Here is a 46180-nt window from a genome sequence, read left to right on the forward strand (position 1 = left end):
CGGTGCGAATGACGGCATCGAACCCATCCTCCACCACGTCCACCAGCCGATCGCTGAAATCCAGGTCGAGCTGCACCTCTGGCCAGGCGCGCATGAACTTTGCCATTACCGGCGTCAGCAGCATGCCGACCAGCGGCAGACTCACGCGCAGCCGCCCTCTCGGCGTCCGATTGGATCGGGCAAGCTCGGCTTCCGCTGCCTCGACCTCCTCGAAGATGCGGCGGCAGCGTTCGAGGAACAACCGCCCTTCTTCGGTGAGCGTCATGTTGCGCGTGTTGCGATGGAACAGGCGCACATCCAGCCGTTGTTCCAGTCGGACCACCGCCTTTCCCACCGCGGAGGCTGAAAGGCCGAGCTTGCGGCCAGCCGCGACGAAGCTGCCTGTTTCAGCCGATTGCACGAAGGCATCGAATGCAGTGAGTTTGTCCATGCCCTGACTATTACGAGAACTTTATTCCGTAGTCACCGGAACGATGGCCTGTTTTTCCGTAACAAGCCGTCCGCTATCCCTTGGCCTTCCGAAACCAAGGAAACGAACATGATCCCCGCCTTCGCTATCCAGCCCACCCCGACGACCTTCATCGTCAACGTGATTCACGTTCACCCCGGCAAACAGGAGGAAGCCTTTCGGCTCATCCAGGATGTCGTCCACTATGTCGCCGAGCGGAAGCCTGGCTTTCTGTGGAGCAACCTTGCCAAGAGCACCGATGGACTGACGGTCGTGAATATCGAGGCGATCTCCGACCCCGGCGACGTCGAGATCTTCTTTTCCGATCCGGTATTCCTCGAAAAGTTCCGCAAGCTCGACACCGTCTCGTCGAGCGAGTTTCACACCTACACCGTTGGCGACCTGGTGATGCCGAAGGTCTCGGCGTGACGGCGCAAGTCGATCGACTGCCGGTGGCGGGACTTTGCGCACTGGCGGTTGCCGGTTTCGTCACCATCCTGACGGAGGCCCTCCCGGCCGGTCTGCTTCCGCAGATCGGGGGGGCGCTGGGGGTGAGCGAGGCCATGGCGGGACAATGGATCAGTATCTATGCGCTGGGATCGCTGCTCGCAGCGATCCCGCTGACGGCAGCAACGCGAAGCTGGCGCAGGCGACCGCTTCTGCTCGGCGCCATCATCGGTTTCGCTATCGCCAATCTGATTACGGCCCTGACGGCGAGTTTTATCGTCGCGATGGCGGCGCGTTTCGTCGGCGGTGTATCGGCCGGCCTGCTATGGGCGTTGCTGGCTGGTTATGCGGTTCGCATGGCACCGTCTCGTCTCGCGGGGCGGGCCATGGCCATCGCGATGGCGGGAACGCCCCTGGCGCTCTCCATCGGCATCCCGGCCGGCACGTTTCTGGGCATCCTCGCGGGGTGGCGACTGACCTTCGGTCTGCTCAGCGTCATCGCACTTCTGCTCGTGGGCTGGATCGTCGCAAAGGTGCCGGATTTTGCCGGCGAACCTGAAACGCAACGCCCGTCATTGGCCCAGGTCTTTGCGGTCCCGGGCGTGCGGCTGGTGCTGGCGGTGACGCTCTGCTTCGTCCTGGCCCATAACCTCCTCTACACCTACATCGCGCCGCTGCTGGTCGGCCATCGCATGACGGGCCAGATCGACAGTGTCCTGCTTGTTTTCGGGGGTTCTGCACTTGTCAGTATCGGTCTGACGGGCGTGTTGATCGACAAATGGCTGCGACCATTGACCTTCACCGGCATCGGCCTGTTTCTTGTGGCCGTCTTGATACTTGCGGTGACGACCGGAGCACCGTTGGCGATCTACGGGGCCGCACTTATCTGGGGACTGGCTTTTGGCGGGTCGGCGACGCTCTTTCAGACCGCATCAGCGCGTGCTGCCGGTCCTGCGGCCGACGTGGCCCAGGCGATGATCGTCACGGCATGGAACATCGCCATTTTTGGCGGAGCCGTCATGGGCGGTGTCATTCTCGAAACCGCAGGAGCAGGCGGGTTGTCGTGGGCAGGTATCGCCCTGCTTGTCGGGGCTGCCGGATCATCGCTGTGCATGGGGCGCCCCGCTGGCGCAGGACGCATGATGTGACAAAGCGCGATGCAAGGTTTGGTCCGGATTGTCGCCTTGTGCGCCGTTAGAGCGCCCATGTGAGCGTAGACATAGTGATCATCTTCGTCCGGGCTTGGCGGTCGCGGGGATGATCTCGACGGTCGCGGTCATGCCCGCCGCGAGTTCGACGCCAGACGGCACCCGATCGATATGGATGCGCACCGGAATGCGCTGGGCAAGACGCACCCAGGAAAATGTCGCCGCCACATTGGGCAGGCCGAGATGACCGGGCGCGTCGTTGCTGTTCTCGATCCCGCGACCGAGGCTTTCGACATGGCCAGAGACTGGCTGATCAAAGCCCATCAGCATGATCAGCACCGGATCGCCAACGCGGATTTGCCGGATATTCGTCTCCTCGAAATAGCCCGTGATCCAGAAGCTGGCGGCGTCAAGGATGGCGACCTTCGTCACGCCGGCCGTCGCATAGTCGCCCGGACGCAGCCTCAGATTGGTGACATAGCCATCGACCGGTGAGCGGACGGTCGAGCGGGCAAGGTTGAGCTTGGCCAGATCGAGCGCCGCCACCGCTGACTGATAGGCGGCGCTGGCGACAGCGGCCGCTCCGCCCGATTGCTGGACGGCTTCCTGGGAGACGACATCCTTGAGCTGGCTGTGCCGCCGCGCCGTCGCCTGACGAACGATCATATCCTGGCGTTTGGCTTCGACCTCAGCCTCAGCCAATGCCAATGCGAGCCGCAGCCGCTCGGGGTCGATCTCGTAAAGAATGTCGCCCCGGCGCACATATTGATTGTCAACCACGGGAACAGCGCTGACCGTGCCGGAGACCTCCGGCGCGATCTGCACGACATCGACGCCAACCCGTCCGTCGCGGGTCCAGGGCGTCCGCTCGTAATGGCTCCACGCCTTCAGCGCGATAAAAGCGGATACGGCGACGAGGCAAAGGGTCAGGGCATAGCGGCCAAGCAGGGATAGAAAAGGCTTCAAGGCAAGAGTCCGATCGATGGCAGGTACTGCACGAGCAGACCGTAGATGATGACGAAGGTGGCGAGCTCGACGAGCGGCCGATAAGCGAACAGGCGATGGAGGCCGGCGGCGGCGAACAGGCGGAGCGTCGCCATTGTGGCGACCAGTGCGATGAACGTGAGCACCACCAGACCGGGGATGAGGACACCCCCGACATTGAGATCAACGATCATGAGTTGTGGCCCTCCCGTCTGCTGGGGAGCTGAGCGCGAACCGCAGGTCAATGAGCAGGTCGACAATCCGCAGGCGGTTCCCGAGCGTGCTGCTCGCCATCGTCTCGATCAAGGTCTGGATGCGCCGATCGAGGTCGAGGAGGTCGGCAGGCGTTGACGACTTCCTGCCACTGAAGCGCCCGGCGATCGCGGATAGAAGTTCGCTCAGTTCGACGCCGGCCTCGCCCTTGATCTGCGGGATCGTCTTGCGAAGCTGTCCGGCAACATGACCGATGCGAAGATGGTGCAGCGTATCGTCGAGTACATTCGAATAGGCTTTTCCGGACACCCGCAACCTTGGCAGCAGCAGGGCTGTCCGATCGATCATCAGGCTCGCCCAGCGCGCTTCGTTGGGCGCAGCGCCGAGCGCGCGCCGGCCGACGTCCCGGCGGCTCAAGCGAAGCAAGCGGTTGATCGCCGCATCGACCGGCACGGTCTGGAACAGGGACATGCTCACCGCCCCGAATCCCACCGCCGCAAAGAGCGCGATCACACTGTTGAGGGAGGCGGCGAAGTCGCCGGTGTAATGGGTGCCCAGACCCGAGAGGATCGGAACGGTCAGCGTGATGCCGAGCGCCATGAAGGTCGTCGGCAGGCGTGCCTGGAGAGACCCGGCGAACAGGAACGCCGGGGCGAGCACCGCAACAAGAACCCGGAAGTCCGCGACCTGGGGCAGGATGACGAAGCTGTAGACGAGGCTGATTACGACCCCGAAGATCGTGCCGACGATATATTTGACGACAAATGGCACAGGCGCATCAAAATTGCCGAATAGGGTGCAGCACACGCCGAGAATGGAGACGGCCATTCCGCCCTCCGGCCAGGCCGACCAGATCCAGAAGGCGCAGCCTATGAGGATGCCGACGACGGCGCCGACCGTGGTGCGAGCCGCCATCCACGGATCGCGGTGATAGACGTAGCCCTTCGCCCACTTCGGCCCATGAAGCGACGCGGTATCTCGCAATCGCCCGGTCGCCGCGATGTGTCGCCCCAGTCTGTCGCAGTCCTGAAGCATACCGATCATCTCGGCCAGGTGACCGGCGAGATTGGCGGCAAGCCTGTCGCCCGGCGTCGCGGCGTCTGAGCCAAAGCGCTTCTGGACTGATCGCGCGCGCGCGATCAGTTGGGCTGCGCCAACCTCCCGTTCTTCCGTCACGACATTTGCGATCCAGGCCCCGACGTCGCCGACCAATGCGATCAGTTCGTCGGGCGCATCGCCGTAGCCTGTGCCAAGGGCCTCAATCCGGTCTTCGATCTCGGCCGCGAGCGGGAGCAAGCGGGCGAGCCGGTCATGAATGAGTTGCAGCGTCTGGCGTCGTGGCGTGGGGGCTGGATCATAGGGCAGATGCGTCGCAAGCCCCTGGATGGCAAGCAGGTCCGCTGCGAGCTGGTGGCGGTCGCGACGGTTTTGTCCTGGTGTTCCATTGAGCGCGTCGCCCGCCAGCCGACGGGCGTCCCGCAGCGTAGCCCACAGCTTGCCGGTGAATTGGCCGGTCATGCGTTTCGGCAGGACGTAACGATGGATCAGGACCGCGCACAGAATTCCGATCGAGATTTCCTGGACGCGCACGGACGCAGTCTCGAAAACCGCGCCCGGATCGAGCACGCTCGGGAACCCGATCAGGCTCGCGGTATAGCCGGCGAGAACGAAGGCATAGGCGCGCGGCGTGCGATCGAGCAGCGAGAAAAACAGGCACAGACCGATCCAGCCCGTAAGCAGCGCGCTGCACACGATCGGGTCGTTCACGAAATTCGGGACGATCGCGACCGTCGCGATCGCGCCGAGAAGCGTCCCGGCAAAGCGATACACGCCACGACTGAGTGACGCTCCGGCGGAGGTCTGCGAGACGATGTAGACGGTGACGATGGCCCAGAACGGCTTGGGAAGCCCTATCCGCAGCGAAATGTAATAGGCCAGCATCGCGGCGGCGAAGCTCTTCGCTGAAAAGAGGATCGCGTCCGCATCCGCCTTCAGGGCCGGCGTGCGAAGGAAGCTCGTTCCAGCTTGCAGCGTGGCTGCGCCAGCCTTGCTCGAGTGGGTGTTGACGGGCTGCGCGGTGTTCATGCCGCCTTGTGACCGATTTGCAAAAGCAAATAAATTAAGTATCCTGACAAAAAATCCCTAAATACGACCATCCTTATCCCCATGCCCCGATCCGCCGTTTCCGTTTCCGATCCCGACCTCACGCCGCTGCCGGCGGTCGCCTATCAGCTCGACTTCGCCGATCATGAGGCGGAAATACCTTTGCATGTGCATCGAAAGGGCCAGTTGATCCTCGCCTTGCGCGGCGCCGTCACCTGCATCGCGGGCAACGAGATCTGGATCGTGCCCCCCAATTGCGGGGTCTGGATTCCCGGTGGCATGCCGCATAGCGCCCGAGCAACCGCGAATGCGCGGCTCAACTATCTGTTCGTGGAACCCGGAGTTGCGAACCTGCCGGAGAACAATTGCACGCTTTCGGTCTCCCCGATGATCCGCGAGATGGTCGATCGGCTTGCTCGCGAGCATGCGAACTATCTTGCCGACAGCCATGCCGCTCGGATCGCGCGGGTGATCCTCGACGAACTTGCGCAGATGCCGCGTGAGCGGTTCAACCTGCCGATCTCCAGCCATCCGAAGATCCGGGCGATGGCTGATGCTCTGACGATCGAACCTTCAGACCGCAGTACACTGAGCGACTGGGCGAAGCGGGTCGCAATGAGCGAGCGGTCGCTGGCGCGACTGTTGACCCGCGAGACGGGACTGACGTTCGGGCGCTGGCGGCAGCAACTCCACCTTGTCGTCGCGCTTCGTGAACTGGCCAGCGGCGAGACGGTGCAAAATGTTGCCGCCGAACTGGGATACGAGTCGGTCAATGCGTTCATCACGATGTTCAAGAAGGCGTTGGGCAGCACGCCGGCACAGTATTTCGCGCAACGCAGGGCGACGCTGCTCACAGCTCCGAACCCGGCGCTTAAAGAATAACTGATTTTTGTATTGTCGGTCGATGCTCCCGGATGGCCGATGATGGGTGCAAAGCGGACGAATATGCGGGCTTTTCCTTCGGCCAAAATACGTCGTTCGGCCGCAAACGATTCGAACTTTCACCGCCGATCACCGCCGTTATTACGCTTTTCGCCTCTCGGCTATTTGACGCTCCTCGCGCGGACATAGTTCTAGCGGCAATGGGGGGCAATTTTCGGTGTTGACGTCTTGGAAATGGCAAATTTGGCGCACCCGACAGGATTCGAACCTGTGACCTTTGGAATCGGAATCCAACACTCTATCCAGCTGAGCTACGGGTGCTAACCGTGCGATGCGATGACTCGCCGCGTCCGATGGCTGGTTCTTAACCCAGGATGACGGCCGCATCAATCGCCAATTTCAAGAGAATGGGTGGAACCGGAAAAGATCACCGGTTCCACCTTGACCCGCCCTTCTGCGGCGGCGGATCGGGAAGGGGAGGCGCTGCAGCGTTTTCAGATCGATCACGCCACTTTCATGGCGCCCGGTCCCGGGCTGGCGCCAGGCGGTACCTTGCCGAGGATGATCATGCCAAGCACTTCGTCCTTGGTGACGTCCCCGGTGCGGGCGTGGCCCACCACCTTGCCGTTCTTCATCACGAAGACGCGGTCGGCGAGATCGAAGACATCGTGGATGTCGTGGCTGATCAGGAAGATGCCGATCCCCTCCCGCTTCAGCTGCTTGATGAGATCGCCTACCTGGGCCGTTTCCTGCGGTCCGAGCGCTGCCGTCGGCTCGTCCATGATCAGGATGCGGGCGTCGAAGAGGATCGCACGGGCAATCGCTACCGATTGCCGCTGGCCGCCCGAGAGCGCCTTCACGGGCTCCTTGAAACGCCGGAAGTTGGGGTTCAGGCGCCCCATTACCTCGCGGGTGCTCGCCTCCATGGCAACGTCGTCGAGCGTGCCCCACTTCGTCCTGAGTTCGCGGCCGAGATAGAGGTTGGCGGCGGCGTCGACGTTATCGGCGACCGCGAGCGTCTGATAGATCGTCTCGATACCGTATTTCTTCGCGTCACGTGGATTGCGGATATCGGCGGGTTCGCCGTTGATCAGGATTTCGCCCTCGTCGCGCCGGTAGGCGCCGGAGAGAATCTTGATCAGCGTCGATTTGCCTGCGCCGTTATGTCCGAGCAGCGCCACGACCTCGCCGGGAAAGAGGTCGACCGAAGCGTTCTCGACCGCATGAATCCCGCCGAAGGAGATGGAAATGTTCTTCATTTCCACGAGCGGAGTGGTTTGTTCCGTCACGATGAAAACTCCTATCTATTTGGCCCGTTACTTGGCTTTGGCGCGGTAGACGGTGTCGAGCCAGACGGCGAGCACGAGCACGGCGCCGACGACGATGCGCTGGAAGGGCGTGTCGATGCCGAGCAGCACCATGCCGGATTGCAGCGACTGCATGAGAAGCGCGCCGAGCATGGCGCCCGCAATCGTGCCGACGCCGCCGGAAAGCGACGTGCCGCCGATCACGGCCGCGGCGATGGTGTAGAGTTCGTCGAGCTCACCTTGAGCGTTGGTCGCGGCGTTGAGACGGGCCGTGGAGATCGCCGCGGCGATGGCGCAGAGAATGCCCATCAGGGCGAAGATCTTGACGGTCACCCAGCGGGTCTTGATGCCGGCGAGTTCGGCCGCTTCCGGATTGCCGCCGATCGCGAAGACATAGCGGCCGAAGCGGAGCCTTGTGGCGATGAACGTCATGACGATGCCGACGGCGATCGCGATCAGCACCGGCACGGCGATGCCGTGGGAGATGAAGAGCCCGCCTTCCGGCCAGGGGATACCGTTTGCTTCCGCATAACGGCGGGCGATGTTGATCGGCCAATAATAGTCGTTGGCGATCGAAACGACGCCGAGCACGATGATGCAACCCAATGCCGCCAGCACGTATTCGGCCCAGATCGGCCGGCGCGGAAAGTGGAAGCGTTTGCGCTGGCGTCGGCCGTTGATGATCGCGGCGACGATCGCCAGACAGGCGAGGATGCCGACGATCCAGCTCCAGGTGGCGCCGATCGAACCGTCCGTGCCGCCGCCCATCAGGCGGAAATTGGCATCCATCGGCGCGACGGTCTGGCCGCTCGTCACGTACCATGTCGCGCCGCGCCAGACGAGCAGACCACCGAGAGTGACGATGAAGGAGGGGACATTGAGAAAGGCAATAATCGCGCCCTGGAAGGCGCCGATCAGGCCGCCGACGATCAGGCCGCCGGCGAGCGCGATCGCCCACGTGGCCGGATGGTTGAAGCCGAGCACCTGGGGCAGGAGCTGCGCCTGCAGGACCCCCATGATCATGCCGGTGAAGCCGAGGATGGAGCCGACGGACAGGTCGATGTTGCGGGTGACGATGACCAGCACCATGCCGGTCGCCATGACGGCGACGGAAGCGGTCTGCACCGAGAGGAACCAGAGGTTCCGGGGCGTCAGGAACAGTCCGCCGGTCATGATGTGAAAGCCCACCCAGATGATCAGCAGTGCGCCGATCATGCCGAGCAGACGCGTGTCGATCTCGGTTGCACGGAAGAAGCGTGCGACGAGGTTGCCCTCGGCCTGTCCTGTTCCTCCCGATGTCGTGGAATTCGTTGTGGAATGTGCCGTGTCGGCCATGTCTTGCCGTTCTCCACCGTTCTTGAGGCCTTTCGGTCTGGACTGACGTCCGACCGAGCCTCCGGATGACGCTCCGCCGCTTCTTTCTCGTCTCGTGCGACTGCGCCATTTTACGCCGAAAACCGGCGCCGCGGCAGGGGGCTGCGGCGCCGGACTATTTTATCGGCCCGAAATAGCCTGCTTAGTTGCAGGCGGCGACTGTGCCGGCCTTGACGCCCTGGCAGGCTTCCGCCTTGCTGATCCAGCCGGCCTCGATGACGACGTTCAGGTTATCCTGAGTGATCGGCAGCGGCTTCAGGAAGACCGACTGCATCGGCTGCTTCTTCGGTCCGCCGTTGAAGGTCTGGACGTTCGGGATCTCGGTCATCTTCTTGCCGGAGGCCAGTGCAAGCGCGATCTCGGCGGCAGTCTTGCCGAGTTCACGCGAGTCTTTCCAGACGGAGACCGTCTGGGTGCCGAGCGCCACGCGGTTCAGCGCTGCCTTGTCGGCGTCCTGGCCGGAGACCGGAACGGAGCCTGCAAGACCCTGGGCGTCGAGTGCTGCGATCGCGCCACCGGCCGTGCCGTCGTTCGAAGCCACGACTGCATCGACCTTGTTGTCGTTCTTGGTCAGGAACTGTTCCATGTTCTTCTGGGCATTTTCCGGTTTCCAGCCGTCAGTATAGGCTTCGCCGACATTCTTGATCTTGCCCGCGTCGATTGCCGGCTTCAGCACTTCCATCTGGCCCGAAAACAGGAAGTCCGCATTCGGATCGGCGGAGTTGCCCTTGATGAAGACGTAGTTGCCTTCCGGCTTCACCTTGAACACGCCCTCGGCCTGCATGCGGCCGACTTCCTTGTTGTCGAAGGTGATATAGAAGGCTTCCGGATTTTCGATCAGGCGGTCGTAACCGACGACCGGGATGCCTTCGGCGGCCGCCTTTTCGATCGCCGGCCCGATCGCATCGCTATCCTGAGCCAGAACGATCAGCGCATTGGCCCCCTGAGAGATCAGCGACTCGACGTCGGTGAGCTGCTTGGAGGCAGAAGACTGGGCGTCGGCGGAAATATACTTTGCCCCGGCCGCTTCGAGCGCCTTCTTGATGGCTGCTTCGTCGGTCTTCCAGCGTTCTTCCTGGAAGTTCGACCAGGATACGCCGACGACGACCTGCTGCGCCATGGCGACGGTGTGCATGGAAACGAGGATGGCCGCGCCGGCCATTAACTTTACAAACGATCTCATCATGTCCTCCCGAGTGACGGCGGATGGGCCTCAAGCCTCCGTGCTCTCCCCCCGCCAGATTACCTGCCGGAAAAACGCCAGCGCTTTTTTCTCGACAGTCGAGAAATCAGATGTCAGAGATTCAAAGGACTGTCAATCGGCACTTGTGGAGGACAAGGCACTGCCGTATCGACAGAATGAGCGAGGAGGAACAGCGGGGTCCATGCTGGCGAAATCGAGCACGGAATTGGTCCGGCAGCAGAACAGTGCGCTTGTGCTGGCTGCGTTGCGTCGCCGTGGCCGGCTGGCCCACACGGAAATCTCCGATGCGACGGGGCTGGCCTCGGCAACCATTTCCGCCATCACCGCCGATCTCGAGCGTGCCCGCATCATCGAGAAGAGCGAGCAGCAGGCAGCGGCCGGTCGGGGCAGGCCGCGCGTGCTCTTCAGCCAGCGGCGCACCTGCGGCTATCTGGTCGTCGTCATCATTTCCTCCGATTCCATCCAATATTCCCTGGTTGATTACGCCGGCACGCTGCTTGACCGGTTTGCCGAACCGCGCGGGCAGGGCGGCACAGACGCTTTCGTAGCTTCCATCTCCGCGGCGCTCGAACGCGTGGTCGCCCGATCGAGCATCGACCGCGACAGCGTGCTGCTCGTCTCGGTCAGCAGCAAGGGATTGGTTCATCCGGGCAAGCCCGTTCTTGTCTGGTCGCCGGTCTTCGGTCTGCAGCCGGTGGATTTTACCGAGGTGCTGGGGCGCGGATGGCCGGCCAGGGTCATCCTCAACAACGAGACCCTGCTGGTGGCAGGTGCGCTGCTTGAGCGTGAGGCGAAGAAGGAGGGCGGCGGCGAGCGGGCGCTTGCTGCACTTTCTCTCGGTCACAGCATCGGGCTCGGTATCGCCCGCCGGAATGCCGCCGGCGTTGCGGAAATTTCCGCGCCGAATTTCGGGCATATGCTGCATATTCCCAATGGCGGGCTCTGTCGTTGCGGCGCGCGCGGCTGCATCGAGGCCTATGCGGGCTTCTATGCGATCCTTCGCATGGCTTTCGAAGTGCCGATGGACACGATCCCGGCGAAATTCGTGCCGATTGCGGAGATCGACAAGATCGCTGCTCAAGCTAGACAGGGCAACCGCATGGCTCAGTTCGCCTTCCGCCAGGCGGGCGTGGCGCTTGGCAACGGGCTTTCACGTCTGCTCAGTCTCCACGGCCATATGCCGGTCTTCATCACCGGACCGGGAACGAGGCATCAGGATCTTCTGCAAGCCGGCATCGAGGAGGGGCTATCCCAGACCCAGGTCGTGCGGCTCGAAGGGATGCCGGCGCTCTCCGTCGTGCCGGATGAACCTTCGCTGGTCTTCGAAGGTCATCTCAACCTTGCGTTCTCCATCATCGACAAGGATATTATTCTCTCGAGGCCCCATATAAGGGCAGCTGGAGAATGATGCCATGATCGATCCGGACCATCCCTTCTACGAGCCGCTCTGGCGACGGTTGCTGATCCCGGTGATCTGCGCCATCTGGGCGGCATTCGAGCTTTATACGGGCGAGCCGTTCTGGGCGATCATCGTTGGGGCCATGGGTCTATATGCGACCTACAAACTGTTCCTGGAAACGCGCAAACCCGGTGCCCGGAAGCCCACGGAGGAACCGAAGGAGTAGGCTCTAGCGCCAGAAGAGCCCTTTGATCGCAGTATCGATCAGCAGGTTCGCCGTTTTCATGCGGATATTGGCGTTATCGCGGAATTCCGGTGCGAATCCATCGGGATGGTTGGTCTTGGCGAACTGCCGCCGCTTTTCGGAGAGTGTCGCTTCGGTGTCGGCCGCGGTGATTGCGAGTTCCTCGGCGATCTCTTTCTCCGTCAGCCGGAGCAGATGAGCGGGAATTTGGGGCGCCGACTTTGATTCTTCCGCTTCCGTGAGGGGCAGGTCGAACTCAGGCAGTTCCGGTAGGAAGGCAAGATAGGCTTCCGTTCCGGTCGCGGCCAATGCCTGTCCTTCATCCGTCGGCGCAACGAAGCCCATGCCGAGCCCCTTGATGCGGAAGCTTGCCTCCGTCTCTTCGGCTTCTTCCTCGCCGCGTTCTTCTTTCAGCCGGGTCAGCACCGACTGGAAGACCGATTGTCCGAACAGCATGCTTCATCCTTTTGCATCGAGGAGGAAGAGAGCACGCGGAGATGGTGCAGGGCTTGCGGTTTACGCCTGGCCTTGCGTCTGCCCCTGGCTTTGCTTCTGACGCTGAGTCTGCATTTGCGCCACGGTCAGCGACACCTTGAGGTTTTCTCCCGCCGGGCCGATGCGCATGCCCGAGACCGGCGCGCAGTCGCGGTAGCAAAGGCCGGAGGCGATCCGCACGTACCTGTCGTCCGGGCAGATCTTGTTGGCCGCGTCGAAGCCGACCCAGCCGAGACCCGGCAGATGCACTTCCGCCCAGGCATGGGTGGCGACCTGTTCGGTCGCGCCTTCCATCAGCAGATAGCCGGAAACGTAGCGTGCCGGGATATCCAGGAAGCGCGCCGCCGAAACGAATATATGCGCATGGTCTTGGCAGACGCCGGTTTTCGCCGCAAGCGCTTCTTCGGCGGTCGTTTCGCTGTTCGTCGAGCCGGGCGTATAGGCAACCGTCTCATGGATCGCTTCCATCAGCGCATGCATCTGGGCAAGCTCGCTGTCACCCTTGACGCTCCTTGCGAGTTCCCGGACGAGCTTGCCAGGCTTGGTGCGCTGCGTGTCGCGCAGGAAAAGCCAGAGCGGGCAGAAACCCTGATGCTGCCCATAGACGCCGGCGCGATCCTCGGTCTCGACCTCGCCGGAGGCCACGATGCGGATCATATGCTCGGCGCCCTCCACGGAGACAAGCTCGGTGCGGTTGCCGAACTGGTCGGCGTAACCCGCCTCGATCTTGGCGCCGTCGACGGTGATCGACCAGTTCAGCACTTTTTGGCCCGGCCCATCGACCGGAGTAAGCCGCAAGCGCTGCAGGGAGTAGGATACCGGAGCGTCATAGAGATATTCGGTCGTGTGGGAAATCTTCAGCCGCATGTGCGGTTATCCTGCTCTACTGGTAGAAACGGTAGCCTTCGGTGATCTCGGCGCTAAGCTGGTTGTTGCGGCTGACGAAATCCTCCAGGAATTCGTGCAGGCCCTGATCCATGATGTCGGTGATCGTGCCGCGCTTCAGCGTCGAGCGGATGGCATCGGCCGTTTCGTGCGCCTTCAGCCGCTCGCCGTAGTCTTCGGCGATATAGCCGAGATTGCTGACGATCTTCTCGTAGCAATAGGCGAGCGAACGGGGCATCTGCACCTTGAGGATCAGGAAGTCCGCGATATTGGCAGCCTGATATTCTCCGTCATAGACCCATCCGTAGGAACGCTGGGCGGAAACCGATCGCAGGATCGATTCCCACTGAAAATTGTCGAGCGCCGATCCGACCTGGCTCACCGACGGGAGGAGCACGTAATATTTTACGTCGAGGATGCGGCTCGTATTGTCCGCCCGTTCGATGAACGTGCCGATGCGTGAGAAGTTGTAGAGGTCGTTCCTCAACATCGAACCGTGAAAGGCGCCACGGATCAGGCCGCAGCGCTGTTTGATGACGTCGATCAGCTCTGGCAGGTCAGCGGGCTTCAGTTTGCGGGAAAGCCGGGCCTTCAGGTCGATCCAGCATTCGTTGGTGGCTTCCCAGGTCTCGCGGGTCAGCGCCGTGCGCACCATGCGGGCGTTGTTGCGCCCGAATTCGATGCAGGACATGACGCTCGACGGATTGGACTGGTCGCGCAGAAGGTAGTCGATCGCATCCGTCGCCGTCAGTTCGGCATGCACTTCCGAATAGGCTTCGCGCACGCCGGCGCTTTCCAGCACACCGTGCCAGTCCTCGTCCGAAGAGCCGGCACGGGTCAGCGAGACGCGCAGGCCGGCATCGACAAGGCGGGCGATATTTTCGGCTCTCTCGATGTAGCGGAACATCCAGTAGAGGCCGTTTGCAGTTCTTCCGAGCATATGATTACGACCTCGACCTCAATCTTCCAGAACCCAGGTGTCCTTGGTGCCGCCGCCCTGGCTGGAATTGACCACCAGCGACCCCTGTTTCAGCGCCACGCGGGTCAGGCCGCCCGGAATGATCTGCACCTTGTCGGAGACGAGCACATAGGGACGCAGGTCGACGTGGCGCGGCGCGATGCCCTTGTTGACGAAGATCGGCACGGTCGAGAGCGCCAGCGTCGGCTGAGCGATGTAGTTGTTCGGCTTGGCCGCGAGCTTTTCCGCAAATTCAGCGCGTTCCTTCTTCGTCGCTGTCGGGCCGACCAGCATGCCGTAGCCGCCGGAACCGTGCACTTCCTTGATGACCAGCTCCTCGATGTGCTCCAGCACGTATTTGAGGTTTGCCGGCTCCGAACAGCGCCAGGTCGGCACGTTTTCCAGCATCGCCTTGCGGCCGGTATAGAACTCGACGATCTCCGGCATATAGGAGTAGATCGCCTTGTCGTCGGAAATGCCGGTGCCGGGGGCGTTGGCGATGGTGATGTTGCCGGCCCGGTAGACGTCCATGATTCCGGGAACGCCGAGTGCAGATTCCGGCCGGAAGGTGAGAGGATCGAGAAAATCGTCGTCGACGCGGCGGTAGAGCACGTCGATCGCCTCGTAGCCGCGGGTCGTGCGCATCTTCACGCGGCCATCGATGACGCGCAGGTCGCCGCCTTCCACCAGTTCGACGCCCATCTGGTCGGCGAGGAAGGAATGTTCGTAATAGGCGGAATTGTAAATGCCGGGGGTGAGTACCGCGACGCGCGGCTTCCCCTTGCAGCCGGGCGGGGCGAGCGAAGCGAGCGACTGGCGCAGAAGCCGCGGATAGTCCTCGACGCGCTGCACCTTGTTCAGCGCGAAGAGTTCCGGGAACATCTGCATCATGGTTTCCCGGTTTTCCAGCATGTAGCTGACGCCGGACGGGGTGCGGGCGTTGTCCTCCAGCACGTAGAACTGGTCCTCGCCGGTGCGGACGATATCGGTGCCGACGATATGGGTATAGACGCCGCCCGGCGGCTTGAAACCGATCATCTGCGGCAGGAAAGCGCTGTTCTTTTCGATCAACTGGCGGGGGATGCGGCCCGCCTTGATGATCTCCTGCTTGTGATAGATGTCGTCGAGGAAGGCGTTGAGGGCGAGAACCCGCTGTTCGATGCCCTGGGCGAGCTTGCGCCATTCTCGGGCGGAAATGATGCGGGGGATGATGTCGAAGGGGATGAGCTTTTCGGAACTGTCGGCGTGTCCATAGACCGCGAAGGTGATGCCCGTCTTTCTGAATATGTTTTCCGCATCCTGGGTTTTGCGAATCAGGTGGGCGGCATCCTGGTTGGTATACCACTCGTGATAGGTCTTGTATGGCAGTCGCGGATGGCTTTCCGCGGTTAACATTTCATCAAATGCCAAAGGCGCGTTCCCCGATTTTTTGACCATAAGAGTACAATGCAGATAGCAATGCAAGAACCATGCACAGTTGCCGGCGCGGATTCCGAAGCATCAGAAAATCGTCGTCTCGAAACACCCTTCCTGCCTAAAGGTAGTATTTGCGGTGCTGGATAAGGCTACGGCTACCGGAAGGTGTCTTCCGTCGCTCTGCCTGCAAAAGCGCCAACTGCCCAACTGCTGTTCAAGTACCGTTCAAGCGCCATTCAATGCAGCCATCAGTTTTTCTGTTTTGACCATCAAACCGACTGTGCCTAGACAGGCGCGACCTGCCTTTTGTCAAAACCTGCCGGAATCAATCATGCTCGATCGAATGGCTCCGGCCCTTTTTGTCTTCCTTTGGTCCACGGGCTGGATCGTCGCGAAATACGCGGCGGTGCATGCCGATCCCATCACCTTTCTTGCCGTGCGGCATACGCTCGCGGCGATCGCCTTCTTGGCCGTGTGTTTCGTCATGGGGGCGAAATGGCCGAAGAGTCGCGGTCAGTTCGGCCATGCGATCCTGTCCGGCGTCTTCCTGCACGGTTTTTATCTGGTCGGCGTCTGGTATGCGATCGGGCAGGGGGTGCCTGCGGGCCTGTCCGGCATCATTGCCGGTCTTCAGCCGCTGCTGACGGCGATGGTTGCGCCGTTTTTTATTGGCGAACGGCTGCAGCCGGCCCAGAAACTGGGCCTGGTGCTCGGTTTCGCCGGCATCCTGATCGCGATTTCGTCGCAACTTCTCGACGTCTTTGATCGCGGCCTTGCAGGCCTTGCCCTTCCGGTGCTGATCAACCTTGTGGCGATGACCTCGGTCACCTACGGCACGCTTTACCAGAAGCGGCACCTGCAGGAGGGCGACCTTTTTTCGATCGCGACGCTGCAGTTCGTCGGCGCGCTGATCGTTACCGTGCCGTTTGCGCTCGTGCTTGAAGACCTCCGCTTCGACTGGACGCATCAGGCGGTACTGGCCATGGCCTGGTCAGTCTTCGGCATTTCCATGGGCGCGGTCGGGCTCCTCCTCTATCTCATCCGACGCGGACAGGTGTCACGGGCAGCCTCACTCATCTATCTGATGCCGCCTGTCGTGGCGGTTGAGGCGGCGATCCTGTTCGGCGAGCCGCTGACGCTCCCGATGATCGTCGGCACGGTGATCGTCGTGGCAGGCGTCTACTTGGTGAACCGCAAGGCCCAGGGGATGCGCCAGGCGGTGCGGATGTCGCGCTAGGGCCCGTGGAGAGGCGGCAGCCGACGGGTGTGCGAGGACGATTTGATGACGCATGTGCTGGTGACGGCGTGCTCGCAGAAGGTCTTGACCACCTCATCCATCTCCTCGACCGAACGGGCGACCAGGCGTGCGAGAAACGGGTCGTCGCCGGTAATCCTGTCGTATTCGATGACCTGCGGCGTCTCTTGAATGAGCTTTTCGACGAGATGCAGCTTGTCGGGGAACGGCCTGATGCGGACCAGTGCCCGGATCTCGTAGCCAAGCGCACGGGTATCCACGTCGAGGCTGAAGCCGCGGATGACGCCTGCCGTCTCCAGCCGGCGGACCCGTTCGGAGACGGCCGGAGCCGACATGCCGATCAGCCGGCCGAGGTCCGCCATGCTCAGCCGGGCATCCGCGTCGAGCGCTTCCAGAATTGTCGCGTCGACCTTGTCGATCTGGTGACTTTCGAATCGAAGGCGAGGGGGCGTTTTCGGTTTTGACATGCAGCGAAGATAGGCTGGAACGCCTTCGAAAATCCATGGAATTCGCGATGGCGCCCGGCCACTATTCGATAAAGAAAACATTGCTGCTGAACAGGATGGATGGCATGCCGATCGGCATTCTCGCGGCCCTTGCGACATGTGCGTTGTGGGGGCTTACTTTCGTCGCGCCGCGTGCGGTCGACCCCTTCACCCCGTGGGATCTGGCGGTGGCGCGCTATGGGCTTTTCGGTGTCGCATCGTTTGTCCTCATGGCGAACCGGCGCTTCCGGCCGGTCGCCTTTTCGGCCGGTCGGATTGCGGTCGGACTGGGCCTGGGCTGTCTCGGTTATGTCGGTTATTTCCTCGCCGTCGCCTATGCGGTGCGCTTGGCCGGGGCAGCCGTTCCGCCGCTCGTCATCGGGACCATGCCCGTGCTTTTGGCGCTGATCGCCAACTGGCGCGATGACACCGTTCGCTGGCGGTCGCTTGCCCTGCCGTTCTCGCTGATCGTCGCCGGCGTCCTGGTGGTGAACCTCGATGCCCTTTCGACCGTCGTGCCGCAGGGCCGCGGAATGGTGCTGCTCGGAGCGCTCTCTGCGGTGGCGGCGCTGGCGATCTGGATCGTCTACGGCCTCGCCAACGGCATCGTCATGCGTGCCTGCGACGCGCCGGACGCGTTGCGGTGGACGGGCGTGCAGGGACTTGGTGCTGCACTCGGAAGCCTCGTCATTCTGCCATTCACGAATTTCGGAGAGATTTCCGCCTCCCCGTCGGAGATTTCCCGTTTCGCCGGCTGGGCGCTGCTGACCGGGCTTGCGGGATCGTGGTTCGCGACCTGGTGCTGGGTGGTCGCCTCGCGGAGATTGCCGATTGCGCTGGCGGCGCAGCTCATTGTCGCCGAAACCGTTTTCGGGCTGGCCTACGGCTTCATGTTCGAAGCCAGATGGCCGTCGGGCGCCGAATGGGTTGGCGCGGCCCTTCAGATTTTCGGCGTGGCTGCTGCGATCCGGGCGTTCACGCTGCCGTGCGCCCCGGATGCGCGGTGGCTTCCGAAGGACCGAAAGGCGAAAACGGAAGCGGCCGGATAGGGTAATTCCGCCAAGGGCCGTAAGACAGATGGAGACCGGATTCATGTCACTATATTCGCCGCCCGATCACGGTGATGGTCCGCCTGGCATCCGCGCGAGCTCGCGGAGCGTCTGGTAGGCATGGAACAGCCCTGGTGCGTTGTCGGCGGGTGGGCGCTCAACCTCTGGCACGGGCATCAGACCCGTTCACACGAAGATCTGGAATTCACCATCCTGCGCCACGACGTCCCTGCGTTTCGCGAGCGGCTGGAAGGAATGCGCTTCTATTCGGTCGGTAATGGCAATGTCGACTATCTGCCGGCGGAGCAACAGCCGCCGGAGGCGATCGCGCAGATCTGGTGCGAGGATGTGGAGACGAGGCACTGGCGCGTCGACATGATGATCGAACCTGGAACGGAGGACAGATGGGTCTACAAGCGCGACCCGAGCATCTCCTTGCGCCGAGCCGAAATCGTCACGAGAACGACCGAAGGCGCTCCATATCTGAAGCTGGCGGCGATCATGCTGTTCAAGGCCAAATACCGGCGCGCGAAGGATGAAATCGACTTCGACAATGCGCTCACGAAGTTGACCGACCCGGAACGGGGCTGGCTGAAAGCTTGCCTCGAGACACTCCATCCCGGCCACGCCTGGACGGCGAGATTGCAGGCTGGACCGCCCGGTCTGCCTGTCGCTCTCGGCCGGAAACTTCCTCACGCATGAAACGGGTGTCGGTAACCGTTTTGCGGAACTAACCAGCATCGACGATCCAACAGGAGCCACGTCATGCTGAACAGCAAAATTGCTATCGTCACCGGCGCATCGAGCGGCATCGGTCGGGCCACCGCTCTTCTATTCGCCGCGGAAGGAGCCGCCGTCGTCGCCAATGCGCGCGGGCCGGAGGAGTTGCAGAAGCTGGTTGCGGAGATCGCGGATGCCGGCGGCCGCGCGATTGCAGTTGCGGGCGATGTCACAGAGGAGGAAACCCATCGAAAGCTGCTCGACACCGCGCTTGATCGGTTCGGTGGTCTGGACATTGCCTTCAACAATGCCGGGACGGTCGGACCCTATAAGCCGCTGGCAGAGGTGACGCCAGACGAATGGCAACGCACCCTCACGACAAACCTGACCAGTGCCTTTTGGGGCGCGCGATGGCAGATCCCCGCCATGCTCGAGCGCGGCGGCGGATCGATCATCTTCACCTCCACCTTCGTCGGCACGACTGTCGGCATTCCCGGCATGGCGGCCTATGCGGCCTCCAAGGCCGGTCTGATGGGGTTGGTGAAAGGCATTACCGCCGATTATGCGGCGCGGGGCATCCGGGCGAATGCCCTTTTGCCGGGCGGGGTCGATACGCCCATGGCGGGCGACGCGGCTCAGAAGGAATGGGCTGCGGGGCTGCACGCCTTGAAACGCATCGCCCAGCCGGAGGAGATCGCCCGTGCAGCACTGTTCCTAGCCGGTCCGATGGCAAGCTTCGTCGCGGGCTCGGCCCTTTTCGCAGACGGCGGAAACGCTGCGGTGAAATGATAAAAAAGAGGCCGCGCGGGCGGCCTCTTGGCTTATTCTCGGTTATGCCGGGCGGCGCTTGCGGCCCTGCTGACCGCCGGAGCGGTTGTCGTTGCCGAACCGGACTGGACCGCGATTTTCGCCATGCTCCTGAGCCGTTTGACCATGCGACGGACGGCCGTGGCCGTTGCCGTTGCGGGCATTGCGCTCACGACCGGGCTCATGGGCGCCGTGCGCTGCATGGCCGTTCTGACCACCATTGCCTTTGCGGTGCTCCTTTCGGGCCGGCCGGTTTTCTGCTCCGTTCTGCGAACCGAACTGCTTCTTGGACGGACGGAAATCCGAGGTCGAAGCCAGATCGTTGTCGGCTTCAAAGCGAGGTGCTTCTTCACCACGACGCTGGCCGCGGAAATCCTCGTTGCGGCGGTTGTCGCGATCAGGGCGTCCGCCGAAGGGACGATCGCCCTGACGACGATCTCCATGGGGCCGGTCGCCATGCGCACGTTGCGGACGCTCGCCGCGGAACGGACGGTCCTGACGTTCGCCGCGTTCTTCCGAACGGGTGCCCGCTTCCGCACCTTCCGACGCGAAGAACGGCTTTCGGGCCGGACGTTCGCGACGCTCCGGACGACCGTCGCCATTGCTCCGGCCACGGCCCTGGCCGTTGCCGCCGCGGCCGCGATTGCCGCCGCGATTGTTGTTACCGCCGCGCGAAGGACGGCTCATGCCCTCCGGGCGCTCACCCGAAGCGGTGGCAATCTCGATGCCCATCAGGCGCTCGATGTCGCGCAGCAGGCCGGCTTCGTCCGGTGCGCAGAAGGCGATCGCGATTCCGTCGCGGCCGGCGCGGGCGGTGCGGCCGATACGATGGACGTAAGCGTCCGGCACTTCCGGCAGGTCATAGTTGAAGACGTGCGTTACGCCCGGAATATCGATGCCGCGGGCGGCAACGTCGGTCGCGACGAGAACGCGGATATCGCCTTCGCGGAAGGCTTTCAAGGCGCGTTCGCGCTGGCCCTGGCTCTTGTTGCCGTGGATCGAGGCGACTTCGAACTCGAGGTGCTCGAGGTATTTGGCGAGCTTTTCGGCACCGTGCTTGGTGCGCAGGAAGACCATGGCGCGGCCATCGGGGTTTTCCTCGAGCGAGGTCTTGAGAAGCTCGGTCTTGTCGTTCTTGCCGGTGACGAAATGGACATACTGCTCGACCTTGTCGGCAGCCTTGCCCGGAGGCGTCACTTCCACCTTGATCGGATCGGTCAGGTAGTCGCTGGCAAGGTCAGCGATCGCCTTCGGCATGGTGGCCGAAAAGAGCAGCGTCTGGCGCTTGGCCGGCACCATCTTGGAGATCTTGCGCAGGTCGTGGATGAAGCCGAGGTCGAGCATCTGGTCGGCCTCGTCGAGGACAAGATGCGTCACCTGGCCGAGCGAGATGGCACGGCGGCTGATGAGGTCCAGCAGGCGGCCCGGGGTTGCGACGAGAATGTCGGTCCCACGTTCGAGCTGGAGCTGCTGTTTATTGATGGAAGCGCCACCGACGACGGTGTTGACCTTGAGCGGCGTCTTCCTGATGAAATTCTTCAGGTTGACGGCGATCTGATTGACCAGTTCGCGAGTCGGAGCGAGAACAAGCGTGCGGGTGGTGCGGTTGTCGGGACGCTTGGCTTCCTTCAGCAGCATTTCGATGATGGGGAGACCGAAGGCAGCGGTCTTGCCGGTGCCGGTCTGGGCAAGGCCGATCATGTCGCGGCCTTTCAGAAGTTCGGGGATCGCCTGCGCCTGGATCGGCGTCGGCGTTTCGTAACCAAGCTGGGAGAGAGTGGCTACGATCTGCTTGGTGAGACCAAGCTCATGAAAATTCGTCAAGTCGAATACCTTTTCGGGGCGCCAAAAGATATCGTCCGGGTCAGCACCATGCTGTCCGGCTTGCCTTTGGCGTCAAGAACCCCGCGTGAAGTGGGAACTTGTAAGTTGGAAATTGCTTTCCAGCGCTTAAACCCTCGAGGGTCGAGGGCGATCTATCTGTGCGCCTTGTTCCTTCTTCGCGGTTCTATTGACGCGGGGCCAGCTCACGCGGCGGCCGGAAGGTGAAAGCTGGGGCGCATTTGGTAGGTTTCAGGGCAAATGTCAAGTAAATGTTTGGCAACTGCGAAAAACAGAATTCATCGAAGGTTGGGCGCGTGAACAACAAAAGACCCGCCTCCGGATTGGCGGAGGCGGGTCACTCTGACAGCATGATCGGCTGGTTCAGTAGCGCGGGCAGACGCGGGCGCGATAAGCATCGCTCCATTCGTTCTCGACCCATTCGTAATGGCAGCGCGGTACATACTCCGTGCGATAATAGGTGCGGTGGTAGACCGGCGGGGGCGGAGGCGGGGCGTATTCGTATTCAGGCTCAACGTAGACGGGCCGCTGGGATCCCGAGACGATCGCGCCGCCGATGATGCCGCCCGCAAGTCCGGCTGCGACGCCGGCCCAGACGTCGCCACGATGATGATGGCGGTCGCGAGCTTGCGCGGCTGGGGCGGTTGCCGTCAGTGCGCCTGCGATGGTTAGAGCGATTAGGCCCGCGGAAACGCTTTTATGCAGTACGGACATGGTCTTGTTCCTTTCCCTTTATTCTTTAAGGGCACGAAGAAGGGTCGCGTGCAAAGGCGGCGGATTGATGAAGAACATCATGAAGTTGTCTGAACGGCTGTTCAGACTGACACCGCCTTCGGTTGAGTATTCGAAAGATAAAACAATCTCCGGGATGGGTTTTGTCCAAAAGATGGCAAAATGCCGACGAAAGCGGGGCCGGTCAGAAATCCGTCGGCACGCCGCCCTCTGCCTTGCGCCTCGCCACGAACGAATCGAGCTCTTCCTCTATCGCCGGGTCGAGCGGGGGCTGCTCGTAGGCGGTAAGCGCCTGCTTGAAGACACGGTTGGCGTGGTCGTAGGTGGTCGGGCGCCCGGCCTCGGTCCAGGTCTCGAAGTTACGCCAATCGGAGAGGATCGGCGAGTAGAAGGCGTTCTCGTAACGCGCCAGCGTATGTGCGGTGCCGAAATAATGACCGCCCGGGCCGACGTCGCGTACGGCCTCCAGCGCCAGCGCATCCGCGCTGACATCAAGGGGCGAAAGAAATTCCGCCACCATCTGCAGCATGTCCACGTCGAGGATGAATTTCTCGAAGGAAGCCGTCAGTCCGCCTTCGGTCCAGCCCGCGGCGTGCAGTACGAAATTGCCGCCGCCCTGCGTCAGGGCCCATAGCGACATCATCGATTCATAAGCCGCCTGTGCGTCGAGCGTGTTGGCTGCATTGGTGTTGGAGGTGCGGTAAGGCACGCCATATTTTCTCGCCAGTTGCCCACCGGCGATCACCGCCTTCATATATTCCGGAGTGCCGAAGGCCGGTGCCCCCGTCTTCATGTCGACATTCGAGGTAAAGCCGCCATACATGACCGGTGCCCCTTTCCTCACCATCTGGGTGAAGGCGATGCCGCAGAGTGCCTCGGCGTTCTGCTGGACGAGGGCGCCTGCGATCGTTACCGGGGCCATGGCCCCGGCGAGCGTGAAAGGCGTCATGATGACGACCTGGTTGCGGGACGACATCTCGATGATCCCCTGCAGCATCGGCCCGTCAAGACGAAGCGGGGAGGACGAGTTGATAACGGTAAAGAGCGAAGGTTCGCGTTCCATTTGCTCAACGGAAATCCCGCGGCCGATCCGGGCGATCTCCAGCGCGTCGAGATTGCGTTGTTTCCCGAGCGAATAGCAGTGGAATACCTTGTCGGTGAACTTCACCAGATCGGAGAGACAGTCGAGATGGCGCACCGAGGCGTGGATATCGACCGGCTCGACCGGATAGCCGCCGGTCGTGTGGATCACGTCGTAATGCTGGGCGAGCTTGACGAGCTTGCGGAAGTCTTCCCGGTTGCCGACACGGCGGCCACCGTCGCGGTCGGCTACGAATGGCGCGCTGGCGACCTGGGCGAAGACGAGGTTGTTGCCGCCGATTTCGACATTCCTTGCCGGGTTGCGGGCGAACATCGTGAAGGAAGAGGGAGCCGACGCGATCATCTCCAGGATCAGCCCGCGATCGAAGCGCACGCGTTGCTCGCCCGGCGTCACGTCCGCGCCAGCTGTCTTCATCCTTTCCCGCGCCTCGGGCAGGATGATGTCCATGCCCACCTCTTCCAGCACGGTGAGCGATGCTTGATGGATATCCTCCAGCGCCTCCGGCGGCAGGATCTCGGTGCGTGCGAGAGTGTTGGCGAGCTTCGCGTATCGGCTACCGGGTGATCGGGCTCGCTGCCGCTCAGCCCCGCGGCGTCCTGGGCGGCGATGACGTGCCGCATCTTCTGGTTGTTTTTGGGGGTCGACCGACGGTGTCGTAATCTCGCTCATGATCGTTCCATCTGCGTCATGTCTTGCGAAATCTGTCAGACTTCCGCCGTCTTCACCCCTGCCATTTGCGACTATTGGCCGCCTCTCGTGGGATAGCGTCGGGTAGGTTTCTGCCGGAATGACTGAAATAGCGGAAATTGTGAACCTTTGCCTTTCGTCAACAATACGTTGTTAACGCTCGCCATGGTGTTATCAATCGATGGGGAAAACGAATCGAACGGTGTCAGGCCGGCACGACGGAGTGGGGGAAGGTGGAGACGGAAAGCGAACTCTTGAAAACGGCGTGCGAGCGGATCAACGATCTCGCCGACCCCGCCTTCATCAAGGACAGCGCCCTCGCTTACGTAGCGGTGAATGCGGCCTATGCGCGCCTCTTTGGTCTGGATCCGAGCGAATTCGCCGGCACGGTGAGCCGCAGTCTCTCCGGCGCGGCGGAAGACGCCGACCGCAGGGAAAAGGAATGCCGGGCGATCGTCTTCGGCACAGACGAGACGGCGCTCTGCTTCGACCGTTCCGGCGCGGTGCGCCATGAAATCCACATCGAGCGTTTTCTGACGGAAAACGATCATACCTATCTGTTCGGCACGTTCGCTTCGGTTTCGGACCCAGGATCGGCCTTCGAGCGCCAGCACGATGCCGTGCCCTTTAACGGAAGGGACGTAGAGCCGATCTCATTCTTCAACAACGCGCTTCTCGACGACGCCCTCGACATGCTTGAGATGGGCATCGGCATCTACGACAAGAACGATGCTCTCCTTTACTGCAATTCCCAGCTCATCGATTATCTGTCGTCCATTTCGGTGGACATCAAGCCCGGTATCACGCTCAGGGAAGTCCTCGGTTATGCCTATGACCGGCGGCAACGCCTGTCTCCCCAGAGCCTGGGCGCCAACCCGCCGGACAAGGCGGCTTGGATTGCCGAACGGATGAAGCCCTTTGAGCTTCCCTATTCGGAAAGCGTCGACCAGCTTTCCGACGGGCGATGGGTCCGAAGCATCAACAAGCGGCTGGAAAACGGCCTTCTGATCGCTATCCGCCACGATGTGACGGAGTTCAAGGAGCAGGAAATGCTCTTGCGCACGCAGGTTTCGGAGACGGGCCTGTTCCGGGCCGTGCTCGAGGATCTGCCGGTGCCGGTCTTCGTTCGCAACAGCGACCGCCGGCTCACCTATGCGAACGCCGCTTACGAGACGATGCTGGGCAGCCCGCGAGAACATTTCCTCGGCAAGACCGAGACGGAGATGTTCCCGGACGCGGCCGATCGCTTCCGTCTTGAAAACGACCGGGTCATGCAAGGCGAGGACATCGACAAGTCGGAGGACGTCAGGTTCCCCGATGGCTCCACGATCCCCGTCATTACCCGCCTGCGCCGTATCACCACCCAGGACGGTGCGCATCATCTCGTCGGCTCCCGCACGGATGTTTCCCTCATCAAGGAGGCGCAGAAAAAGGCGGAGAAGCTCGGCCGGGACCTGCAGACGATCCTGCATGCCATACCGGTCGGTATCGCGATTCTCGATGACAAGTTCCTGTTCGAATATGCCAACCCGGCCTTCTATTCTTTCTGGGACGCCGGAGAACAGGTAGACCTGCCGGGGCGCTCCTATCGTGAGTTCCTCAAGATCAATTTCGACCACGGCATTTATGCCGGTTCGACTCAAAGTTTCGACGAGATCTACGAAGAGCGCGTCGCTGCGCTAAGGGAAAATCACGAGGGGGCGCCGATCGAGGTAAAGAGCCGCAACAGCCGTACCCTCGTCATTTCGCACACACGGCTCTCCGGCGACAAGACGCTGCTCACCTATATGGACATCACCGCCATCCGCAGGCGCGAGCAGGAGATCCACGAGGCTCGCGCCGCGCTCGAGCAGCACGGCGCGCTGATGCGTGATGCGACAAGCGCTATGTCGCAGGGGTTGCTCATCCTTCACGACGGCGAAATCATCTTCTCCAACGATGCTCTGCCCCACATGCTCGATATGCCGGCCGATATGGCCGTGCCGGGAAGGCAGTGGCGCGAGATCTTCCGCTATTGCGTCAAGCGCGGCGATCTCGGCTCACCGGAGGACGCGGCGGAAACGCTGAGGTCGTGGGATGAAAATGTTTCGGCCGGCCGGCCGGTTCACGCTTCCTTCCGGATTGACGGCCGCAAGTGGATTCAGGTGGAGGCGAATATCACCGGCAGTGATCATTGGCTGGCGATCTTCACCGACGTCACCGAGATGAAGGAACGTGAAGAGGACCTGACGCGGCTCCTGCAGCGGGCCGAAGCGGCCGATCGGGCGAAGTCCGAATTCCTCGCCAATATGAGCCACGAAATCCGCACACCCATGAACGGCGTGCTCGGCATGGCGGAGCTGCTCGCCAAGTCCAATCTCGACACCCGTCAGAAGACTTTTATCGACATCATCGTCAAGTCCGGCAATGCGCTGCTCACCATCATCAACGATATTCTGGACTTCTCGAAGATCGACGCCGGACAGATGAAGCTGAGGAAAGCTCCGTTCGATCCGGTCGAGGCGATCGAGGATGTGGCAACGCTGCTCTCGTCGTCCGCCGCCGAGAAGGATATCGAGCTCATCGTCCGCGGCGATGTTTCCGTCCGCGAGACGGTTCTGGGCGATGCTGGCCGCTTCCGCCAGATCATCACCAATCTCGTCGGCAATGCGGTGAAGTTCACCGAAAAGGGCCATGTCTTCATCGACCTCGTGTCGAAACCGATCGGGCCGGGCGAGATGATGCTCTCCGTCCGCATCGAGGATACCGGCCTCGGTATTCCCGGCGAGAAGCTGAAGTCGGTCTTCGAGAAGTTTTCTCAGGTGGATTCGTCCTCCACTCGCCGCCACGAAGGCACCGGCCTCGGGCTTGCCATCACGGCCGGCCTGACGGAGCTGTTCGGCGGTCATATCGAGGTAGAGAGCGAACTCGGTCGCGGATCGGTCTTTACGGTGCATCTGCCGTTCCAGGTGGTCAGCGAACGTAACGTCCAGACATCGCTGCCGATCAACACGAGCGGCGCGCGCGTTCTCGTGGTCGACGACAATCCCGTCAACCGCCGCATCCTGACGGAACAGCTCAGCATGTGGGGCTTCGACACGGTTGCCACCGAGAGCGGAGCCGAGGGCCTGGCGATCATCCGGGAAGCCGCCCGGATCGGCTTTGTCCTGGATGTCATCGTGCTCGATTATCACATGCCGGAGATGAACGGCCTCGATTTCGCGCGGCATATGCGACGCGATCCGCGTTTCGACGGCACCGGCGTCATCTTCCTGACTTCGATGGACATGGCTGGCGACGACAGCATGTTCGCCGCCCTCAACATCCAGGCCCATCTGATGAAGCCGGCCCGCGCCAACCTCCTGCGCAGCACGATCATCGACGTGGTCCGCTCGATCCGCACCAAACGGCGGGCATTGGAGAATCTGCCGGTCTCCGCCCGGCCGAGGCCAGCCGCAGCCGTTGCGGCGGTCATGCAGACCTTACCGGCCGCTAGCGATCCCGCTTCGGTATCGGCATCCTCTTCGAAACCGGTGTTTGCCGAGGAGCCGGTTTCCACCTCGCCGGTGCACCCGGCCGCGACCCTCGACGTGCTGGTCGCCGAGGACAACGAGGTCAACCAGATCGTCTTCACACAGATCCTGCAGACGACCGGCTGGCTTTTCCAGATCGTCAAGAACGGAGCGGAAGCGGTGAACGCCTGGAAGGAGCATGATCCGGCGGTGATCCTCATGGACGTGTCCATGCCGGTCATGAACGGCCATCAGGCGACCCGGAAGATCCGTGAAATGGAACAGGAAACCGGCACCCATACTCCGATCATCGGGGTTACGGCGCATGCGCTCGAAAGCGACCGGGAACTCTGCCTGCAGGCGGGCATGGACGACTATCTTTCCAAGCCGATCAGCCCGGAAGCGCTGGAAGCCAAGATCCGCAACTGGCTTGGCGGAGCGGTAGTGACGTCGGTTTCGAACTGACGGATGCTCCGGAGCGTAGGGCAGCAAGCGGCACTTGTACGACCGGCCGCATAGGTGCTCCACCGCCGCCCGAGTTTGTAACCAGCTTCTCTGTTACCTCTTCCCGCACAGCATTTCGCGTTTTCCCGCAAAGCCCGGACGGCGTTCAACCGAAAAACCGGCTGCCTGAAGGTTGCGCCGTACGAAGCCTGCCGCGGCATAGGTGCCGAAAGTGCCGCCAGGCGCGGTCTTCTCATAGAGCGCCTGCATCAGTTCGGGTGACCACATGTCCGGATTGCGCGATGGCGCGAAACCGTCGAGGAACCAGGCATTGAAGCCGGGTTCGGCTCCGGTGACGCCTGCGAGTGCCGGGCCGCAGCTCACCGTCAGTCGCGTTTGACCAGCCATCTGGAGATCGACCTGGCCGGTCGGAGCGTCCGGCCAGGCGGCGGCGAGCGCCTGGCGCTCCGCATCGATCTCCGGCCAGCGGGAAAGCGCCCGATCGATCTCCTCGCGTTTCATCGGATAGAGCTCGAAGGACATGAAATGCAGTCGCGCGGCCGGGCCACGGAAGAGCTTCCATTGCCGCCAGGTCTCGCAGAAGTTCAAGCCGGTGCCGAAACCGAGCTCTCCGATCCGAAAGTCCCCGCATGGTGACTTTTCTTGCAACCAGCGCGCCGGCAGGCCGTTGCCGGCCAGGAAGACGTGACCGCATTCCTGTCTGCCGTCGGTGCGGCAATAAAAGTGATCGCCAAACTCCTTCGAATACGGCATATCGCCGTCGTGCCAGTCCAACGTCTGAGAGTCCAGCATCTGGCCGGCGGTAACAAGCATTTCGGGATCACGGTTGCTCATGGGACATGCGGATAATCCTGCCGGCTCAAGGGGTCAATCAAGTTTTGACGGTCAATCTCGCGATATTCCTCCCACCGCCGATCTCGTCATTCTCGGCGGTGGCATCATGGGCCTCTGGGCTGCCGTAAAGGCCGAACGGCTGGGTATCGAGACCGTGCTTGTCGATGCCGGCCGGTTGGGGCAGGGGGCGAGCGGCGGGCTGCTCGGTGCGCTGATGCCGCATATGCCGGATAAGTGGAACGACAAGAAACAGTACCAGTTCGACGCGCTGCTCTCCCTTGAAGACGAGATCGTCCGGATCGAGGCGGCGACCGGCATCCCCTGCGGCTATCGCCGTTGCGGCCGGCTGATCCCGCTGCCGAAACCGCATTTGCGGACGATCGCCCTTCGCCACTCGCAGGACGCAGAAGCCGCATGGCGTCATGGCGACCGCCGTTTCCACTGGCACGTCATCGACCGTCCACTGCAGGAAGGCTGGCCGGATGCCTCCTTCGCCGGGGCCGGCCTCGTCCACGACACGTTTGCGGCGCGCGTTTCGCCGCGCGGCCTGACCTCTGCGCTTGCTACCTTCCTGTATTCCGCAAGACATGTCCGGACTGTCGAGGGCGTCGGCGCGGAGATGATCGAGCCCGCGATGAGCAAAATTGTCTTTACGGGCGGCGAAAGCATCACCTTCGGCCATTGCATTGTTGCCGCTGGCCATCGGTCCTTCCCGCTCATCGAACCGATCTCGCCGCCGCTGCCACGTCCGATCGGCCAGCCGGTCAAGGGGCAGGCGGCGCTGCTTGCGGCTGATATCGACCCTGCGCTGCCGGTCATTTTCCTGAACGGCCTCTATGTCGTCGCCCATGAAGGCGGCCATGTTGCGGTCGGCAGCACCAGCGAAGATACGTTCGAGGACGCCTTTGCGACCGATGCGCTGCTCGACGATCTTATCGTCCGCGCCCGGGCGCTCGTACCGGCCTTGAAGGATGCGCCGGTGATTGAGCGCTGGGCGGGGCTGCGCCCCAAGGCGATCGACCGCGATCCGATGGTCGGGCCGCACCCCGACCATCCGAACGTGATTGCTCTCACAGGTGGTTTCAAGGTGAGCTTCGGGCTCGCTCATGAACTGGCGGAAGCGGCGCTCGACGCCGCGAGTTCCCGTGAAATGCGGGTTCCTGCGTCATTTACGCTCACCAGTCATCTCGAAATGGCTTCGCGTTAAACGCGAACTTTTCGTCGTCCTCGTCGTTAATCTGTCACGCAAATCACTTAACCCCTCCGCAGGGATTGTTGAGCAATGCGTAAAACAGCAGGGTCCGGGGAAGGAAGCACGAGAAGGTGATGCATGCGCTATGCCATTCATTTCACGCCCCCGGCTCATGATCCGCTGACGCTGGCCGCGGCACAGTGGCTCGGCCGCAACGCCTTCTCCGGCGAGGCCATGGAGCCGCCGGCGATCCGCGGTATCGGCATCCACGACATCGCCTTCAACACGGCGCTGCCACGCCGCTACGGTTTCCATGCAACGCTGAAAGCGCCGTTCCGGCTCGCTCCCGACATCACCGAACCGATGCTGCTGCGGCACCTGATGCGTTTTGCCGGCGCGCACAACCCGTTCGAACTCCCCGGGCTGGAGGTGGTGCGTCTCGGGAATTTCTTCGCCCTGGCGCCGGTGATCCCGTCCGAGGCTATGCGCTTCCTCGCCGCGTCCGTGGTACAGGAATTCGACGTCTTTCGCGCACCGCTTTCCGAAGCCGAGCTGGAGCGCAGCGATCCCGGCGATCTCTCCGCGCCGCAATTCGCCAACCTCCACCGTTGGGGCTCCCCCTACGTCATGGACGAGTTCCGCTTTCATATGACGCTCACCGGTCCGCTTTCAGCTGCCGACCTGCCGCGTTTCGAACGGGCGCTGCGCGACTATTTCGATCCCTACCTGAAGAGGCTGGTCGAGGTCGTCAATCTTGCACTTTTCATCGAGGAAGAGCCGGGTGCCCCTTTCCTGGTGCATTCGCTGCATCCGATGGGCCGGGTGAGTGCGCGCAAGATCGCCTGATCACTTTTGTTCAAGAAGCGGGCGGGCGGATCTGTTATATTTCTCCGATGGAGAATATCTCGCAGCAACAGGCCGCCGATTACATGCCGCTGGCGAAAGCGGAGACAACCCGCTTCTGGCGGGATAACCGTTTTGGCGGCATGGAATGCCTGAGCGCGACGTTCCTGACCCATGAATTCGCCCCACATGCGCATGATACTTTCAGCATAGGCGCGATCGAGAAAGGCACGCAGATCGCCACCATCGGCGGCACGCGCGAAGCCTCGGGGCCTGGCGACCTCTATCTCATCAATCCCGGCGAGATCCATGACGGCGCACCGAAGGACGGTGGCTATCGCTACCGGATGATCTATCCGGACATGTCGCTTTTCCGTGAAATCCTGGAGGACGTTACGGGAAAACCCTTCAATGGCACGCCCGCCTTCGGCAAGCAGATCCTGCATGATCAAGCGCTGGCAGACGCTTTCCATGAAGCACATCGCACACTGGAGGAGGGGGCTGGCGCGCTGGAGACGAGCCAACCCATGTTCATCGTGCTCGATGCCATGTTCCGCCGGCACGGCAGCTCGATCATCGTCCCGACCGATACATCCGAACGGTCCGCCGTACACCAGGCCCGCGACTATCTGGTGGAACACTATGCGACCGATATCGGCCTCGAAGAGCTTGCCGCCGTCGCAGGCCTCAGCCGCGCGCACCTGATCCGGGCCTTCCGCAAGGAGTTCCATATCACCCCGCATTCCTTTTTGACTGACATCCGCATCCGCGAGGCGCGCAAGCGCTTGCAGGAAGGCGGGCAGCCAGCCGAGATCGCGCTCGAATGCGGTTTCGCCGACCAGGCCCATTTCACCCGGCATTTCAAGGCACGCACGGGTTTGACTCCGGGGCAATATCGCGCTCGCTAACGATGGCCACCACTCGGTCGCTGAAGCCTTCCACCTGGCATCACTTTTGTTCAAGACGTTGGATATCAGGCGTCTTATGCATGCCCCTCACCCTAGCCCTCTCCCCGCAGGCGGGGAGAGGGAACTGGGAGCTTGCGGCTTGCGTCCTTCTCCCCGTCTAACGGGGAGAAGGTGCCGGCAGGCAGATGAGGGGCAAGAGCATCTGCATGAGATCAAAGGTTCTTCGGCGTGAATGAGAATACAAGACTGCAAAACTTTCTCGGCGGCATGCGGGCGATATCGCCGCTGATCGCCGCGGTGATCCCGATCGGCCTCGTCTTCGGCGCGGTGGCGGCCACCAAGGGCCTGACGCCCGCCGAAGCGGGCCTCATGAGTGCGCTGGTTTTCGCCGGCGGTTCGCAATTCGTGGCGATGGACATCTGGACGCATCCGGCCTCGTGGGCGGGCGTCGGATTCGCGGCACTGCTCGTCAATATCCGCCATGTGCTGATGAGCGCTTCGCTCGGCACCAAGATGGGAGAATTCGGCCCGCGTGCGCAATATGTCGCGATGCTGTTCCTCGCCGACGAAATCTGGGCTATGGCGGAATTCCGGGCTGGCGCCGCGAGACTGACGCCTTGCTGGTTCGCCGGCCTTGTCGCGCCTTTCTATCTCGCCTGGGTTTTCTCCGGTATTGCCGGTGCGGCGCTCGGGGCTTTCCTCGGCGATCCGGTGACGCTCGGGCTCGACTTCGCGTTCCCGGCGGTCTTCATCGTGCTGATCATGGGCTTCTGGAAAGGACCGGAGACAGGCGCAGTCCTCATCGCCAGCGGTGCCGCCGCCGTCCTGACCCAGCATTTCGTGCCGGGCGTGTGGTACATCGCGGCGGGTGCGGTTGCGGGCTTGCTTGTCGCCGTCGTCAGCGGGAGCCGCCGTGACGTGGAGGCAATGCCATGACTGTCGATTTCGCGACCCTTCTCGCTATCCTGGCTATGGCTGCGGCGACCATTCTAACCCGCGTCAGCGGCCTTCTCCTGATCCGTCATGTCTCGCTCGGAGGCAATGCCAGAAAGGCGATCGAATCGATTCCGCCCGCCGTGCTGATGGCGGTGGTCGCGCCGACCGCTTTCGCCACGGGAATTGCCGAAACAATCGCCTGTGCCGTGACTGCTTTTGCGGCATTGCGCCTGCCGATGCTCGTTTCCGTGGCACTCGGTGTCGCCTCGGTCGCTATCCTCCGGGCGGTCGGCATCTGATCGACGTTTCGGTCTCGACATCCGCGGAAAGGGTGCGCTACCGTCCGGCATCACATGTTCGGGGTGAATTCGATGCAGGCAAAAGACTATCCGCGCGACCTCGTCGGCTATGGCCGCAATATTCCCGATCCGAAATGGCCGGGCGGCGCCAATATCGCCGTTCAGTTCGTGATCAATTACGAAGAAGGCGGCGAAAGCTCCATCCTCGACGGCGATCCCGCATCGGAATCGCTGCTGTCGGAGATCGTCGGCGCCGCGCCCTGGCCCGGCCAGCGCAACCTCAACATGGAGTCGATCTACGAATACGGCTCGCGCGCCGGCTTCTGGCGGCTGTGGCGCCTGTTCACCGAACTCAAGGTGCAGGCGACAGTCTATGGTGTGACGCTCGCCATGGCCCGTAACCCGGAAGCGGTCGCCGCCATGACGGAAGCGGGCTGGGAGATCGCCAGCCATGGTTACCGCTGGCTCGAATACAAGGACTTTCCGGAGGACGCCGAGCGGCAGCACATTCTGGAAGCGGTGCGGCTGCATACCGAGCTCACCGGCGAACGGCCCTATGGCATGTATCAGGGCAAGCCGTCCGGCAATACGCTGCGGCTCGTCATGGAGGAGGGGGGCTTCCTCTATTCCTCCGACAGCTATGCGGACGATCTGCCCTATTGGGTGCCGGGGCTGGACGGCAAGCCATTCCTCATCATCCCCTACACGCTCGATACCAACGACATGCGCTTTGCGACGCCGCAGGGCTTCAATGCCGGCGACCAGTTCTTCAACTACCTGAAGGATGCCTTCGACGTGCTTTATCGGGAGGGCAGTGAAGGCAGCCCGAAGATGATGAATATCGGCCTGCACTGCCGCCTCGTCGGCCGGCCGGGCCGCGTGGCAGCACTTCGCCGCTTCATGGAATACGTGCTTTCCCATGACAAGGTCTGGATACCGCAGCGCATCGAGATTGCCAGACACTGGCATGAGCACCACAAGCCGGCAGGTGCCCTGTGAGCGCGCGTGCCGATTTTATTGCCAAGTTCGGCGGTGTCTTCGAACATTCGCCTTTCATCGCCGAGCGCGCCTATGATGCAGGCTTGATCCTGGTGCCATTGACCGCCAAGGGCATCCACGATGCGTTTGTCTCGATCTTTCGCAAGGCGAGCCATGAGGAGCGGCTCGGCGTATTGCGTGCTCATCCCGATCTCGCTGGAAAGCTCGCGATCGCCGGCGACCTGACCGAAGACAGCAGACAGGAACAGGCGGGCGCCGGGCTCGATCGCCTGACCGCTGCCGAACACGCCCGATTCACCGAACTCAACAATGCCTATACGGAAAAGTTCGGCTTTCCCTTCATCATCGCCGTAAAGGGCCTGGACAGGCAAGACATCCTTGCCGCCTTCGAAAAGCGCATCCACAACAGCGCCGAGGAGGAGTTCGCGACCGCCACGGCTCAGGTCGAACGAATTGCGCTTCTGCGCCTGCAATCCATGTTTCCGGAGAAATGAATGACCGAGACGACCGACAACAGCCTGCCATCCTTCGTGATCGGCGCGATCAACCTCGCCTCCGCGCGTCTCGGCGCCAAGGGTCTCTACACGACCGACGAATTCTTCGCGCCGCTGGAGCGCATGCTTCAGGACGCGCCCCCAAGTTTCGATCCGGACCTTTACGACGATAACGGCAAGTACATGGACGGCTGGGAAAGCCGCCGCAAACGCGTGCCCGGCCACGACTTTGCGATCGTGAGACTTGCAATGCCCGGCCGCATCTACGGCTTCGACGTCGATACCAGCTATTTCACCGGCAACTATCCGCCGCATTGCTCGATCGAGGCTGCTTTCGTCGAGGATGGCGACCCGACCGATGCGACGGTCTGGACGGAAATCCTGGCAAAGTCGCCGCTCGGGCCGAACGCGCATCATTTCTTCGAGAATGCCGGCAAGGAGAAGATCTGGACGCATTTGCGTCTGCATATCTATCCCGATGGCGGGATCGCTCGCCTGCGCGTCTACGGTTCGGCGCATTTCGATTGGGCCAAGGTCGGCACGACGCAAGAGATCGACCTGGCCTACATATTCCATGGCGCGAAATCGCTCGCCTGGTCGGATGCCCATTACGGCCATCCGGACAAGATGCTGGGACCGGGGCGTGGCGACAATATGGGCGACGGCTGGGAGACCAAGCGCCGCCGCGGGCCGGGCCATGACTGGGTCGTGATCCGCCTCGGCCATCCGGGCGTCGTCAAACGCATCATTGTCGACACGCATTTCTTCAAGGGCAATTTCCCGGATACGTGCGAACTGCTCGGCGCCTACCTGCCGGAGCTTGGCGACGTGCTTTCCGAGGCGGAGATTGCCGCATCGGAGAGCTGGAAGCCGATCCTGCCGCGGCAGAAGCTGCAGATGGACCATGTCCACGAATATGGCGCGGGTGTCGTCGCCGATATCGGCCCGGTTACCCATGTGCGTTACGCCATGCACCCGGATGGCGGGACGATGCGGCTCAGGCTCTACGGCCCGAAGGCGTGAGTTCTTTCCTCGATATCTTCCGTAGCCTATATTGGCGGCATCAGGAGTGATGCCGTCATGAGACCGTCGGAAGTGCTGGAAAAGAACCGGGAAATCATCAGGGAGATCGTTGCCCGCCGGCAGGTCTCCAACCCGCGGGTCTATGGTTCCGTGCTGCGCGGGGAGGATCGGCCTGATAGTGATCTGGATATTCTGGTTGACCCTTCGCCAACGACCTCACTCTTCACGCTTGGTGGACTCCAGGGAGATCTGGAGGAAGCACTCGGCGTCACGGTTGATGTGAAGGTGCCAGGGGATTTTCCGCCGAAAGTGCGCGAGCGTATTGTCGCGGAAGCAGCCGCGATATGAGTGTGGAGCGCCTCGAAGCCTATCTCGATCGAATGGTTGTCACGGGAAGCAAGGCCGTGCGCTATGTCGCGGGCATGGAGCGGGACGCGTTCGTCCGTGATGAAATCAAACAGGACGCCGTCATCGCGAATATCATGGCGATCGGCGAATGCGCGACCAAAATCATGGAGCGTTTTCCGGACTTTGTTGTCGAGCATCCGGAGATCCCTTGGAGGGATATCCGGAACATGTGCAATCGGATTGCTCATCAGTATTTTGACCTTGATGTCGATACCGTCTGGATGACTGTAGATCGGATGATTCCCGAACTCCTCTCCCAGCTCGATTCCCTCCGCAACTGGCGGGCGCAGGGCGAGTGAGGCCCGGTTTATACTCCTGCTTTTCTCTCCTTCGTGCCTTGCCTATATTGACTGCATCGTAAGAGATATCGTCATGAGACCGTCGGAAGTGCTGGAAAAGAACCGCGAGGCGATCCGCGAAGCGACGAAACGCTTCAACGCGGCAAACCCGCGCGTCTTCGGTTCGGTGGCGCGGGGAGAGGATCGACCGGACAGCGACCTCGATATCCTCGTGGATGCGCTTCCGGGAACGACATTGTTCGATCTGGGCGGCTTGCAAGATACGCTGGAAACGCTCCTGCGAGTGAAAGTCGATCTCGTGACGTCGGGGGGCATACGGAAATCCATGCGCGAGCGGATCCTGTCGGAAGCCAGAGCCATATGAGTGCGGACCGTTTGAGAGCATATCTCGATCAGATGCGATCCGCCGCGCTTCAGGCATGTGATTTCGTGGCCGGCATGGAACTGGAGACATTTCTCTCCGATGCCCGCACGCAGATGGCGGTGGGCATGGCGCTGGTTCTGATTGGCGAAAACGCTTCAAGGATCATCGCTCATCATCCTGATTTCGTCGCGGACCATCCGGAAATTCCATGGTCGAAGATAAAGGGCATGCGTAATTTCGTGGTTCATGACTACTATGAGTTGGAACTCCCTGTCGTCTTCGACACCGTGAAGCTCTCTTTGCCGGCGCTGGTTTCCCAATTCGACTTGATTCGCCAGTGGCGTGTGCAGGGCGAATGATTGCAAGTGTACGATTGAAGGCGAATGACGTGACCGACCATCTTGAGATACAGCCCCTTACCAAAGCTGCGTTCGCCCCCTTCGGCGACGTGATCGAGCCCGATCCTTCGACCATGCGGCTGATCAACAATGGCACCACGGAACGTTTCCATGCGTTGGCGGCGCCCGAAGCTGCGGGAGAGGGCGCGCGCGTCATCCTCAGCATTTTCCGTGGTCAGCCGCGCAGCTTCCCCTATGCGATCACCATGATGGAGCGGCATCCATTCGGCAGCCAGAGCTTTTCGCCGCTTTCGGACAGGCCGTTCCTCGTTGCCGTTTCGGAAGATATCGATGGAAAGCCGGGCAGGCCGAAGGTGTTTCTCGCCAGGGTCGGGCAGGGCGTGAACTACCGGATCAATGTCTGGCACCATCCGCTGATGGCGCTCGACGCGGTCAGCGATTTCCTGGTGGCGGACCGTGACGGTCCCGGCAACAATCTGGAAGAGTTCTTTTTCGACGCCCCTTTCCTCGTTGCGGAGCCCAGCCTATGACCGGCCTCACCACCCATGTGCTCGACACGGCGAGCGGCACGCCTGCCGAGGGATTGACGATCGATCTCTACCGGCTGGCGGGCGACAGACGCGAGAAGATCAGGACGGTGACGACCAATTCCGACGGTCGTGTCGACGGCGGGCCGCTCCTGATCGGTGAGACTTTTGTCGCCGGCGAATACGAGCTTGTGTTTCACGCAGGCGATTATCTTCGCGCTGGCGGCGCGAAGCTTACCGAACCTGCCTTCCTCGACGTGATCCCGATCCGCTTCGGCATTTCCGATACGACGGCGCATTACCATGTGCCGCTGCTCCTGTCGCCCTACGGGTACTCGACCTATCGGGGAAGCTGATGCGCTTTGCCGCGATTGCCGACATTCATGGAAATTGCGCGGCGCTGCAGGCGGTGTTGGAGGATATTGCCGGGCTCGGCATCCGGGACATCGTCAACCTCGGCGATTGCTTCAGCGGTCCCCTGGAGGCAGACCGGGCCGGTGATCTCTTCCTGCTTCTGGATATGCACGCGGTGCAGACGGTTCGGGGCAATCATGACCGCTATCTCATCGAAACGCCGGCCGATGCTCTTGCGTCTTCGGATGCCCATGCGCACGCTCAGCTTGCGCCGCGCCATCTCGATTGGCTGCGCAAGCTGCCGTTCAGTACCATCTACCTAGACGAGATTTTCCTCTGCCATGCGACGCCGCAGGATGACAATGTCTATTGGCTGGAACAGGTGTCGCCGGCAGGCCATGTCTTTCTGAAACCGCTCGAAGAGATCGAGGCCTTGGCCGACGGCATTGAGCAGCCGCTGATCCTGTGTGGTCACAGCCATATTCCGCGCGCCGTGCAACTCTCGGACGGGCGCCTGATCGTCAATCCCGGCAGCGTCGGCTGCCCGGCCTATGACGACGACAAGCCGTTCCTTCACAAGGTGGAGACAGGCCATGCCATGGCCTCCTATGCCGTCCTGGAAAAGACGCCCGCCGGCGACTGGGTGCCCGAGTTCCACAACGTACCGTATGACCATATGGCGATGTCGCGGCTTGCGGCGGAGAACGGCCGCTCCGACTGGGCCATGGCGCTTGCGACGGGAAGGGTCTGATCACTTCAAACCGCTGTGTTGCGCTCCATCTCGTGTCGCGCTGCCCTTGCGAGAAAACCAGAGCGCGAGAGGCCGCTCGCCTCTGCAAAGGTGTCGATCCGCTGAAGCACGTCTTCCGGCAGCGTGACATTGATACGTACGGCTTTGGCTGCCTGCGTCTTCAAGCTCACGAGAATCGCTACCCCGTCCCGATTGGCTGGATCGCTCATCACGCCCTCCAGGCTCGATGGTTCAGGGACCGCCTCGCCATCCTCAGCCATGCCCTCCACGTGGAATGCAAGCGCTTCTTCGGCCATCTGACGGGCCTCGTCCAAGGTCGAGCCTGCGGTTACGACGCCCGGGAAGTCCGGGAAGGAGACACCATAGTCACTTCCTGCTTCCTTGTGGATGAGGCCGATATAGTTGCTCATGGTTACCTCAGTTTCAGTCCCGCCTGTTTCTCGATACTGCGGAGCGTGCCGAGCGGGATGTCGCGCTTCGGATGAGGAAGGGTGACGCGTCCCGGCTTTTCCGGATGCTTGAACTGAACATGGCTGCCTTTCTGGGCCAGCTCGATCCAGCCCATCCTTGCACAGCAGCGCAATTACCTCAGCGCTTCTCAAGGCAAAATTATACACACTAATACACAATTTCAAGGTGCTTCTTGGCGTGCTGAAACCTTTCGGCAACCCTTGCTCCGGATACTTCTGTCCGATTCGACAGGAGAGATTCTGATGGCCCAATCGCGCGGAAAATCCGGTTCACGGCGCAAAGGCGGCAAGCGCGCGTCGAAAAGCTCAGGCTCGTCGCTCTGGCCGTGGCTGGCCGCCCTTCTCGTGGTCGGCGGCGGCATCGCGCTTTATGACAATTCGGCCGTGGCGCGACGGTTCGTCGCCAGCCTGACGTCCGGGAAACCCGTGCAAGTTGCTGCGAAGCCCGCATCGGCGCCCGCTAGGCCGGAGCCGCCGAAGCCAGCGGCATCAATCCCTCACCGGCCGGTGACATCGAAGCCGGCGATGTTGCCAGATGAAAACCATACGGCCGCCATCATTCCGCCGGCGCCGATCGGCAAGCCGACGGGAAGTGACGTGCCCAGAACGACCGAAGCACCGAAAACCGGCGAAGAGCTCGCCGGCGCCTATGAGGCGAAATTCTATCTCTGTGGCACGGCCAAACAAGACGATTGCGTCGTCTCCGCCGATCGTTTCGTCTTCCATGGACAGAAGGTCCGCCTCGTCGGCATCGAGGTGCCGGACATCAAGAAGCCGAACTGCGAGGAGGAGCGGATCAAGGCCAGCGATGCGGAACTGCGCGTGCGCGCCTTCCTCGATTCCGGGCCGTTCGAGCTTGTCACCTGGCAAGGCAATGACGCGGAGGTCGACGGCCACAAGCTGCGGCAGGTCACACGGAACGGCATTTCGCTCTCGGACATTCTCGTCCGAGAGGGCCTTGCACGCCGGCCGGGAACCAGGGGCGGATGGTGTCCGACCGGTCGCTCGTGACGCCGGCGATCAGAAAGGGACGTTCGCCAGAATACTGCGGTCGACAGTCTGGATGTCCCGCTTGCCGCAAAGCGCCATGGTGATATCCAACTCGTTGCGGATGACATTGAGCGCGGTCGTGACCCCGTCCTTGCCCATGGCGCCGAGACCATAGAGGAAGGGACGGCCTATATAGGTGCCCCGTGCGCCAAGCGCCACGGCTTTCAGGACGTCCTGGCCCGAGCGGATGCCGCCGTCCACGTGGACTTCGATCCGGTCGCCGACGGCATCGATGATCTTCGGCAACATGCTGATCGAGGAGGGAGCGCCGTCGAGCTGGCGGCCGCCATGGTTGGAGACGATGATCGCGTCCGCGCCGGTGTCGGCTGCGGCGCGCGCATCCTCTTCATCCAGAATGCCCTTGATGATCAGCTTGCCGCCCCACAGGTCCTTGATCCAGCGGATGTCGTCCCAGGAGAGCTTTGGATCGAACTGTTCGGCCGTCCAGGCACCGAGCGAGGAGAGGTCGGAGACGTTGCTTGCATGGCCGACGATATTGCCGAATCCGCGGCGCTTGGTGCCGAGCATTTCCAGGCACCATTGCGGGCGGGTGGCAAGCTGCATGAAGCTCTTCAGCGTCCATTTCGGCGGCGCCGACAGGCCGTTGCGCAGATCCTTGTGGCGTTGGCCGAGAATCTGCAGGTCGGCGGTAACGACCAGTGCAGAGCACTTTGCGGCCTTGGCGCGGCCGATCAGCCGCTCCACGAAGCCGCGGTCCTTCATCACATAGAGCTGAAACCAGAACGGCTTGGACGTCACGGAAGCAACATCTTCGATCGAGCAAATGCTCATCGTCGAAAGCGTGAACGGAACGCCAAATTCCTCCGCGGCCTTCGCAGCCAGCATTTCACCGTCGGCATGCTGCATGCCGGTCATGCCGGTCGGGGCCAGTGCCACGGGCATCATTGCCTTTTCGCCGATCATCGTGGTTTCGAGCGTACGGTTGGTCATGTCGACCAGCACGCGCTGGCGCAGCTTGATCTTTGCAAAGTCGTCCTCGTTGGCCCGGTACGTGCTCTCTGTCCAGGCGCCGCTGTCCGCATAATCGAAGAACATTTTCGGCACACGACGCCGGGCCAGGATTTTCAGGTCTGCGATGGTCAGCGGTTTGGACATGGTTTGAACTTCCTCCGGAATGTTCCGGAGGACTATCACATCCGAGGCCCATCGCCAGCGGAAACATCAGCTTGATACCGGATTTCCAACCTTTGCAGCGGCCTGTTTCAGTTGCGCATGACCCAGCGGATCGCCGCGACGACGGCAAAGCCCGTCAGCGGCCAGATTGCCCAGAAAGTTCCCTGCCATGACAGGAGGTTAATGCCGACGAGGCCGATGCCGATGATCGCCAGGCTTGTCATGTACCGGTCAAAGCGGTCCTGCAGCCGCGCCATGATCACACCGGCGGTGACGGCGAGGGCGAGGATCGGCCAGGCGGCCCAGAAGACGCCTTGCCAGGTGAGTGCGTTGACGATGACCAGGACTGCCGCGGCGATGGGGAAAATGCTGAGACGCTTGCGGACCTTCGACGGTGACGTGGTTGGCCGCGGTCCGTGATCGATTGCGGCGGCGGCAGTTTGCCAGGCGGCGGATGCCGGCTGCGCCGCTGCTTCGCCGATGCGGATGGAGTAGCTCGGGATCGCTTCCGAGACATTCTTCACCGTCAGCGGGCCGAGAAAATCGAAGCCGACCGGCACCTTGTTGCGGACCTGATCATAGACGGTGCTGGAAATGACGATGCCGCCGGCTGGCGCGGAAGCCTGCAGGCGGGCTGCGATATTGACGCCATCGCCATAGATGTCCGTCCCCTCGAGGATAACGTCGCCGAGATTGATGCCGATGCGGAAAAGCATCTGTTCCGCAGCCGGTTTCGCGGCATTGAAGCCCGCAAGCTCCGTCTGCACGTCGACTGCGGTGCGCACTGCCTCGACCACGCTCGGAAAGTCGGCAATCAACCCGTCGCCCCAGGTATTGACGATGCGGCCGCCATGGGCCGCGATCAGGCCGGACATGGCATCGCGGTAGCGCTTCAGCGTCGCCAGCGTGCCTTCCTCATCGGAACCCATCAGGCGAGTGTAGTCCTGCACGTCGGCGGAGAAGATGGTTGTCAACTTGCGCTGCGTCTCACTCATGCTTTCTCCGCATCACATGGGCACTCCGCGTGCCGTCAGAGCGCCGTCTTCATCGCATTGCCTGCCACATAAGTCTCTATCACGGCGCGGTCGTCGCCCATGGTCTGGAGCAGGAAAAGTTCTTCCGGTAGGGTCTTCACCGTTTCCATCCGCAGCTTCATCGCCGGCGTCGCGGCGGCGTCCAGCACGATGAGGTCGGCTGTCGTGCCGGGCTCCAGCGTGCCGATATCTCCCACCATGGACAGCGCTTCGGCATTGCCGCGGGTCATCAGGTAGAAGCTTTCCAGCGGATTGAGGCGTTCGCCAAGCAGCTGCTGGATCTTGTAAGCCTCGTCCATCGTTCGCAGCATCGAATAGCTCGACCCGCCGCCGATATCGGTCGCCACCGCCACGCGCACCGGCTTTTCGCGCCGCATCAGCGCCTTCATGGGAAAGAGGCCGGAGCCGAGGAAGAGGTTCGAGGTCGGGCAGTGGACCGCCACCGCGCCGGCCTCAGACAGCGCATCCGCTTCGCGCTCGGAGAGGTGGATCGCATGGCCGAGCAGCGTTTTCGGCCCAAGCAATCCGTAATGGGCGTAGACGTCCGTATAGTCCTTCGCCTGCGGATAGAGTTCCAGGGTATAGCGAATCTCGTCGTGGTTCTCGGAAAGATGCGTCTGGATGTGAAGGTCCGGAAATTCTTCGGCCAGCGCCTGCGCCGCTCTCATCTGTGCCGGCGTCGAGGTGATCGCGAAACGCGGCGTGATCGCCACGTGGTTTCGCCCCTTGCCGTGCCATTCGGCGATCACAGCCCGAGTCTCGTCATAACCCATCTCGGGCGTGTCGAGCAGGCCCTGAGGGGCGTTGCGGTCCATCATCACCTTGCCGCCGACCATGCACATGCCGCGCTTCAACGCTTCAGCGAAGAAGGCGTCCGCTGAGGTTTTATGGACCGAGCAATAGGCGACGGCCGTCGTCGTGCCATGGCGGATGAGCTCATCGTAGAAATGGGTTGCGATCCGTGCCGCGTGGTCGGTTTCCACGAACCGGCACTCCTCCGGAAACGTATAGGTGTTCAGCCATTCGAGCAGGTTTGCGGCGTAGGAGGCGATCACCTGCATCTGCGGAAAATGCAGGTGCATGTCGATGAAACCCGGCAGGATGAGATGCGGCCGGTGGTCGATCTCCTCGATGCCTTCAGGTGCCCTGGACCTCACCGCAGCATAGTCGCCGAAGGCTGCAATCCTGCCATCCGCGACCAACAGGGCGCCGTCGTGCTCATATGCATAGCTCTCCGTGTCGGTGAGGCTGAGCGGTGCCCGCTTGAAGGAGATGAGCCGCCCGCGGATCAGCTTATCGGTCATTCGGATATCGCGCTTTCGTACCAGGCCGTGATGAGCTTCCGCTCCTCCGGCGAAATATCGGTGACATTGCCGGGCGGCATGGCGTGGCTCCGGCCTGCCTGGATATAGATTTCTCGTGCGTGGGCGGCAATCTCCCGGTCGGTTTCAAGCTTCACGGATTTCGGCGTGAAATTGATACCCTCCCAGACAGGTTCGGCCGCATGACACATGGAACATCGCGCCTGCACGACATCGCGGGCAGCACCGAAATGGGCATTGGACGCAAATCTCTGTTCCATGGATGTCATGGGGGGCGTCATCGAAGTTTCCGTCTCGCCGGTCAGCACCTTCGGCACGGTCGAGAGCCAGATGATTGCGATGAAGAGGATCACCGTCACCAGCCAGGTCCAGGTCGGCTTGCCCTTCCGTGCATGGGTCGTGTTGAACCAGTGCCTTATCGTCACGCCCATCAGGAAGACGAGTGCCGCGATCACCCAGTTGAATGCCGTCGCAAAGGCCAGCGGATAGTGGTTCGACAGCATGAAGAAGATGACGGGCAGCGTCAGGTAGTTGTTGTGGAGCGAGCGCTGCTTGGCGATCACGCCGTATTTCGGATCGGGCGTGCGGCCGGCGATCAGGTCCGCCACCACTACCTTCTGGTTCGGGATGATGATGAAGAAGACGTTGGCTGACATGATCGTCGCCGTGAAGGCGCCGAGATGCAGGAAGGCGGCCCGGCCGGAGAAGACCTGCGTATAGCCCCAGGCCATGGCGACCAGCGCCACATAAAGCACCGCCATCAGGCCCCAGGTGTTCTTCCCGATCGGTGATTTGCAGAGCTGGTCATAGATGATCCAGCCGACCGCCAGCGATGCCAGCGAAATGACGATCGCCTGCCAGGGCGCGAGATCCATCACCGTCCGGTCGATCAGGAAGAGGTCGGCGCCGCCGTAATAGACGATGCAGAGCATCAGGAAGCCGGAGAGCCAGGTGAAGTAGCTCTCGTATTTGAACCAGGTCAGGTGCTCGGGCATCTCGGCCGGCGCCACCAGATATTTCTGGACGTGGTAGAAGCCACCGCCATGCACCTGCCATTCCTCGCCATGCACGCCCGCCGGCAGATGCGGCCGCTTCACGAGCCCGAGATCGAGTGCGATGAAATAGAAGGAGGAGCCGATCCAGGCGATCCCCGTGATGACGTGAAACCAGCGGGCGGCGAAACTCAGCCATTCCCAGGCGACGGCATATTCATACATTCAGTCTTCCCCTTTTTGCCCCCCGACTCGTCACTTTGCGAGAAAAATGGGTGAGAGGGAAGCGATTATCGCCCGGAACTTTTTGTTTCATAGCGGAACTTGACAGGGCGAATAGGAGTTCATCGCGCACGCCCTCAGAAGTTCACAATTGTCGAATGTACTAAATTGTGCATTGCAAAATTTGGGGGTTAGCCGGCTAAGGCGACTCACGTAACTTAGCGGATGCAAGTCAACCGGCGGTGTCCGGGTATTGCGTGAAGGGCTCTCGCCGGGGATGGCATTCATCAACGGAGACTAAGCTCATGCGTGGTATTCTGATGGGTATGGTGATTGCGTTTGTGTCTTGTGTATATGCCGGATCGGCAGCAGCCCACGAGGCGCATAGCCCGAAGGGCGTGACTTGGAAATATGACGGATTCTGCTGCAACGGGGACAATATGACCGGCGATTGCCAGATGATTTCGACCAAGAACGTCAAGATCATCAAGGGTGGTTATGAAATCTCTCTCGGGCCGGGCGACCACCGGCTGATCACCCGGCCGCATCATTTCATGCTGCCTCAGAGCCAGGCGCGCCGCAGCCAGGATGAAGAATATCACCTCTGCCTCTATCCGACCGAGGACACGTTACGGTGCTTCTATGCGCCCGACATGAGTTACTGAAAGGGCGAATTTGCGGGTGTGACGCGGTTTGCACCCGGAAATTGCGCTGGAGAAAAACTGACCGCTAGTCCCTGAAGGTCGGCATGGTCTTTCGCATGAAATCGCGGAAGGCGCGGATTTTCCGGGAGTTCCTGCGGGTTTGCGGATAAACGAGCCAGTAGTCGGTTCCGTCATCACTCAACAGATCGAACGGCTGGATCAGTCTGCCGAGCGCTACATCGTCGGTGTAGAATTCAGGTTTGAGAATGGCGACGCCATGGCCGGCGATCGCTGCTGCCGCCTCGAAAGCCTGCGCGCCGAACTTGCTGCTGGGACGGCCGCCGAGATCGACATCCGGCATGCCAGCCGCCGTAAACCAGATGCGCCACCAGGGATCGCCGGGATCGATGATCCTGAGCTTCAGCAGATCCTCTGGCGTCCTTACCCCTCCGATCGTCGCCGCAAGCTCCGGGCTCAGCATCGGCGTGAAATGGCTCTTCATCAGGGAATGCGACCTCAGGCCCGGCCAATCGCCCTTGCCGGTGCGGATTGCAACGTCGGCTTCGGTTCTCGCGAAATC

Annotated in this window: 49 protein-coding genes, 1 tRNA gene and 1 pseudogene (1 of these 51 only partly in view); 27 read left to right on the forward strand and 24 right to left on the reverse strand. The window is 61.8% G+C overall.

The features are described 5' to 3' along the window. Positions 1-430, reverse strand: the beginning of a protein-coding gene (locus ABK249_RS08630; protein ID WP_348862592.1) for a LysR family transcriptional regulator. The gene continues 458 nt to the left of window position 1, outside the view; 430 of the gene's 888 nt are visible here — the first part of the coding sequence; it begins with the start codon at positions 428-430; its stop codon lies off the left edge, out of view. A gap of 108 nt (positions 431-538) precedes the next feature. On the opposite strand from ABK249_RS08630, the gene ABK249_RS08635 reads away from it, so the two are divergent. Together ABK249_RS08635 and ABK249_RS08640 are read left to right on the forward strand one after the other, a co-directional pair. Beyond that, positions 539-877, forward strand: coding sequence for an antibiotic biosynthesis monooxygenase (locus ABK249_RS08635; protein ID WP_348862593.1), 339 nt, complete (start codon positions 539-541; stop codon positions 875-877). Next, entirely contained in the window at positions 874-2043 is a 1170-nt protein-coding gene (locus tag ABK249_RS08640) for an MFS transporter (RefSeq protein ID WP_348862594.1), read from the forward strand. Before ABK249_RS08635 ends, ABK249_RS08640 begins: the two co-directional genes overlap by 4 nt. Before the next feature lie 78 nt (positions 2044-2121). Here ABK249_RS08640 and ABK249_RS08645 read toward each other — a convergent pair whose 3' ends face one another. The 3 genes from ABK249_RS08645 to ABK249_RS08655 are packed head-to-tail and all read right to left on the reverse strand — an operon-like array spanning position 2122 to position 5325. Then, positions 2122-3009, reverse strand: a complete 888-nt coding sequence (locus ABK249_RS08645; RefSeq protein ID WP_348862595.1) for an efflux RND transporter periplasmic adaptor subunit — start codon at positions 3007-3009, stop codon at positions 2122-2124. Further along, positions 3006-3221, reverse strand: coding sequence for a DUF1656 domain-containing protein (locus tag ABK249_RS08650; RefSeq protein ID WP_348862597.1), 216 nt, complete (start codon positions 3219-3221; stop codon positions 3006-3008). Before ABK249_RS08650 ends, ABK249_RS08645 begins: the two co-directional genes overlap by 4 nt. After that, positions 3211-5325: an FUSC family protein gene (locus ABK249_RS08655; RefSeq protein WP_348862598.1), complete on the reverse strand. Its 2115-nt coding sequence runs from the start codon at positions 5323-5325 to the stop codon at positions 3211-3213. Before ABK249_RS08655 ends, ABK249_RS08650 begins: the two co-directional genes overlap by 11 nt. Positions 5326-5406: 81 nt before the next feature. On the opposite strand from ABK249_RS08655, the gene ABK249_RS08660 reads away from it, so the two are divergent. Beyond that, complete coding sequence (locus tag ABK249_RS08660) at positions 5407-6225, forward strand: AraC family transcriptional regulator (protein ID WP_348862599.1); 819 nt, start codon at positions 5407-5409, stop codon at positions 6223-6225. 244 nt (positions 6226-6469) lie between these two features. Here the strand turns inward: ABK249_RS08660 and ABK249_RS08665 are convergent. The 4 genes from ABK249_RS08665 to xylF all read right to left on the reverse strand — a co-directional run bounded on the left by ABK249_RS08665 (position 6470) and on the right by xylF (position 10089). After that, positions 6470-6546: transfer RNA gene (locus ABK249_RS08665), tRNA-Arg, on the reverse strand. 182 nt (positions 6547-6728) lie between these two features. Continuing rightward, entirely contained in the window at positions 6729-7514 is a 786-nt protein-coding gene (locus ABK249_RS08670) for an ATP-binding cassette domain-containing protein (protein ID WP_227703361.1), read from the reverse strand. A gap of 27 nt (positions 7515-7541) precedes the next feature. Then, positions 7542-8867 carry a sugar ABC transporter permease gene (locus ABK249_RS08675; protein ID WP_037148274.1) on the reverse strand — a complete coding sequence of 442 codons (1326 nt, stop codon included), beginning with the start codon at positions 8865-8867 and terminating at the stop codon, positions 7542-7544. A gap of 181 nt (positions 8868-9048) precedes the next feature. Continuing rightward, positions 9049-10089, reverse strand: a complete 1041-nt coding sequence (xylF, locus tag ABK249_RS08680) for a D-xylose ABC transporter substrate-binding protein (RefSeq protein ID WP_037148272.1) — start codon at positions 10087-10089, stop codon at positions 9049-9051. Between the two features lie 202 nt (positions 10090-10291). Between xylF and ABK249_RS08685 the strand changes: the two genes are divergently transcribed. Together ABK249_RS08685 and ABK249_RS08690 are read left to right on the forward strand one after the other, a co-directional pair. Then, positions 10292-11518: an ROK family transcriptional regulator gene (locus ABK249_RS08685; protein WP_348862600.1), complete on the forward strand. Its 1227-nt coding sequence runs from the start codon at positions 10292-10294 to the stop codon at positions 11516-11518. Positions 11519-11522: 4 nt separating this feature from the next. Continuing rightward, complete coding sequence (locus ABK249_RS08690) at positions 11523-11735, forward strand: hypothetical protein (protein WP_037148268.1); 213 nt, start codon at positions 11523-11525, stop codon at positions 11733-11735. Positions 11736-11738: 3 nt separating this feature from the next. On the opposite strand, the gene ABK249_RS08695 is transcribed toward ABK249_RS08690, so the two are convergent. From ABK249_RS08695 to ABK249_RS08710, 4 genes are read right to left on the reverse strand one after another with little or no spacing between them, the layout of a single operon-like run. Continuing rightward, entirely contained in the window at positions 11739-12209 is a 471-nt protein-coding gene (locus ABK249_RS08695; RefSeq protein WP_037148266.1) for a hypothetical protein, read from the reverse strand. A gap of 60 nt (positions 12210-12269) precedes the next feature. Continuing rightward, positions 12270-13115, reverse strand: a complete 846-nt coding sequence (locus ABK249_RS08700; RefSeq protein WP_037148263.1) for a transglutaminase family protein — start codon at positions 13113-13115, stop codon at positions 12270-12272. 16 nt (positions 13116-13131) lie between these two features. Then, the gene (locus ABK249_RS08705; RefSeq protein ID WP_037148261.1) at positions 13132-14073 is read right to left on the reverse strand and encodes an alpha-E domain-containing protein; all 942 of its coding nucleotides are present in this window, start codon (positions 14071-14073) and stop codon (positions 13132-13134) included. Between the two features lie 18 nt (positions 14074-14091). Then, positions 14092-15501 carry a circularly permuted type 2 ATP-grasp protein gene (locus ABK249_RS08710; RefSeq protein WP_348862601.1) on the reverse strand — a complete coding sequence of 470 codons (1410 nt, stop codon included), beginning with the start codon at positions 15499-15501 and terminating at the stop codon, positions 14092-14094. Positions 15502-15835: 334 nt separating this feature from the next. On the opposite strand from ABK249_RS08710, the gene ABK249_RS08715 reads away from it, so the two are divergent. Beyond that, complete coding sequence (locus ABK249_RS08715; RefSeq protein ID WP_348862625.1) at positions 15836-16744, forward strand: DMT family transporter; 909 nt, start codon at positions 15836-15838, stop codon at positions 16742-16744. On the opposite strand, the gene ABK249_RS08720 is transcribed toward ABK249_RS08715, so the two are convergent. Further along, the gene (locus ABK249_RS08720) at positions 16741-17229 is read right to left on the reverse strand and encodes an Lrp/AsnC family transcriptional regulator (RefSeq protein ID WP_348862602.1); all 489 of its coding nucleotides are present in this window, start codon (positions 17227-17229) and stop codon (positions 16741-16743) included. The two genes, ABK249_RS08715 and ABK249_RS08720, sit on opposite strands and share 4 nt — an antisense overlap. 35 nt (positions 17230-17264) lie before the next feature. On the opposite strand from ABK249_RS08720, the gene ABK249_RS08725 reads away from it, so the two are divergent. From ABK249_RS08725 to ABK249_RS08735, 3 genes are all read left to right on the forward strand, one after another. Beyond that, positions 17265-18296, forward strand: coding sequence for a DMT family transporter (locus ABK249_RS08725; protein WP_244446847.1), 1032 nt, complete (start codon positions 17265-17267; stop codon positions 18294-18296). Between the two features lie 120 nt (positions 18297-18416). Then, positions 18417-18998 carry a nucleotidyl transferase AbiEii/AbiGii toxin family protein gene (locus ABK249_RS08730; protein ID WP_348862603.1) on the forward strand — a complete coding sequence of 194 codons (582 nt, stop codon included), beginning with the start codon at positions 18417-18419 and terminating at the stop codon, positions 18996-18998. Positions 18999-19061: 63 nt separating this feature from the next. Then, positions 19062-19805: an SDR family oxidoreductase gene (locus tag ABK249_RS08735; protein WP_037148258.1), complete on the forward strand. Its 744-nt coding sequence runs from the start codon at positions 19062-19064 to the stop codon at positions 19803-19805. A gap of 42 nt (positions 19806-19847) precedes the next feature. Here the strand turns inward: ABK249_RS08735 and ABK249_RS08740 are convergent, their stop codons facing one another. From ABK249_RS08740 to ABK249_RS08750, 3 genes are all read right to left on the reverse strand, one after another. After that, the gene (locus ABK249_RS08740) at positions 19848-21647 is read right to left on the reverse strand and encodes a DEAD/DEAH box helicase (RefSeq protein ID WP_348862605.1); all 1800 of its coding nucleotides are present in this window, start codon (positions 21645-21647) and stop codon (positions 19848-19850) included. A gap of 381 nt (positions 21648-22028) precedes the next feature. After that, positions 22029-22379: a hypothetical protein gene (locus ABK249_RS08745; protein ID WP_348862606.1), complete on the reverse strand. Its 351-nt coding sequence runs from the start codon at positions 22377-22379 to the stop codon at positions 22029-22031. A 202-nt stretch (positions 22380-22581) separates the two neighbouring features. Then, the gene (locus ABK249_RS08750) at positions 22582-24168 is read right to left on the reverse strand and encodes a trimethylamine methyltransferase family protein (RefSeq protein WP_348862607.1); all 1587 of its coding nucleotides are present in this window, start codon (positions 24166-24168) and stop codon (positions 22582-22584) included. Between the two features lie 251 nt (positions 24169-24419). Here ABK249_RS08750 and ABK249_RS08755 point away from each other — a divergent pair, with 251 nt between their 5' ends. Further along, complete coding sequence (locus ABK249_RS08755; protein WP_348862608.1) at positions 24420-28142, forward strand: PAS domain-containing hybrid sensor histidine kinase/response regulator; 3723 nt, start codon at positions 24420-24422, stop codon at positions 28140-28142. Between the two features lie 93 nt (positions 28143-28235). On the opposite strand, the gene mnmC2 is transcribed toward ABK249_RS08755, so the two are convergent. Further along, a complete protein-coding gene (mnmC2, locus tag ABK249_RS08760) occupies positions 28236-28976 on the reverse strand; it encodes a tRNA (5-methylaminomethyl-2-thiouridine)(34)-methyltransferase MnmC2 (RefSeq protein WP_348862609.1) in 741 nt (246 codons plus the stop codon). Here mnmC2 and ABK249_RS08765 point away from each other — a divergent pair. The 15 genes from ABK249_RS08765 to ABK249_RS08835 all read left to right on the forward strand — a co-directional run bounded on the left by ABK249_RS08765 (position 28975) and on the right by ABK249_RS08835 (position 38732). After that, complete coding sequence (locus ABK249_RS08765; RefSeq protein WP_348862610.1) at positions 28975-30183, forward strand: NAD(P)/FAD-dependent oxidoreductase; 1209 nt, start codon at positions 28975-28977, stop codon at positions 30181-30183. The two genes, mnmC2 and ABK249_RS08765, sit on opposite strands and share 2 nt — an antisense overlap. A gap of 123 nt (positions 30184-30306) precedes the next feature. Beyond that, positions 30307-31014: a DUF1045 domain-containing protein gene (locus ABK249_RS08770; RefSeq protein ID WP_227703349.1), complete on the forward strand. Its 708-nt coding sequence runs from the start codon at positions 30307-30309 to the stop codon at positions 31012-31014. 47 nt (positions 31015-31061) lie between these two features. Further along, positions 31062-31919, forward strand: coding sequence for an AraC family transcriptional regulator (locus tag ABK249_RS08775; protein WP_037148243.1), 858 nt, complete (start codon positions 31062-31064; stop codon positions 31917-31919). Positions 31920-32186: 267 nt separating this feature from the next. Next, positions 32187-32855 carry an AzlC family ABC transporter permease gene (locus tag ABK249_RS08780; protein WP_227705159.1) on the forward strand — a complete coding sequence of 223 codons (669 nt, stop codon included), beginning with the start codon at positions 32187-32189 and terminating at the stop codon, positions 32853-32855. Next, a complete protein-coding gene (locus ABK249_RS08785; protein ID WP_037148242.1) occupies positions 32852-33154 on the forward strand; it encodes an AzlD family protein in 303 nt (100 codons plus the stop codon). The genes ABK249_RS08780 and ABK249_RS08785 overlap by 4 nt, the downstream gene beginning before the upstream one ends. A gap of 72 nt (positions 33155-33226) precedes the next feature. Beyond that, a complete protein-coding gene (gene puuE, locus ABK249_RS08790; RefSeq protein WP_227703348.1) occupies positions 33227-34153 on the forward strand; it encodes an allantoinase PuuE in 927 nt (308 codons plus the stop codon). Continuing rightward, positions 34150-34647 (forward strand): 2-oxo-4-hydroxy-4-carboxy-5-ureidoimidazoline decarboxylase, encoded by a 498-nt coding sequence (uraD, locus tag ABK249_RS08795; protein WP_227703347.1) that lies wholly within the window; start codon positions 34150-34152, stop codon positions 34645-34647. Before puuE ends, uraD begins: the two co-directional genes overlap by 4 nt. Beyond that, positions 34648-35670 (forward strand): allantoicase, encoded by a 1023-nt coding sequence (alc, locus tag ABK249_RS08800; RefSeq protein ID WP_348862611.1) that lies wholly within the window; start codon positions 34648-34650, stop codon positions 35668-35670. A 57-nt stretch (positions 35671-35727) separates the two neighbouring features. Further along, complete coding sequence (locus tag ABK249_RS08805) at positions 35728-36018, forward strand: nucleotidyltransferase family protein (RefSeq protein WP_348862612.1); 291 nt, start codon at positions 35728-35730, stop codon at positions 36016-36018. A gap of 2 nt (positions 36019-36020) precedes the next feature. Then, entirely contained in the window at positions 36021-36377 is a 357-nt protein-coding gene (locus ABK249_RS08810) for a HepT-like ribonuclease domain-containing protein (RefSeq protein WP_348862613.1), read from the forward strand. Between the two features lie 73 nt (positions 36378-36450). Next, positions 36451-36741 carry a nucleotidyltransferase family protein gene (locus tag ABK249_RS08815; RefSeq protein WP_227703343.1) on the forward strand — a complete coding sequence of 97 codons (291 nt, stop codon included), beginning with the start codon at positions 36451-36453 and terminating at the stop codon, positions 36739-36741. Next, entirely contained in the window at positions 36738-37100 is a 363-nt protein-coding gene (locus ABK249_RS08820; protein ID WP_227703342.1) for a HepT-like ribonuclease domain-containing protein, read from the forward strand. The genes ABK249_RS08815 and ABK249_RS08820 overlap by 4 nt, the downstream gene beginning before the upstream one ends. Then, a complete protein-coding gene (locus tag ABK249_RS08825) occupies positions 37097-37630 on the forward strand; it encodes an ureidoglycolate lyase (protein ID WP_415926429.1) in 534 nt (177 codons plus the stop codon). Before ABK249_RS08820 ends, ABK249_RS08825 begins: the two co-directional genes overlap by 4 nt. Then, positions 37627-37983, forward strand: coding sequence for a hydroxyisourate hydrolase (uraH, locus tag ABK249_RS08830; RefSeq protein ID WP_348862615.1), 357 nt, complete (start codon positions 37627-37629; stop codon positions 37981-37983). The genes ABK249_RS08825 and uraH overlap by 4 nt, the downstream gene beginning before the upstream one ends. Further along, complete coding sequence (locus tag ABK249_RS08835) at positions 37983-38732, forward strand: metallophosphoesterase family protein (protein ID WP_348862616.1); 750 nt, start codon at positions 37983-37985, stop codon at positions 38730-38732. Before uraH ends, ABK249_RS08835 begins: the two co-directional genes overlap by 1 nt. Before the next feature lie 5 nt (positions 38733-38737). Here the strand turns inward: ABK249_RS08835 and ABK249_RS08840 are convergent, their stop codons facing one another. Further along, on the reverse strand, positions 38738-39142 hold the full coding sequence (locus ABK249_RS08840; protein ID WP_037148223.1) for a type II toxin-antitoxin system HicB family antitoxin: 405 nt from the start codon (positions 39140-39142) through the stop codon (positions 38738-38740). Positions 39143-39144: 2 nt separating this feature from the next. Then, positions 39145-39334 (reverse strand): annotated as a pseudogene (locus ABK249_RS08845) (type II toxin-antitoxin system HicA family toxin). A 111-nt stretch (positions 39335-39445) separates the two neighbouring features. Here ABK249_RS08845 and ABK249_RS08850 point away from each other — a divergent pair. Next, positions 39446-40213 (forward strand): hypothetical protein, encoded by a 768-nt coding sequence (locus ABK249_RS08850; RefSeq protein WP_348862617.1) that lies wholly within the window; start codon positions 39446-39448, stop codon positions 40211-40213. A gap of 9 nt (positions 40214-40222) precedes the next feature. Here ABK249_RS08850 and ABK249_RS08855 read toward each other — a convergent pair whose 3' ends face one another. The 4 genes from ABK249_RS08855 to puuD all read right to left on the reverse strand — a co-directional run bounded on the left by ABK249_RS08855 (position 40223) and on the right by puuD (position 44959). Then, positions 40223-41368, reverse strand: a complete 1146-nt coding sequence (locus ABK249_RS08855) for an alpha-hydroxy acid oxidase (RefSeq protein ID WP_348862618.1) — start codon at positions 41366-41368, stop codon at positions 40223-40225. A gap of 107 nt (positions 41369-41475) precedes the next feature. Beyond that, positions 41476-42381: an adenylate/guanylate cyclase domain-containing protein gene (locus ABK249_RS08860; RefSeq protein WP_227703334.1), complete on the reverse strand. Its 906-nt coding sequence runs from the start codon at positions 42379-42381 to the stop codon at positions 41476-41478. A gap of 35 nt (positions 42382-42416) precedes the next feature. Next, on the reverse strand, positions 42417-43724 hold the full coding sequence (gene guaD, locus ABK249_RS08865; RefSeq protein ID WP_348862619.1) for a guanine deaminase: 1308 nt from the start codon (positions 43722-43724) through the stop codon (positions 42417-42419). Continuing rightward, positions 43721-44959, reverse strand: a complete 1239-nt coding sequence (gene puuD, locus ABK249_RS08870) for a urate hydroxylase PuuD (RefSeq protein ID WP_348862620.1) — start codon at positions 44957-44959, stop codon at positions 43721-43723. The genes guaD and puuD overlap by 4 nt, the downstream gene beginning before the upstream one ends. 302 nt (positions 44960-45261) lie before the next feature. Here puuD and ABK249_RS08875 point away from each other — a divergent pair, with 302 nt between their 5' ends. Next, entirely contained in the window at positions 45262-45621 is a 360-nt protein-coding gene (locus tag ABK249_RS08875) for a hypothetical protein (protein WP_210054219.1), read from the forward strand. A gap of 64 nt (positions 45622-45685) precedes the next feature. Here ABK249_RS08875 and ABK249_RS08880 read toward each other — a convergent pair. Then, on the reverse strand, positions 45686-46180 hold a 495-nt coding region (locus ABK249_RS08880), incomplete at its 5' end, for a LysR substrate-binding domain-containing protein (protein WP_348862621.1).

Origin of the sequence: Neorhizobium phenanthreniclasticum (assembly GCF_040066075.1) — a bacterium.
In the GTDB taxonomy this organism is placed as follows: Bacteria; Pseudomonadota; Alphaproteobacteria; order Rhizobiales; family Rhizobiaceae; genus Neorhizobium; species Neorhizobium petrolearium.

What these genes read in the sequence shown, in the direction of transcription:
- ABK249_RS08635 (WP_348862593.1), top strand. Translation starts at nt 539, where the DNA reads ATGATCCCCGCCTTCGCTATCCAGCCCACCCCGACGACCTTCATCGTC.
- ABK249_RS08650 (WP_348862597.1), bottom strand. Translation starts at nt 3,221, where the DNA reads ATGATCGTTGATCTCAATGTCGGGGGTGTCCTCATCCCCGGTCTGGTG.
- ABK249_RS08655 (WP_348862598.1), bottom strand. Translation starts at nt 5,325, where the DNA reads ATGAACACCGCGCAGCCCGTCAACACCCACTCGAGCAAGGCTGGCGCA.
- ABK249_RS08660 (WP_348862599.1), top strand. Translation starts at nt 5,407, where the DNA reads ATGCCCCGATCCGCCGTTTCCGTTTCCGATCCCGACCTCACGCCGCTG.
- ABK249_RS08675 (WP_037148274.1), bottom strand. Translation starts at nt 8,867, where the DNA reads ATGGCCGACACGGCACATTCCACAACGAATTCCACGACATCGGGAGGA.
- xylF (WP_037148272.1), bottom strand. Translation starts at nt 10,089, where the DNA reads ATGAGATCGTTTGTAAAGTTAATGGCCGGCGCGGCCATCCTCGTTTCC.
- ABK249_RS08685 (WP_348862600.1), top strand. Translation starts at nt 10,292, where the DNA reads ATGCTGGCGAAATCGAGCACGGAATTGGTCCGGCAGCAGAACAGTGCG.
- ABK249_RS08690 (WP_037148268.1), top strand. Translation starts at nt 11,523, where the DNA reads ATGATCGATCCGGACCATCCCTTCTACGAGCCGCTCTGGCGACGGTTG.
- ABK249_RS08695 (WP_037148266.1), bottom strand. Translation starts at nt 12,209, where the DNA reads ATGCTGTTCGGACAATCGGTCTTCCAGTCGGTGCTGACCCGGCTGAAA.
- ABK249_RS08700 (WP_037148263.1), bottom strand. Translation starts at nt 13,115, where the DNA reads ATGCGGCTGAAGATTTCCCACACGACCGAATATCTCTATGACGCTCCG.
- ABK249_RS08705 (WP_037148261.1), bottom strand. Translation starts at nt 14,073, where the DNA reads ATGCTCGGAAGAACTGCAAACGGCCTCTACTGGATGTTCCGCTACATC.
- ABK249_RS08720 (WP_348862602.1), bottom strand. Translation starts at nt 17,229, where the DNA reads ATGTCAAAACCGAAAACGCCCCCTCGCCTTCGATTCGAAAGTCACCAG.
- ABK249_RS08725 (WP_244446847.1), top strand. Translation starts at nt 17,265, where the DNA reads ATGGAATTCGCGATGGCGCCCGGCCACTATTCGATAAAGAAAACATTG.
- ABK249_RS08730 (WP_348862603.1), top strand. Translation starts at nt 18,417, where the DNA reads ATGGAACAGCCCTGGTGCGTTGTCGGCGGGTGGGCGCTCAACCTCTGG.
- ABK249_RS08735 (WP_037148258.1), top strand. Translation starts at nt 19,062, where the DNA reads ATGCTGAACAGCAAAATTGCTATCGTCACCGGCGCATCGAGCGGCATC.
- ABK249_RS08745 (WP_348862606.1), bottom strand. Translation starts at nt 22,379, where the DNA reads ATGTCCGTACTGCATAAAAGCGTTTCCGCGGGCCTAATCGCTCTAACC.
- ABK249_RS08750 (WP_348862607.1), bottom strand. Translation starts at nt 24,168, where the DNA reads ATGAGCGAGATTACGACACCGTCGGTCGACCCCCAAAAACAACCAGAA.
- ABK249_RS08765 (WP_348862610.1), top strand. Translation starts at nt 28,975, where the DNA reads ATGGGACATGCGGATAATCCTGCCGGCTCAAGGGGTCAATCAAGTTTT.
- mnmC2 (WP_348862609.1), bottom strand. Translation starts at nt 28,976, where the DNA reads ATGAGCAACCGTGATCCCGAAATGCTTGTTACCGCCGGCCAGATGCTG.
- ABK249_RS08770 (WP_227703349.1), top strand. Translation starts at nt 30,307, where the DNA reads ATGCGCTATGCCATTCATTTCACGCCCCCGGCTCATGATCCGCTGACG.
- ABK249_RS08775 (WP_037148243.1), top strand. Translation starts at nt 31,062, where the DNA reads ATGGAGAATATCTCGCAGCAACAGGCCGCCGATTACATGCCGCTGGCG.
- ABK249_RS08780 (WP_227705159.1), top strand. Translation starts at nt 32,187, where the DNA reads ATGCGGGCGATATCGCCGCTGATCGCCGCGGTGATCCCGATCGGCCTC.
- ABK249_RS08785 (WP_037148242.1), top strand. Translation starts at nt 32,852, where the DNA reads ATGACTGTCGATTTCGCGACCCTTCTCGCTATCCTGGCTATGGCTGCG.
- puuE (WP_227703348.1), top strand. Translation starts at nt 33,227, where the DNA reads ATGCAGGCAAAAGACTATCCGCGCGACCTCGTCGGCTATGGCCGCAAT.
- alc (WP_348862611.1), top strand. Translation starts at nt 34,648, where the DNA reads ATGACCGAGACGACCGACAACAGCCTGCCATCCTTCGTGATCGGCGCG.
- ABK249_RS08805 (WP_348862612.1), top strand. Translation starts at nt 35,728, where the DNA reads ATGAGACCGTCGGAAGTGCTGGAAAAGAACCGGGAAATCATCAGGGAG.
- ABK249_RS08815 (WP_227703343.1), top strand. Translation starts at nt 36,451, where the DNA reads ATGAGACCGTCGGAAGTGCTGGAAAAGAACCGCGAGGCGATCCGCGAA.
- ABK249_RS08820 (WP_227703342.1), top strand. Translation starts at nt 36,738, where the DNA reads ATGAGTGCGGACCGTTTGAGAGCATATCTCGATCAGATGCGATCCGCC.
- ABK249_RS08825 (WP_415926429.1), top strand. Translation starts at nt 37,097, where the DNA reads ATGATTGCAAGTGTACGATTGAAGGCGAATGACGTGACCGACCATCTT.
- uraH (WP_348862615.1), top strand. Translation starts at nt 37,627, where the DNA reads ATGACCGGCCTCACCACCCATGTGCTCGACACGGCGAGCGGCACGCCT.
- ABK249_RS08835 (WP_348862616.1), top strand. Translation starts at nt 37,983, where the DNA reads ATGCGCTTTGCCGCGATTGCCGACATTCATGGAAATTGCGCGGCGCTG.
- ABK249_RS08840 (WP_037148223.1), bottom strand. Translation starts at nt 39,142, where the DNA reads ATGAGCAACTATATCGGCCTCATCCACAAGGAAGCAGGAAGTGACTAT.
- ABK249_RS08850 (WP_348862617.1), top strand. Translation starts at nt 39,446, where the DNA reads ATGGCCCAATCGCGCGGAAAATCCGGTTCACGGCGCAAAGGCGGCAAG.
- ABK249_RS08855 (WP_348862618.1), bottom strand. Translation starts at nt 41,368, where the DNA reads ATGTCCAAACCGCTGACCATCGCAGACCTGAAAATCCTGGCCCGGCGT.
- ABK249_RS08860 (WP_227703334.1), bottom strand. Translation starts at nt 42,381, where the DNA reads ATGAGTGAGACGCAGCGCAAGTTGACAACCATCTTCTCCGCCGACGTG.
- guaD (WP_348862619.1), bottom strand. Translation starts at nt 43,724, where the DNA reads ATGACCGATAAGCTGATCCGCGGGCGGCTCATCTCCTTCAAGCGGGCA.
- puuD (WP_348862620.1), bottom strand. Translation starts at nt 44,959, where the DNA reads ATGTATGAATATGCCGTCGCCTGGGAATGGCTGAGTTTCGCCGCCCGC.
- ABK249_RS08875 (WP_210054219.1), top strand. Translation starts at nt 45,262, where the DNA reads ATGCGTGGTATTCTGATGGGTATGGTGATTGCGTTTGTGTCTTGTGTA.